Source organism: Streptomyces sp. NPDC088746, assembly GCF_044751065.1.
Taxonomy (GTDB): domain Bacteria; phylum Actinomycetota; class Actinomycetes; order Streptomycetales; family Streptomycetaceae; genus Streptomyces.
Genome location: NZ_JBIVLA010000009.1, coordinates 283,332 through 324,152, shown reverse-complemented (window position 1 = coordinate 324,152; position 40,821 = coordinate 283,332). Strand labels below are relative to the sequence as shown.

Annotated in this window: 31 protein-coding genes (1 of these 31 cut by a window edge); 13 read left to right on the top strand and 18 right to left on the bottom strand. The window is 72.4% G+C overall.

Annotated elements, in window-relative coordinates:
* Positions 1-522: 522 nt before the first annotated feature.
* Together ACIP63_RS32910 and ptsP are read left to right on the top strand one after the other, a co-directional pair.
* Positions 523-972, top strand: a complete 450-nt coding sequence (locus ACIP63_RS32910; protein WP_033304207.1) for a PTS glucose transporter subunit IIA — start codon at positions 523-525, stop codon at positions 970-972.
* Between the two features lie 76 nt (positions 973-1,048).
* On the top strand, positions 1,049-2,719 hold the full coding sequence (ptsP, locus tag ACIP63_RS32905; RefSeq protein ID WP_104790511.1) for a phosphoenolpyruvate--protein phosphotransferase: 1,671 nt from the start codon (positions 1,049-1,051) through the stop codon (positions 2,717-2,719).
* Between the two features lie 69 nt (positions 2,720-2,788).
* On the opposite strand, the gene ACIP63_RS32900 is transcribed toward ptsP, so the two are convergent.
* A complete protein-coding gene (locus tag ACIP63_RS32900; protein ID WP_401523140.1) occupies positions 2,789-3,703 on the bottom strand; it encodes a hypothetical protein in 915 nt (304 codons plus the stop codon).
* A 79-nt stretch (positions 3,704-3,782) separates the two neighbouring features.
* On the bottom strand, positions 3,783-5,768 hold the full coding sequence (locus ACIP63_RS32895) for an acetoacetate--CoA ligase (protein WP_401523138.1): 1,986 nt from the start codon (positions 5,766-5,768) through the stop codon (positions 3,783-3,785).
* Between the two features lie 221 nt (positions 5,769-5,989).
* Between ACIP63_RS32895 and ACIP63_RS32890 the strand changes: the two genes are divergently transcribed.
* Positions 5,990-8,353, top strand: a complete 2,364-nt coding sequence (locus ACIP63_RS32890) for a glycoside hydrolase family 31 protein (protein WP_401523135.1) — start codon at positions 5,990-5,992, stop codon at positions 8,351-8,353.
* Here ACIP63_RS32890 and ACIP63_RS32885 read toward each other — a convergent pair.
* Positions 8,344-8,841, bottom strand: a complete 498-nt coding sequence (locus ACIP63_RS32885) for an NUDIX domain-containing protein (RefSeq protein ID WP_401523132.1) — start codon at positions 8,839-8,841, stop codon at positions 8,344-8,346. The two genes, ACIP63_RS32890 and ACIP63_RS32885, sit on opposite strands and share 10 nt — an antisense overlap.
* Positions 8,842-8,902: 61 nt before the next feature.
* Here ACIP63_RS32885 and ACIP63_RS32880 point away from each other — a divergent pair, with 61 nt between their 5' ends.
* Both ACIP63_RS32880 and ACIP63_RS32875 read left to right on the top strand, forming a co-directional pair.
* Positions 8,903-9,709 (top strand): M15 family metallopeptidase, encoded by an 807-nt coding sequence (locus ACIP63_RS32880; protein ID WP_401523130.1) that lies wholly within the window; start codon positions 8,903-8,905, stop codon positions 9,707-9,709.
* Positions 9,710-9,826: 117 nt separating this feature from the next.
* The gene (locus ACIP63_RS32875) at positions 9,827-10,174 is read left to right on the top strand and encodes an Mpo1-like protein (RefSeq protein ID WP_401523128.1); all 348 of its coding nucleotides are present in this window, start codon (positions 9,827-9,829) and stop codon (positions 10,172-10,174) included.
* A gap of 163 nt (positions 10,175-10,337) precedes the next feature.
* Here the strand turns inward: ACIP63_RS32875 and ACIP63_RS32870 are convergent, their stop codons facing one another.
* Genes ACIP63_RS32870 through ACIP63_RS32855 form a run of 4 tightly spaced genes read right to left on the bottom strand, consistent with a single transcriptional unit; the run spans position 10,338 to position 14,612 of the window.
* Positions 10,338-10,943, bottom strand: a complete 606-nt coding sequence (locus ACIP63_RS32870) for a GTP-binding protein (RefSeq protein WP_401523125.1) — start codon at positions 10,941-10,943, stop codon at positions 10,338-10,340.
* Positions 10,924-11,361 carry a DUF742 domain-containing protein gene (locus ACIP63_RS32865; RefSeq protein ID WP_401523122.1) on the bottom strand — a complete coding sequence of 146 codons (438 nt, stop codon included), beginning with the start codon at positions 11,359-11,361 and terminating at the stop codon, positions 10,924-10,926. Before ACIP63_RS32865 ends, ACIP63_RS32870 begins: the two co-directional genes overlap by 20 nt.
* A gap of 9 nt (positions 11,362-11,370) precedes the next feature.
* Positions 11,371-11,814 (bottom strand): roadblock/LC7 domain-containing protein, encoded by a 444-nt coding sequence (locus ACIP63_RS32860; protein ID WP_356712706.1) that lies wholly within the window; start codon positions 11,812-11,814, stop codon positions 11,371-11,373.
* Positions 11,811-14,612: a nitrate- and nitrite sensing domain-containing protein gene (locus ACIP63_RS32855; protein WP_401523120.1), complete on the bottom strand. Its 2,802-nt coding sequence runs from the start codon at positions 14,610-14,612 to the stop codon at positions 11,811-11,813. Before ACIP63_RS32855 ends, ACIP63_RS32860 begins: the two co-directional genes overlap by 4 nt.
* Positions 14,613-15,117: 505 nt before the next feature.
* On the opposite strand from ACIP63_RS32855, the gene ACIP63_RS32850 reads away from it, so the two are divergent.
* Positions 15,118-15,603 carry a hypothetical protein gene (locus ACIP63_RS32850; protein WP_401523117.1) on the top strand — a complete coding sequence of 162 codons (486 nt, stop codon included), beginning with the start codon at positions 15,118-15,120 and terminating at the stop codon, positions 15,601-15,603.
* Positions 15,604-15,624: 21 nt separating this feature from the next.
* Here the strand turns inward: ACIP63_RS32850 and ACIP63_RS32845 are convergent, their stop codons facing one another.
* From ACIP63_RS32845 to ACIP63_RS32820, 6 genes are all read right to left on the bottom strand, one after another.
* Complete coding sequence (locus ACIP63_RS32845) at positions 15,625-20,367, bottom strand: hypothetical protein (protein ID WP_401523114.1); 4,743 nt, start codon at positions 20,365-20,367, stop codon at positions 15,625-15,627.
* A gap of 78 nt (positions 20,368-20,445) precedes the next feature.
* On the bottom strand, positions 20,446-21,348 hold the full coding sequence (locus ACIP63_RS32840) for a hypothetical protein (RefSeq protein WP_401523111.1): 903 nt from the start codon (positions 21,346-21,348) through the stop codon (positions 20,446-20,448).
* Positions 21,349-21,415: 67 nt separating this feature from the next.
* On the bottom strand, positions 21,416-22,942 hold the full coding sequence (locus ACIP63_RS32835) for a hypothetical protein (protein WP_401523108.1): 1,527 nt from the start codon (positions 22,940-22,942) through the stop codon (positions 21,416-21,418).
* A 57-nt stretch (positions 22,943-22,999) separates the two neighbouring features.
* Positions 23,000-26,611 carry a hydantoinase B/oxoprolinase family protein gene (locus ACIP63_RS32830; protein WP_401523106.1) on the bottom strand — a complete coding sequence of 1,204 codons (3,612 nt, stop codon included), beginning with the start codon at positions 26,609-26,611 and terminating at the stop codon, positions 23,000-23,002.
* A gap of 362 nt (positions 26,612-26,973) precedes the next feature.
* Positions 26,974-28,392 (bottom strand): HEAT repeat domain-containing protein, encoded by a 1,419-nt coding sequence (locus tag ACIP63_RS32825; protein ID WP_401523103.1) that lies wholly within the window; start codon positions 28,390-28,392, stop codon positions 26,974-26,976.
* A 230-nt stretch (positions 28,393-28,622) separates the two neighbouring features.
* Entirely contained in the window at positions 28,623-29,015 is a 393-nt protein-coding gene (locus tag ACIP63_RS32820; protein WP_362937946.1) for an ankyrin repeat domain-containing protein, read from the bottom strand.
* Between the two features lie 326 nt (positions 29,016-29,341).
* Between ACIP63_RS32820 and ACIP63_RS32815 the strand changes: the two genes are divergently transcribed.
* Positions 29,342-29,536 carry a hypothetical protein gene (locus ACIP63_RS32815; RefSeq protein ID WP_014044751.1) on the top strand — a complete coding sequence of 65 codons (195 nt, stop codon included), beginning with the start codon at positions 29,342-29,344 and terminating at the stop codon, positions 29,534-29,536.
* Positions 29,537-29,573: 37 nt separating this feature from the next.
* Positions 29,574-31,175, top strand: a complete 1,602-nt coding sequence (locus tag ACIP63_RS32810) for a hypothetical protein (RefSeq protein ID WP_401523099.1) — start codon at positions 29,574-29,576, stop codon at positions 31,173-31,175.
* A 12-nt stretch (positions 31,176-31,187) separates the two neighbouring features.
* Here the strand turns inward: ACIP63_RS32810 and ACIP63_RS32805 are convergent, their stop codons facing one another.
* A complete protein-coding gene (locus ACIP63_RS32805) occupies positions 31,188-32,687 on the bottom strand; it encodes a PLP-dependent aminotransferase family protein (RefSeq protein ID WP_401523096.1) in 1,500 nt (499 codons plus the stop codon).
* A gap of 101 nt (positions 32,688-32,788) precedes the next feature.
* On the opposite strand from ACIP63_RS32805, the gene ACIP63_RS32800 reads away from it, so the two are divergent.
* From ACIP63_RS32800 to ACIP63_RS32785, 4 genes are all read left to right on the top strand, one after another.
* Complete coding sequence (locus tag ACIP63_RS32800) at positions 32,789-33,457, top strand: YitT family protein (RefSeq protein WP_401523093.1); 669 nt, start codon at positions 32,789-32,791, stop codon at positions 33,455-33,457.
* Positions 33,458-33,462: 5 nt separating this feature from the next.
* Positions 33,463-34,227, top strand: coding sequence for a glycerophosphodiester phosphodiesterase (locus ACIP63_RS32795; protein WP_401523173.1), 765 nt, complete (start codon positions 33,463-33,465; stop codon positions 34,225-34,227).
* Between the two features lie 46 nt (positions 34,228-34,273).
* Entirely contained in the window at positions 34,274-35,638 is a 1,365-nt protein-coding gene (locus tag ACIP63_RS32790) for an MFS transporter (protein WP_401523090.1), read from the top strand.
* A 264-nt stretch (positions 35,639-35,902) separates the two neighbouring features.
* Entirely contained in the window at positions 35,903-36,277 is a 375-nt protein-coding gene (locus ACIP63_RS32785; protein WP_078598328.1) for an RNA polymerase-binding protein RbpA, read from the top strand.
* Positions 36,278-36,429: 152 nt separating this feature from the next.
* On the opposite strand, the gene fxsA is transcribed toward ACIP63_RS32785, so the two are convergent.
* The 4 genes from fxsA to ACIP63_RS32765 all read right to left on the bottom strand — a co-directional run bounded on the left by fxsA (position 36,430) and on the right by ACIP63_RS32765 (position 40,614).
* The gene (gene fxsA, locus ACIP63_RS32780; RefSeq protein WP_401523087.1) at positions 36,430-37,029 is read right to left on the bottom strand and encodes an FxsA family membrane protein; all 600 of its coding nucleotides are present in this window, start codon (positions 37,027-37,029) and stop codon (positions 36,430-36,432) included.
* A 68-nt stretch (positions 37,030-37,097) separates the two neighbouring features.
* Positions 37,098-37,865 (bottom strand): polyprenol monophosphomannose synthase, encoded by a 768-nt coding sequence (locus tag ACIP63_RS32775; protein WP_401523084.1) that lies wholly within the window; start codon positions 37,863-37,865, stop codon positions 37,098-37,100.
* Between the two features lie 534 nt (positions 37,866-38,399).
* Positions 38,400-40,040 (bottom strand): amidohydrolase, encoded by a 1,641-nt coding sequence (locus ACIP63_RS32770; protein ID WP_401523081.1) that lies wholly within the window; start codon positions 40,038-40,040, stop codon positions 38,400-38,402.
* Between the two features lie 133 nt (positions 40,041-40,173).
* The gene (locus ACIP63_RS32765) at positions 40,174-40,614 is read right to left on the bottom strand and encodes an Lrp/AsnC family transcriptional regulator (protein ID WP_033304241.1); all 441 of its coding nucleotides are present in this window, start codon (positions 40,612-40,614) and stop codon (positions 40,174-40,176) included.
* Positions 40,615-40,816: 202 nt separating this feature from the next.
* Between ACIP63_RS32765 and ACIP63_RS32760 the strand changes: the two genes are divergently transcribed.
* Positions 40,817-40,821, top strand: partial view of a hypothetical protein gene (locus ACIP63_RS32760; protein WP_401523078.1) — the 5' portion only. The gene runs 406 nt beyond the window's last position; the window shows 5 of its 411 coding nt (coding positions 1-5); it begins with the start codon at positions 40,817-40,819; the stop codon falls past the right edge of the window.

Genomic DNA, 40,821 nt, shown 5'->3' with positions numbered 1-40,821 from the left:
TATCTGGCGTTGACTTTTGGCACGCTGTTGAGTTCTCAAGGAACGGACGCTTCCTTCGGTCCCGTTTCACCGGGGCCCTCCGGGCGCTTCCCTTCTGTTCTTGCGTTTCCGACTCTATCAGACTCTTTCGTGTCCGATTCCCGGCCGAAGCGGGTTCCTACTCAATCGCTTTCCAGTTCTTCGCTTTCGCGTTTCCCTTTCCGGCGAGTCCGACTCTATCAGGCCTTTTTCGTTTCTCTGACCGGTGGTCTCGCGAGCATGCGAAAGCACAATCAGAGTGAGAGTCTGGGCTTGGGAGTCGCTGTCCGCCCCCGACTCGAAGTCGTGTGGGGGCCAGGCAGGGATACGACAGTACAGGCCGCCGTGAGGCGAGGCAAATCGTTTCCGGTGCGCCTCCAGGTCGGTCAACCGGTAGCTCTCGGGCGGAACCGGGACTTCATATGACTTACGCTGCTGACCAGTAAGCCGCCCTCCTTCAGTCGTGGCGGTGACATCCGGATCCCCACCTCTGGGAGGCTCTCCATGACCACAGTGACGTCCCCTCTTGCCGGCCGCGCCATCGGACTCACCGCGGTTCCCGACCCCGTGTTCTCCGGAGCGATGGTGGGCCCCGGTACGGCCATCGACCCCGTGCGCGAGCCGTCCGAGGCCGTCTCGCCGGTCGACGGGATCGTCGTCTCCCTTCACCCGCATGCCTTCGTCGTCGTCGACGACCAGGGCCACGGCGTCCTGACCCACCTCGGGATCGACACCGTGCAGCTCAACGGTGAGGGCTTCGAGCTCCTCGTGAACAAGGGGGACACGGTCACCCGCGGTCAGGGCATCGTCCGCTGGGATCCCGCGGGCGTCGAGGCCGCCGGCAAGTCGGCGATCTGCCCGGTCGTGGCCCTGGAGGCCACCGCCGAGTCCCTCTCCGACGTGCGTGAGGACGGCGACGTGAAGGTCGGCGAGACCCTCTTCGGCTGGCAGTGACACCCTCCACTCAGTAATCAGCCAGTTGGGAATCCACCGCGGTGGCGCGACCACCGCACAATCGGAGACGGGTGAAATGGAGACAACGCTGCGAGGCGTCGGCGTGAGTCACGGTGTGGCGATCGGCGAAGTTCGGCACATGGGCACGGCGGTGCTCGAGCCGCCGGCCAAACAGATTCCCGCGGACGAGGCCGAGCGCGAGCAGGGGCGTGCCCGCCAGGCCGTCGAGGCCGTGGCGGCCGACCTGATCGCGCGCGGCAATCTGGCGGGGGGCGAGGCACAGCACGTGCTCGAGGCCCAGGCCATGATGGCGCAGGACCCGGAGCTCATCGCCGACGTCGAGCGTCGTATCGCCGTCGGGAGCACCGCGGAGCGTGGCGTGTACGACGCGTTCGCCGCGTACCGGGCGCTGCTGGCCAACGCCGGGGAGTACCTCGCGGGGCGCGTCGCCGACCTCGACGACGTACGGAACCGGATCGTGGCGCGGCTGCTCGGTGTTCCGATGCCGGGTGTGCCGGACAGTGACGAGCCGTACGTGCTGATCGCGCGTGACCTGGCTCCCGCCGACACGGCTCTGCTCGACCCCACGCTGGTGCTCGGTTTCGTGACGGAGGAGGGCGGGCCGACCAGCCACAGCGCCATTCTCGCGCGGGCGCTCGGTGTGCCTGCCGTCGTGGCTCTCCCCGGAGCGGGTGAGATCGCCGAGGGAACGGTCGTCGCCGTGGACGGCAGCACCGGTGAGATCTTCGTCGAGCCCAGCCAGGAGAAGCGTGCCGAGATGGAGAGCGCCTCGGCGGCCCGTAAGGCGGCGCTGTCGGCGGTGACCGGGCCCGGTGCCACCTCCGACGGTCACAAGGTGCCGCTCCTCGCCAATGTCGGCGGCCCCGGCGATGTTCCCGCGGCGCTGGAAGCCGGTGCCGAGGGCGTCGGACTGTTCCGTACGGAGTTCCTCTTCCTGGACGACAGCAAGCAGGCGCCGTCCGAGGAGAAGCAGATCGCGGCGTACCGCGCGGTGCTCGAGGCGTTCCCCGAGGGGCGTGTCGTGGTGCGGGTGCTCGACGCCGGTGCCGACAAGCCGCTGGACTTCCTGACGCCGGCCGACGAGCCGAACCCCGCGCTGGGCGTGCGCGGGCTGCGCAGTCTGCTGGACCACCCGGATGTGCTGCGGACCCAGCTGACGGCGCTGTCCCGGGCGGCCGAGGGGCTGCCGGTGTACCTCGAGGTCATGGCCCCGATGGTCGCCGACCGTGCCGACGCCAAGGCGTTCGCCGACGCCTGCCGCGAGGCGGGACTGCAGGCGAAGTTCGGGGCGATGGTGGAGATTCCGTCCGCCGCGCTCAGGGCCCGCTCGATCCTGCAGGAGGTGGAGTTCCTCTCGCTGGGTACCAACGACCTGGCGCAGTACACCTTCGCGGCCGACCGCCAGGTGGGAGCCGTGTCGCGGCTCCAGGACCCGTGGCAGCCCGCGCTGCTCGACCTGGTCGCGCTCTCCGCCGAGGCCGCCAGGGCAGAGGGCAAGAGCTGCGGCGTCTGTGGTGAGGCCGCTTCGGACCCGCTGCTGGCGTGTGTGCTGACCGGTCTGGGTGTCACCTCCCTGTCGATGGGCGCCGCGTCCATTCCCTATGTGCGGGCGACGCTGGCGAAGCACACGCTCGCGCAGTGCGAGCGTGCCGCCTCCGCCGCGCGTGCGGCGGACTCCGCCGACGACGCACGGCGTGCGGCGCAGGCGGTGCTGTCGGGCGAGTGATGCCTGCCGCCACGCACGGTCGGATGTGAAGGGGTCCCCGCCGGTTCCGGCGGGGACCCCTTCCGTGTGTCAGCGGTGGGCCTCCGGTTCGTCGGCACCCAGGTCGAAGCCCGCGCAGTACTCGACGCCGGATTCCGGCGACACGGGTTCGCCGGTGTCGGCGTCCGTGCAGTAGGCGCTGAAGACCTCGCCCGCCGTGAGCGGGAGGAGGCTGCCCCGGTTCAGGCGCCAGCCGTGCACCCGGTCCGGCGCGTCGGGGGCCGTGGTGCGCAGTACGACTCCGCCCTGGGTCTCGAGCGCTACCCCCGCGGCGAGCACGGTGGCGAACTCCGCCCCTTCCGACGATGCGAGGCGGGCCGGTCCGTCCGTGTCGCGGGCGGTGTGGAGGACGGCGAGGAGCTGTTCGTTCTCCATGGGGACGCTGCAGACGATGTGATGGGTGCCCGGGCCCGCCGTGTCCAGCAGGCGCATCAGCAGGTGGGACGCCCGGTCGAAGGCGGCCCGCCCGATGTCCTGGCCGCAGTCCGCGCAGTCGCCGAGGCCTGCCAGCAGCATCGTGGCGTACTCCCATGTCGCGCGCCGGACCGCTCGTGAGACGAGCAGCGGGATCAGCGTGTCGATGGGCTGGCCGGTGTAGGCCACGGTGGCGCCGGCCGAGGCGACCTCCGCGACGAAGCGGCTGCGGCTGGTGCGTTCGTCGGGTTCCAGGCCGGACTCGGCGCAGAACTCCGCGTAGTCCTCCGGGTCGAAGAGGGCGACGGTGGTGTGCGTTCCCTGCGCGGCGAGCGTCCGCAGCAGGCCTTCGACCTGCCGCAGGTAGACCGCGTGGTCGTCGAAGGTGAAGCTCCGGTAGTGGCGCATGGCCGCGAAGTCGTCGGGGTCGACCAGGAGGCCGACGGTGCTCGGTGCTTCGCGGCGCAGTGCGCGTCGCATGGATGTTCCGGCACGCTGCCGGCTGCGTTCGGTCTGCTTGATGTGCGCCATGAGTCCCCCTGTGCGCTGTCGATCGATGCTCACTCAGCGTAATCAGGGGGACTGACAACGGTCTGTCCGGTGGCTGGGGTCAGTGGCGGTCGCGGGCGATTTCCTCGTAGAAGCGGAGGAGTTCGAGGTTGTCGACGGAGCCCGGGTTGACCGCCTTTGCAAGGGCCGTGCCCTGGAGGAGGCGCTTGACCGGTACCTCGATGCGTTTGCCGGTGAGGGTGTGCGGGATGCCGGGTACCTCGATGACCTCGTCCGGTACATGACGGGGTGAGAGGTTCTCGCGGATGGTCCGCTTGATGCTGTCGCGGAGTTCGTCGTCGAGCGTGGCTCCCTCGGCGAGGTGGACGAACAGGGGCATCCAGTAGCCGCCGTCCGGCTCTTCGAGGCCGATGACAAGGGACTCGCGGATCTCGGGGAGCCGCTCGACCGCCTCGTAGATGTCGGCGGACCCCATGCGGACTCCCTGCCTGTTGAGGGTGGAGTCGGAGCGGCCGTGGATGATGACCGAGCCGCGGTCGGTGAGGGTGATCCAGTCTCCGTGGCGCCAGACACCGGGGTACGTGTCGAAGTAGCTGTCGTGGTAGCGGCGGCCGTCGGGGTCGTTCCAGAAGCGGACCGGCATGGAGGGCATGGGCGCGGTCACGACGAGTTCGCCGACCTCGCCGGTGAGCGGCTTGCCCGAGGGGTCCCAGGACTGGAGATCGGTGCCCAGGCAGGGGGCCTGCAGCTCGCCGATGTGGACCGGCAGGGTGGGTACCGCGCCCGCGAAGCAGCTGCAGACGTCCGTCCCGCCGCTGACGGAGGCGATCCACAGGTCGGCGCCGGTGTCGCTCAACTCGTCGTGGAGCCAGCGGAAGCCGTCGGGCGGGAGCGGGGAGCCGGTGGTCGCGACGCACTGGACACGGCTGAGGTCGTGGTCGCGGCCCGGATGGACGTCCGCCTTCCGGCAGGCCATGACGTAGGCGGCCGACGTGCCGAAGAGGGTCGCGCCGGTCAGTTCGGCGACACGCCACTGGGCCTGGACGTCCGGATAGCCGGGGCTGCCGTCATAGAGCACGAGGGTGGTGCCGGTGAGCAGGCCGGAGACGAGGAAGTTCCACATCATCCAGCCGGTGGAGGTGTACCAGAAGAAGCGGTCGTCGGGGCCGAGGTCGCAGTGCAGCCCGATCTGCTTGAAGTGTTCGAGGAGGATCCCGCCCTGGGACTGGACGATGGCCTTCGGGAGTCCGGTCGTGCCGGAGGAGTACAGCACCCACAGCGGGTGCTCGAAGGGGACCTGCTCGAAGACCGGTTCGGTGTCGGAGGCGGTGAGCGCCGACCATTCGAGGGTGCCTTCGGGCGCGTCCGTGCCGAGGAGCGGGATGTGGACGACCGCGCGCAGGGTGGGGAGCTCGCTGCGGAGCTCGGCGACGGTGCCCGTGCGGTCGTGCTCCTTGCCGCCGTAACGGTAGCCGTCGACGGTGAACAGGACGACGGGTTCGATCTGCTGGAAGCGGTCCAGGACACTGCGGGCACCGAAGTCGGGGGCGCAGGAGGTCCAGACCGCGCCGACGGCGGCGGTGGCGAGGAACGCGACGACCGCTTGGGGGATGTTGGGGAGGTATCCGCTGACCCTGTCGCCGGGGGTGACGCCGAGGGCGCGGAGTTCGGCGGCGAGCGAGCCGGTCTGGCGCCGGAGTTCGGACCAGCTGACGGAGACCTGGGTGTGGCTCTCGTCGACGTACAGCAGGGCGGGGGTGTCCGCGCGGAGCGGGTCGTCGGCCGTGCGCAGGGCGTGCTCGGCGTAGTTGAGGGTGGCGCCGGGGAACCACTGGGCACCGGGCATGGTGCGGTCGCCGAGGACGGCGTCGTACGGGGTGGAGAAGCGTACGTCGAACCAGTCGGCGACGGCCTCCCAGAAGGTGTCGAGCTGGTCGACCGACCAGCGGTGCAGCGCCGCGTAGCCGCCGTCGGCCGGGGCTCCGTAGCGTCCGGCCGCCCATCGCTGGAAGCGGGTGACGGCCGCCGCCTCGACGCGCTCGGGATCGGGCTGCCAGAGGGGGGCTTCGCCGGCTGCTGAGGTCATGGAGGCTCCCTGGCCTTTCGGGTGTACGCGGGGGTGTGCGTGCGTCGCGCGCACGGGCTGGGGTGTGCGCGTGGACGGCTGTCACGGACGATGCCATGTGATCGTCTTGCGCACCAGGGTCCCTCCGCCATGACCGCGTGTCCGGCTGTGTGGTGAAGCCACAGGTGAACGGAAGCTGAACGGAGCACGCTTCGGCCCGGGCGGATGGCAGGGTGGCCCGCATGGATGGTCGTGACCTGGTGCGCTCGGTGAAAATGGTCGGTTCTGTACAGGGGATGCGTACGGTTCGCTCGGCCTGGCGGCGCCGGCGTGCGGATGCGCGGGCGCTGGCGGCGCGCGGTGCGGAGCGGGCACGGGTGCCGGGGCTTCTGATCGGTGCGGAGCCCGGACCGGGCGGTGGAGTCGTGCGGTTCGCGCGTTCGCAGCTGCGGATCAGGGTGGCGGTGGGGGGTGCGGTGTTCTGGTCCTGGGACGGCGCCGGGCCGTTGCCCTCGTACGCCCTGCCGGGAGACGGGCCGGAGGCCGATACGCGGGCGCGGCTGGAGCCGGACACGAACGGCGGCTGGCAGGTGGTGTCGGAGCGGCTGACGGTCGCCGTGTCGCGGCACGGGGCGCTGGAGTTGCGTACGCCGGGCGGAGTGGTGTTGCGCCGTGAGCTGCCGCCGCGCTGGTGGGAGCCGGTGGAGGGGGGCCCGGCGCGGTGGGTGCAGCGGTCCGAGGTTCCCGCCGACGCCCGCTTCTTCGGGCTGGGCGGCCGGGCCGGCGGTCCGAGGCTGAGGGAGGGGACGTACCGGCTGTGGAACACCGATCCGGGCGGTCGTTTCGGTCCGGGGGACGACCCGCTCTATCTGACGATGCCGGTGCAGGTGGTGGTCTCGGATGCGGGGACCCACCTGGCGTTCCACGACAACTCCTGGGCGGGCCGGGTGACGCTCCGCGAGGGCGAGGAGGGCGCCGGGTCGGGACACGACCGGCCGGGCGCGTGCGAGGTGCGGATGGAGGGCGGCCCGCTCCGCTGCTGGGTGGTGGTGGGTACGCCGGCCAAGGTGCTGCGGAGCTGGACGGCGCTGACGGGGGCGCCCGCGCTGCCGCCGTCGTGGGCACTGGGTCCGCAGCACGCCCGGTGGGGGTTCGGCAGCGAGCAGGAGGTGCGGCGGGTCGTCGCGGGGTACCGGGAGCGGGGGCTGCCCTTGTCGGTGCTGCATCTGGACATCGACCACTACGACGCGCATCAGGTCTTCACGGTCGACCGGGAGCGGTTCCCCGGTCTCCCCCGGCTGGCGAAGGAGCTGCGCGAGGACGGCGTCAGGCTGGTGTCGATCGTCGATCCGGCGGTACGGGCGTCACCGGGCAACGTCGTGTTCGACAGCGGCCTGGAGGTCGGTGCGGAGGGCGCGTTCGTCCGGGACCCGCAGGGCCTTCCGGTGCGGGGTGAGGTGTGGCCGGGCGAGTGCGTCTATCCGGATTTCACCGATCCTCTGGTGCGCGAATGGTGGGGCGCTCTGTACGAGGAGCGGCTCGGCCAGGGGTTCGCCGGGGTGTGGCACGACATGAACGAACCGGTGTCGTTCTCGGCCTTCGGGGATCCGTCGCTCCCCCGCTCGTCCCGGCACTCGCTGGAGGGCCGTGGCGGGGACCACCGGGAGGCCCACAACGTGTACGCCCTGGCGATGGCGAGGGCGGGGTACGAGGCGCTGCGCCGGCTGCGCCCTGAGGAGCGGCCGTTCCTGTTCTCCCGTTCGGGCTGGGCGGGGCTCCAGCGGTACGGCGGCACCTGGTCCGGTGATGTGGCGACGGGGTGGCCGGGGCTCCGGGCCTCGCTGGCCCTGGTGCTGGGGCTCGGGCTCTGCGGGGTGCCGTACTCGGGGCCCGACATCGGCGGGTTCGACGGGTCGCCGTCGCCCGAGCTGTATCTGCGCTGGTTCCAACTGGGCTCGTACATGCCGTTGTTCCGTACGCATGCGGCCATCGACGCGGGGCGCCGGGAGCCGTGGGAATTCGGGCCGGAGGTCCTCACGCACGCCAGGCGTGCGCTGGAGGAGCGGGAGCGGATGCACCCCTACTTCGTGACACTGGCCCAGCTTGCCCTGCTGACAGGTGCGCCGTATGTGCGGCCGGTGTGGTGGGGCGCCCCGGGGGACCGGGAGTTGCGGGACTGCGAGGACGCGTTCCTGCTGGGTGACGCGCTGCTGGTCGCACCGGTGCTGGAGGAGGGCGCGGACCGCAGGCCGGTGCGGCTGCCGCGCGGCCGGTGGTACGACACGGCGACCGGGCAGGCGTACGAGGGCCCGTGCCAGGCGGTGGTGGACGCCCCGCTGTCGCGGATTCCGGTGCTGGCGAGGGCCGGAGCCGTGATCCCGGTGCGGGGCCCGGACGGCGCTCTCGAACTGGAGGTGTGGGCTCCGCCGGCCGGGCGCACCGGGGGCGGGCTGGTCGTGCGGGACGCGGGCGACGGGTGGGAACGCTCCGAGGTCGAGCGCTACACGTCCCGCCTCAGGGCCGGCCGCGTGGTGGTGGAGCGGGACGGTGAGGAGGCACTGGTGCCGTACCCGGTCCGCGTGCGGGGGCTGCCGGCTCAGCCGTAGACCCCGGCGAACCAGGAGCGTACGGCCTGGGTGTGCAGGGGGAAGGCGAGTTCGTCCGGGGTGTGCAGCACGTCGTATCCCGAGGTCTCGTCCGTCGGTGCGGAGGGCGGGAGTTCCCCGGCGGGGCGTGGCGGGAGCAGGCCGAAGAGCAGCAGGTGGCCGTCCGGGGAGCTCAGGGCGTCGGCGAGGCGCACGTCCGTCCCGTCGGCGCGGATGCCGGTCTCCTCGCGCAGTTCGCGTACGACGGCGTGGCGCCAGTCCTCGGTGCCGTCTATGTAGCCGCCGGGCAGTGCGGTCCGGCCCGGGTGCGGGGGGATGGAGCGGGTGATGACCACGAGGCCGGTGCCGTGCGGTCCGGTGACGGGCAGCAGGGCGACGGCTACGGGCAGCGGGTTGCGGTAGGCCGTACGACCGCAGTCCGTGCAGGTGCGGGGCCAGGCGTCGGTGGCGTACGGGGCCCCGCAGCTGCCGCAGTGGGAGTCCTTCACGGGGCGGACTGTATCCGATCACTCTTCTCTTGCGGCTCCGGAGCTGATAGACGGTGTGCCCATGACAGGAACTGCTCGTCTTCTCCGCGCCCTGGCCGTCGCCGGCGCCGCCCTGCTCGCCGTGACCGCCGCTGCCCCGGTGGCGACGGCCGAGCCCGAACCCAAGGCTCCGCCGGAGTTCGTCGACCTGCGCGCCGTCGATCCGACGATCATCACGGAGATGCGCTACACCACCGCGCACAACTTCATGGGAGAGCCCGTGGACGGCTACCGCCGGCCCGTCTGCATCCTGACCCGGCCGGCCGCCCTCGCGCTGCGCACCGCCCAGCGGAGCCTCCTGCGCCAGGGCTACTCGCTCAAGGTGTACGACTGCTACCGGCCGCAGCGCGCCGTGGACCACTTCGTCCGCTGGGCGAAGGATCTCGACGACCAGGCCATGAAGGCGGAGTTCTATCCGATGGTCGACAAGACACGGCTGTTCGAGGACGGTTACATCGCGGAGAAATCCGGTCACAGCCGGGGCAGCACGGTGGACCTCACCCTGGTGAAGCTGCCGGCGCTGCCGACCAGGCCGTACGAGCCCGGCGAGGAGCTGGCCCCGTGCTACGCCCCGAAGGGCGAACGCTTCCCGGACAACTCGGTGGACATGGGGACGGGTTACGACTGTTTCGACACCCTGTCGCACACGGACGACCCGCGGGTGCAGGGAGCGCAGCGCGCCAACCGTCAGTTCCTCAAGGAGACGCTGACCGGCCTGGGGTTCGTGAATCTGGCGGAGGAGTGGTGGCACTTCACCTACAAGCCGGAGCTCTTCCCCGACACGTACTTCGACTTCCCGGTGGCCAGGCGCTCCGTGGCGGGTCACTGACGGGACGGGCGGAGAACGGGCGACCGGGACCACCCCCGTGGGCTCCGGCCGCCCGTTCTTGTTCTCGGACGCGGAACTGCCGTATCCGGTTGCCGGCGGAGCGATTACGGTGCCTTCATGTCACAGCAGACGTTCGGTTCGTATGAAGAGTTCTGGCCCTACTACGTCGCCATGCACTCCAGGGCGGCGACGCGATGGGGCCATCTGAGCGGGACACTGACCGGCCTCGCGGTCACCGCGTACGGCCTGGCGCGCGGCCGGAAGCGCTACGCGCTGGCGTTGCCGCTCATCGGGTACGGCACCGCGTGGCCGGCGCACTTCCTCATCGAGAAGAACAACCCGGCGACGTTCGGACACCCCGCGTGGTCCCTGCGCGGCGACGTGCAGATGATCCGGATGATGCTCGCGGGACGGGACGGCGAACTGGCCGAGACCGCGGCCAAGTGGCTCGCCGAGAACCCGTGAGCCCAGCCTGATCCGAACGAGGGACCCCAGGTGCGCGCGCAGGGTTGACGGGCCGTCACCCCGGGTGAAGACTCCTGTCACGCCCGCTGCCCCCCGCACCGTACGCGCGGTCCGTACCCCGGTCGGCGGGGGTACGGGCCGCGTCACGTGCGGTGCCCGGCCGTCAGGTCCTGGCGGGTTCCCGGAGCCGGTCGGCACGCACCATGGCGTGTTCCACGACCGCCACGAGGACATCCCGGACGGACGCACGGTCACGTGCGTCGCAGAGCAGCACCGGCACCTCGGGGTCGAGGTCGAGTGCCGCCCGGACCGTCTCGGTGGGGAACTGCTCGGCGCCCTCGAAGAGGTTGACGGCGACGGTGAACGGGATTCCCCGGCGCTCGAAGTAGTCGACCGCCGCGAAGCAGTCCTCGAGCCGCCGGGTGTCCGCGAGGACCACGGCGCCGAGGGCACCCTGGGCCAGCTCGTCCCAGAGGAACCAGAAGCGGTCCTGCCCGGGGGTCCCGAACAGGTAGAGGACCAGGTCCTCGCGCAGGGTGATGCGGCCGAAGTCCATGGCCACCGTCGTGGTGTTCTTGCCCTCGACCCCCGCCACGTCGTCGACGGGACGGCCTGCCTCGCTCAGCCTCTCCTCCGTGCGCAGCGGTCTGATCTCGCTGACCGCTCCCACCAGGGTCGTCTTGCCCACACCGAAGCCGCCGGCCACCAGGATCTTCAGGGTGACGGGCTCTACGTGCCGCCTTTTGCGGCTAGAGCGCCCGAAGGCCATTGATCACCTCGCGAAGAAGGCTCTCGTCCGGCAGCTCGGCCGGCGGAACGGGACGGGTGACGTGCACCAGTTCGTCCTCGACGAGGTCACCGACCAGGACACGGACCACCCCGACGGGGAGGTCCAGTCCGGAGGCGAGTTCGGCGATCGACTGGGGCATGTCGCTGCACAGTTCGACGATCTCCACGTGTTCCGGGGAGAGCGTCTGGTCCCTGCCGGGATCGTCGGCCGCCGGTTCGGGGATGACGATCGCGATCAGGTCGAGACGATGACGGGACGCGCTGCTGGTACGCCCCCGGGTCATCGCGTAGGGCCGGACCACCGGACCCGCTTCGGCGTCGTACCAGCGCGAGGGGCCCGCTTCTGCGGGCGCGGGCGGTGATCCGGGCGCGGTGTCCCGGGCGGAGTCTGCGCTCATCCCCTCGCCTCACCCTCCGGCGGGCAGACCGGTGGTCCGGGGGGCGTTGGCCAGGTGCGCCCCGACCCGCTTGACCATGAGGGTCATCTCGTACGCCACCTGCCCGACGTCCGAGTCCGAGTCGGCCAGGACGGCGAGACAGCTGCCGTCGCCCGCGGCTGTGACGAAGAGGAAGGCTTCGTCGAGCTCGACCACGGTCTGGCGGACGCGGCCGGCGTCGAAGTGACGGCCCACGCCCTTGGCGAGGCTGTGGAACCCGGAGGCGACGGCCGCCAGGTGCTCGCTGTCCTCACGGGTCAGGTCCTGGGACGTGCCGGTGGCGAGGCCGTCGCTGGAGAGAACCAGCGCCTTGCGGATGCTCGCGACGCGCTCGACCAGTTCGTCGAGGAGCCAGTTGAGTTCGCCGGAGCCCTGGCGTGAGGAGTTGTGTGCTGCGGCGTTCGGTGCGGTCATCGACCGTCCCCTCCCGGAGTGGTTCCTGGTGCTGCCCCGCCGGGGCCGGTCGCGTCCTCGGCGTTCTGCCGACGGCCGCGCTGCCAGCCTCGTTGAAGCGAAGCCATGCGATTGCGTACTTCGTCCGCATCACGTTCGAGGTCGTCGTCGGTGTATGCGGGAACGTGCCCGGAAGTCCGCCCTGCGGAGTCCTCCCGGAGCTGTGGGGCGAGGTTCGCCTGCCGGACCCTGCGCGGGAGGCCCCCCACCGTGTCCGGCGCGGACGGCCTCGGCGCGGGCCTGAGCCTCGGCGGCGCCTCGTCGGCCGGGGAGGCGCCCCGGCCGGGCTCCGCGGTGACGGCTCCGGCGCCGGAGGTCTCAGGGGGGCCTTCGGTCGTACCGGGGTGCGAGCGGCCCCCGTCGCCGATCCGGCGGTTATGGCCGGTGGCGGGTGTCTGCGGCTTGCGGCGCGGCAGCGGGACGGGGCCGGCGGGATGCATCGGCCGGACGTCCGCCGAGCGGCCGTCCGAGACGTCGAAGGCCTGCTGGTGCTGTTCCCGGTCGGCTTCCCGGCGCAGGTCGCGGGCGCGGAAGATGCCGCCCCGCTCGCTCTCGGTGTCCTCCAGGTCGGATACGCCGTCGAGGACGGGGCCGAGCGCCGGGTCGAGCTCCCGGTCGAGGGCCGGGTCGGTGAACCCGAGTGTGCCCACCGGGCCTTCGAGCTCGACGGGTCCGTCGAGCACCGACGGATCGGTGAGGCCCGTGGGGACCGGGGAGAGGCCGGAGGGCCTGCCCGGGATGCTCTTGTCCGCGACTCCGTCCCTGCGGGCCTTGTCGCTGCCGGGCGCGGTGCTGCCCGGCCGGCCGCTGCCGATCGCCTTCTCGGCGCGCCGGTCGAGGCGGAAGCCGGTGCCGTGCGTGTCGGGTGCGTCGGTGAGCAGCTGCGCCGGGATGAAGACGACCGCGGTCGTCCCTCCGTACGGTGAGATCTGCAACGACACCCTGACGTTCTGCCGCTGGGCGAGCCGGCTGACGACGAAGAGGCCGAGCCTGTCGGTGTCGGAGAGTTCGAAGTCGGGGGTCTCGGCGAGCCTGAGGTTGGCGTCCAGGAGGACTTCCGGGGCCATGCCGAGGCCGCGGTCGTGGATCTCGAGGGTGAAGCCGTTGGCCACGCGTTCGCCGTGGACCTGCACCGCGGTGTGCGGGGGCGAGAACACCGTGGCGTTCTCCAGCAGTTCCGCGATCAGGTGGGTGAGGTCGGCGACGGCCGGGCCGCCCACGCCGATGCGGGGCAGGCGCCGGACCTCGACCCGCTCGTAGTCCTCGACCTCGGCGACCGCCGCGCGCACCACGTCCATCAGCTGGATCGGCTTGCGCCACTGCCGGGACGGGGCCGCACCGGAGAGGATCACGAGACCTTCGGCGTGGCGGCGCATGCGCGTGGTGAGGTGGTCGAGGCGGAAGAGGTCGGCGAGCTCGTCGCTGTTCTCGGTGCGCCGCTCCATGGTGTCCAGGAGTGTCAGCTGGCGGTGCAGCAGCACCTGGTTGCGGCGGGCGAGGTTGACGAAGACCTCGGACACGCCGCGGCGCATGTCCGCCTGTTTGACGGCGGCCTCGACGGCGGCGCGCTGCAGGGTGTTGAGGGCCTGCCCGACCTGGCCTATCTCGTCGCGCTCGTAACTGAGGTGAGGCGCTTCGGTCTCCACGTCCACCTGCTCGCCCGCGGCCAGCCGCCGCATCACGCTGGGGAGCCGCACTCCGGACACCTCGTGCGCGTCCTTGCGCAGCCGGGAGAGGTCGCGGACGAGTTCGCGTCCCACGCGGACGGAGACGAAGACGGACACGAGCAGGGCGACGAATCCCAGGACACCGGCGACGCCCGCCTGGATCAGGACCCGGTAGCCGGCGGGTTCCGCACGGTCCTGGAAGCGGTTGGACATCTCGGTGCCGTCGTTGGCCAGGTGCTCCAGGACGGGTGGGGCCACTTCCTCCCAGCGCGCGGAGTCGATGGTGCCCGGCTTCGTGATCGGGCCCGCGGCGATGAGCCTCTGCTCGGCCGTTCGCAGCGGCTCGGTGTCGGGGCTGCGCCAGTACTGCTCCATGCGGCCGCGCTCGCTCGCCGGGAGGAGTTCGAGGTTGACCTCGTACAGGAGCGTGCGGCTGGCGGCGAGGTCGGAGACGACACGGAGCTCGGGGGCGCCGAGCCGCCCCGCGATGAGGCCCGACGCGATCAGGGCGTCCTCACGGGAGAGCATCTCGCGGGCCCTGGAGATGCCGACCAGGGCCCGGACCTGCTTGTCCATGGACACGTTCTCCATCGTGTGGAGACTGTTCAGGAAGCGGTAGCAGGGGTCGACGAGGCCGTTGTAGAAGTCGAGGGCCCTGGTCCGGTCGATGGTGCGCTTCTCGACGGATCCGCGCAGCGCGTCCAGCCCGTCGACCTCGCCGAGGATCGCGTCGAGCTGGGCCTCGGACTCCGGGCTCAGCTTGTCCCGTACGTCCTTGCTCTTCGCGCTCTGCCTGACCTCGGCCACGACCTCGTCGGTCCGGGCGCGCTCGCGGCGCAGGAGGGGCAGGGCGTCCGAGGCCCGGGGGTCGGCGAGGAAGACGAGTGTCTGGCGGCGTTCGCCCTGCACGGCCCGGATGGTGTCTTCCAGCGGGTGGCCGACCTGCTCCACGATGGCGCTGGCGCCCATCAGCTCACCGGCCTCGCGGCCGGTGACGTAGGTGGCGAAGACCCAGAGACCTGTGAGGGAGGCGAGCGGCACCAGGAGCAACGCCACGATCTTCCTGCGGATGGACTTCCCGCGAAAGCGCATGGCCTCCCCCAGCTCGGCCCCGCACCGCGGGGGTGGTCGTGCCGGGCCCGGTGGTTCCGGTCGCCCGGTCTTCGTGGTTGTTCGGGTGTTCCTGCCGCAGCCCACCGAGCGTCGGCCGGAGTTCCGTCAACAAACGGCGCGAGCCTACTACTGACCTACCGGTAACTCGAAGACGTGTCCGGACGTTTTCAGGCCGCTCTTCCCCGAGTTGCTCACCAGTTGTCCCGGTATTCCCTGCGAAGAAACTCGCGAAAGCGACAGAGAGTCCCTGGCCGAAGGCGGTGCATCCACACAAGGCAGTTGGCTGGAATTCTTCCTTCCGTGACCTTTCGGGGCTGGTTGCCGCCCCCGGCGGGAATCTTCACGCCCTGGCATTCGTCCACATGTACGGGGCAGAAGAACCTCACGGGGGTACGTGCGACAGGCAAGCGGCTCCGCCCGCGTAAAAGGGGCGCAAGCCGGGCAGCCACCCTTGAGTCGGACAGTGGTGGGGAGTTGAAGGTCCTTGGACACGGAGGAGCGCCGGGGCGCGGCGGCATCGTCGGCGACCCCGGCAATGGCGGGCCCGGCAGCGACGGGAGGGGCTCCCGCCGGTGCCCACATCCCCCGGCAGCTGTGGGTGGACGAACCCGCGGTCCGGCGGAGGATGCCGGATCCGGTGCGGACGGCGGCCGTGCGCGCCGTCCTCATCATGTCGCTGACGATCATTCTGGCCATGGTGGCCTTCCTGTGCACGCTGGCCGGGTCCTGGCTCGCCTTCCCGATGGTGCTCACCGGTGTGGCGGGCACGGTGGTGGCGACGTGGTCGGTGCTGGACGTGTGGGTGACCCGGCAGGTGTGGAACCAGCGCCACGGAGTGGTGTCCGTCCCCAGCAGCACGGCGCGCCACATGCGCCGGGAGCGCCGCGCCGCCAGGCGCGCGGCACGGTCCCGGGCCCGCAGGGAGGCCCGGATACGACGCCGGGGCGAAGGCAGGCTCTCCCGGGCCTGACCGCCTGCGTCCCGGCCTCTCCTACCGCTTGTCCGTGGTCTGCTGTGCGGGCTCCGTGCGCGGGTCCGTCATCTCCGTACGCATCTCCGGGACCGCCGAGGCTCCCACGGGGCTGGTGGCCTCTCCGCTCCGCTTGAACATGCGGGTCGCGGTGATCTCGCCGTGGACGGTCTCACCGGCGGGGTCCTGCTGGGGAAGCCCCGGCCTGAGGTGCTCCTCGACACTGATGTACTTCAGCCCCGCCCGCAGGTCCGCGTCGTTGCGGAGGCGGATGACGAGCGGGAATTCGGCGAGCGCCGTCGTGTCGAACAGCCCGGTGGTGTAGAGCAGTTGGACTCCGAGTGCATCGGAGACCGCGCGCTGCAGCTCCAGGAGATACGTCGCGTTGGCGCGCCCGATGGGGTTGTCGAGGAAGAGCGTGCCCGCGTGCCGGTGCCGGTCGCGGCCCCTGTCGTTGCTGCGCAGGGCCGCCATCGTGCAGTACAGCGCGATGGCGGCGGTGAGCAGCTGGCCGCCGGAGAAGACGTCGCCCATCTGTCCGACGGGGACACGCTCTGCGCGCAGCACCGCGTCCGGCTTGAGGATCTCCACCGCGATGCCCTTGGGCTGCAGGGCGGCCTGCACCCCGCGCAGCAGGAGGGACATGCCGTCCCTGCGCAGGTCGGAGTTCTTCTTGAGGGCCGCGTGCGTGGCCTCGTCGATGACCTCGCCGAGCCTCTCGGTGAGCGTGGCCTGGTCGGGTTCCTCGAAACGGATCCGGAGGAACTCCTGGCCGGACCACTCCCCCAGCCCCTCGGGCAGCTGGGAGAGCCGCTGGGCCGAGCGGAGCGTCGTGAGGGCCGATTCCACGAGGCCTCGGAGCCGGTCGACGATGGAGTCGCGGTTGCGCTCCAGCTGGACCAGCTCGTCGGTGAGCACGCGCAGCCTGGGCGCGAAGGCCGCGGCCCACTTCTCGGCGTGGTCGGGCAGGGCGGCTGCCGGGAGTTCCCGGATCTGCTGCCGGGCCGGGGTGCGGACCTGTTCGTAGCGAGTGGAGTTGGCGTGCCGTACGAGGACGTCGCTCGCCTCGCGTACGGAACTCTCCGCGGCCGACAGGTCGGTGGAGCAGCCGCGCAGTGAGCGCCGCGCCTCGGCGGCGGACTGCCTGGCCTCCTCCAGCGTGCCCGGATACGGGTCGGGGGACTCGGTCTCGTCCTCCGTGCCGTGGTCCCTGAGCAGGTCACGCAGAAGGGCGGCGGTCTCGTCGAAGCCGCTCGCGGAGTCCTCGGCGGTGCGGTGGGCCCGCAACAGCTCGGCGTGGGCGGCACGCGCGGTGTCCAGCGCCTCGGTGGCGGAGGCGAGTTCGGCCGTCGCCGTACGGAGCAGTGCCTGGGCCTGGTCGGCGTCGGCCGGGGCCAGGTCGGCGGGGAGCTCCGTGTGGTGCGGTGCCTCGTCGGCGGGGGCGAGCCGTTCGGCTTCGCCGCGCAGCCGGCCGAGCTGCTCGCTGGCCGTGGAAGCCCGGGTCTCCAGGAGCTGGACGTGGGACTCGGCGCGGGCGGCGGCCGCCTGCCGGGAGGGCCCGTCGGCTCCGTCGGTGCCTTCGAGGAGCTGGGCGGCGCGGGTGCGGACCTTGTTGGTGAGGCGGTCGAGTTCGGCGAGGGCCGCGCTCTCGTCGCTCTCGGCGCGCGCCTGCTCGGCGCGCAGGTCGGCCCCGACACCCACCTTCTCGTACAGCCTTGAGGCCGCCCGGTACGCCTCGCGCAGGGCGGGCAGGGAGGTGCGCGCGCCGGCGGCGTCGGGCTCCGGGAGCGTTTCCGGGGCGCCCGCGATCTCCGCCCGCTCCGCGCGCAGGGCACGGGCGGTGCGGTGGGCGTCGTCCGCGGCGCGCTGGGCGGCCCGGCGGTCCTCGTCGGCGGCGCGTGCCCGCTCGAGGCAGGCCGTGGCGCGTGCCTCCGATTCGGCTGCCTCGTCGGTGAGTTCGCGCAGCCGCGCCTGCCAGCCCGCGCGGTCCCGCAGACGGTGGGCGAGGCCGGCGAGCGCGTCGGCGGTGCGGCGGGCCCGCTGGGCCGCCTCCTGCCGCTCGTCGCGGACGCGCGCGGCGTCGGCGGCGGCCTCGTCCGCCTCGGCACGCACCGTACGGGCCTCCGCGAGTGCGGCCTCCGCCGTCTCCGCGGCGGCGCGGGCGGTGCGGGCGGCGTCGCCGAGCTCGGCGAGCATCCCGGGCGGGCAGTCGGCACGCCAGGAGCCGATACGGGCGGCGAGGGCGCGGTCGGCGGCGAGCCGGGCCGCGAGCGACCTGATGTCCTCGTCGCGCGCCGCGGCCCGGGCGCGGAGCGCCTGGCGCTCTTCGTCCGCGGCGTGCTCGTCGTGCATCGCAGGGTTCGGCGGGACGAGGAACACGTCGTCGGTGCCGGCGCCCGCACCGCCGGGCGCGGGTACGGGTGCGAGGAGCGCCGCGGTGGTGCCCACGGCGACGGCCGACCGGGGCAGCAGGGCGGCGGCGGCCAGGACTTCGCGGGCGCGGGTGTGCGCGTCCGGGTCGGTGATGACGACACCGTCGACGAGCTCGGGACGCGCCGCCAGGACCGCGGCGTGGTCGGCGGGGTCCACGGCCTGGGCGAGGTAGCGCCAGCCGGGCAGGGCCGGGATGCCGTGCTCACCGAGGTACTCGACGGTGGTGAGGACGTCGGGCCCGGGCGGCAGCAGCCCGCCGTCCCCGAGGGCGCCGAGGATGCGGGAGTCGTCGGCGGCGGCGGTACGCAGGTCGAAGAGCCGTCGTTCGGCGGCGGAGACGCCCTGGTCGAGGAGTTCTCTCAGCTCGTCCGCGGCGCCGTCGAACTCCTCGGCCGTGAGGGACTGCGCGTCCCCTCCGACGGCCTCGTCGTTCCCGTCCGTTCCCTCGGCGGCGCTGCGGGGACGCGGGACACCGGCGCCGGCGGCCGTCGGGAGACCCAGCAGGTCGGCGAGGCGGTGGTCGGCCGCGATCGACTCGGCGGCCCTGCGCTCGGCCTCGTAGGACTGCTCGGCGGCCTGTGCGCCGTCGGCCGCACGGGCCGCGGCGAGCTCGGTGCGGCTCTCGGCCGCCGCGGCTTCCCGGGCCTGGTCGGCGGTGGCCCTGGCCGCTTCGCGCGCGGTGTCCCAGGCGGCGACCGCGCTCTTCTCGGCGTCGTTCGCCGCGAGGGCCGCGCGGGCCGGGTCGGCGTCCGGGGCGGTGTCGTCCAGCCAGCCCGCGCGTACGGCTTCCGCGGTCTCCTGTTCGACCTCGGCGAGGCGCTGGCGCAGGTGTCCGGCCTCGCTGCGGGCGCGCTGGGCCTCGGTCGCGGCGGTGGTGGCGTCCCGGTGCGCCGTCTCCCCGGTGGACTGAAGGGTCGCTGAGCGCTCCTCCTCCTCGTCCGCCACCCGCTCCCCCGCCTCCGCGGCGGTGTGCAGGGCCCGTACGAGGTCGGCGGCGGCCGTGGCACGTGCGGCCAGGGCGGGGGCCGCGTCGCGCTCCGCCTCACGGATGGCGACGGCGACGCGTGCCGAGCGGTCGGCGGCGGCGCGGTGGCGCAGGACGGCTTCGGCGGCCTGCCAGGCGGAGTGCAGGGTGCGTGCCTCGACCAGCTCGCGGCGCTGCGCCGCGGCGCTCTTCTCGGCGGCGGTGAGGGCCAGGGACGCGTGCCGGTAGGCCAGTTCGGCCGCGATCAGGTCCCGGCGGCCGCGGGCCGCTTCGGCCTCGGTGACGGTGTGGGCGGCGTCCGCGACCTGCTGGGCGAGCTCGGCGGTGCGGCCCCGCTCCTCGGCGGCGCGCCCGGAGAGCCTGCGGGCGAGCGTGCGGGTGCGGCGTTCGGCACCGGCGTGGACGTCGCGGCTGCGGGCCCTGGTCGCGGTGGCGTCGACGATCCGGCCGAGCAGCTCGACCGAACCGGCGGTGAAGTCGCGTTCCGCGGTGAGTTCGGCGCGGCGGCCCAGCTTGTTGCCGAAACCGCTGACGAGGTCGGCGAGGCCGTCGGTGTCACGGGTGTCGGTGACGGCCCGGAGCAGCAGGTCGGTGAAGTCGGAGTCCTTCTTGACCGCGAAGAGTCCCGCGGCCTCGCCCTCGTCGGCGTTCATCTCCCGCTGGTAGCGGAAGAGTTCGGGGTCGAGTCCGAGGTCACCGAGGTGTTCGTTCCATCGGTCGTGGATCTCTTCCCAGTGCACGTCAAGGTGCGGGTAGAACTTGCCTGCGTCCGTGAGCGCGTCGCGGAACCCCTTCATCGTGCGGCGTCGGCCGCGGGCGTTCGAGACGCCTTCGGCGGGGCGGCCCACCGAGCTGGCCTCGGCCACGGGCAGGCTGTCGAGGCTGAGTCCGGGACCGGGGCGGAAGGAGTACCAGGCCTCGGCGAACTTACGGGGGTCGTTGGAGACCTGGCGGCCACGCCATTCGCTGACCTTGCCGACGACGACGCACTCGCCGGTCAGGGTGTGCTGCCACTCCAGGGCGACGTGTCCGCAGTCGTCGGCGAGCAGGAACTTGCGCAGGACGCCGGAGCTGGCGCCGCCCAGGGTGTTGCGGTGGCCCGGCAGCATCACCGAGAAGATCAGCTTGAGCAGGACGGACTTGCCGCCGCCGTTCTCCAGGAAGAGCACACCGGCGGGGGCCGGGCGGCGCGGGGGGCCGACGGGCTCGTCCTCGAAGAACTCCGCCTGGGCCGGCGCGGGCCTGGGCACGGGCTCGCCGACTCCGCGCAGGTCGAGCACGGTGTCGGCGTAGCGCGCACCGGCGGGCCCGATGGAGTAGAGGCGGACCCGGGACAACTCGTACATGGCGGCGGACTCTCGTCGTTCTGGCGGCGGGCGGGCGGCTGGAGCGGCAGCGGGGGCAGCTCGGGGCGGTGCGGCGGTTCAGGAGTGGAAGGGGAGTCCCGCGTCGGCGGCCAGCTCCAGGCCTTCGTCGTCGGGCGGGGGCAGCAGGGTGGCCGAGCCGTCCGAGACCGGGACGACGCCGAGTTCCAGCAGTTCGGCCATGGCGGCGCTGCCCGCCATGTCGCGCACCTGGAGCTGGTAGCGGGCGGTGGTGCGGTAGGCGCCGCCCGCGTCGTCCCCGGTGCGCTGGAGGAAGCCCGAGTCCGTGAGGAAGGCGACGGCCTTGCCGATGATGCCGGTGGTCGAGCCGGCCAGCCGGCGGGCGTCCTTGGTGGCTCCGGTGGCGCTGCGGCGGGAGTAGACCCGCCACCCGGATTCCAGGCCGGGCGCGTCGGTGGCCGGGTCGGTGTTGTCGCCCTGCTCCTCGGCGCGCTCCTCCAGACGTTGGCAGGCCTGGCGGACGAAGGCGTCGACGCCGTTGACGGTGATGCGGCCGATGTACGAGTCGTCGGCCAGGTCCTCGGGCCGGGGGAAGGCCATGGCGGCGACGGCGAGGTGGGCGAGACCGTGCAGGAAGCGGTCGGCGGAGTCGGGGGAAGCGCGCCGGGCGTAGTCGCCCATGCGTACGGCGAAGACCGAGTCCTCACCGGCGGTCACGGCCATCCCGGCGCGGGTGGAGACCTCCAGCACGACGAGCCCGAGCCCGGTGGCGACGGCGTCGGAGAGCCGGGCGAAGGCGGGCTCCTCGCGGTAGCGGCGGAGCAGCTCGGTGTACTCGGCGTCGCGGGCGGGCATCAGCTTGGGCTGGAGCCCGAAGGAGACCAGCCGGGCGGCGTCGGCGGCGTCGGCGGGGGTGACAGCGGCCGGCCGTGCGGCGTCGGCCGCCTGCGCGAGGTGCTGGTCGCCCCACGCGTCGGTGTGCTCGGCGTGCTGCTCGCTCAACTCGGTGACTCCTCGGTACGGGTGCCGCTCTCGGGCGGCAGGGGGTGGGTGGTCGGGCCGGGGACGCTCACGAGGCGTCCTTGCGGTCCGCGGCCATGCCCGCCGCGTCCAGCAGGGCCATGCCCACTATCAGGTCGGCTCCGCCGAATTCGTGATCCTCGAGCGGGGTGCCGTCGTCGACGGCGAACAGCAGCCGTCGCTCGCCCTGGCGGTAGGCGGTGCCGACGGGTGGGCTCGCCGCGTGGACGGCGAGCAGGGCGACGAGGTACGGCAGCTCGGGGTCGCGCAGCCGGGCCTCCGCCAGGAGTCCTGAGAGCCGGCGGGGGGCGTCGTGCTCCAGGTCGAGCAGCTCCATGGCGTGTCCGAGCTGCTCCTCGCTGAACCGGCTGTCGTCCGGGGTGGCGATGAGATCCGGCTCGGGCATCTCCGCGCCCAGGTGCTCCCGCTCCACCGGGGGCATGAGCAGCAGGTCGACGAGGTCGCCGACCCGGACCGAGGTGGGTGTGCGCAGTCCGGTGCCGTGTGCGAAGAACGCGTCGGTGGCCCGGGTGGCCTGCTCGACGGGGAGCGGCAGCAGGGGCACGACGAGCTGTCCGTAGAGGTCGAGGCCCGTCTGCGCGGTGGGGGTGGCGAATGCCTGGCGGTCCTGCTCGGCGCGGAAGAGGGGCCCTGCCTCCAGGAGCCTGGACTGGAGCTGGGTGTGGCGGCGGATGCAGTCCTTGACGATGTCGACCAGCTCGGCGGCGCGGCGCTTGTGCTCGGGCTCCTCGGCCTCGTCCCTGGCCTTGCGGATGTTGGTGAGGATCGCGTTCTCGTGGCGGTAGCGGTCGGCGACGTGGTCCAGCGCCTCGGCGATCATGTCCGGCACGGCGTTGAGCCAGTCCACGGCGCGGACGTTGCGGCGGGTCGCCTCCAGCGTCCTGCGGAGCGTCTCGGCGTACTGCACGGTGCGGTAGCGGGCCTGTTCGGCGGCGAGCTGGGCGTCGGCGAGCCGGCCCCTGCTGATGAGGACCTCCAGCTTCACCTCGGCGGCGATCTGGGCGCTGGTGACGTCCGTGTCCAGGGCGCCCACCAGGACGTTGACCGCCTCGTCGGTGGCGCGGAGGTAGACCGTCCCGCCGTGGCCGGGGACTTCCTCGATGAGCTTGAAGTCGTAGTCCCTGCGGACGTAGACGCCGTCGGGTCCGAAGGTGCCGTACACCGCGCGGAAGCCGCGGTCCACGCTCCCGACGTTGATCAGGTTCTCCAGGACCCAGCGCGCGACACGCTCGTGCTCGGTGACGGGCCGGCGGGGTGCCTGGGCCGCGACTCGCGGGAGGAGCCTGGCCACTATCTGGTCGTGGTCGGCGCCCGTGTCGAAGTCCATGTTGAGGGTGACGAGGTCGATCGCGGCGAGGGCGACCTCGGCCATCGCGTAGACCGTGTACTCGCCGGCCAGATTGGCCTTGCGCACGTCGAGGTCGTGCAGCGGAGCGGTGCACGCGAGCGCGCGCAGCCGACGCGAGAGCCCCTCATCGGCGGCGGGGCCCGGGGCGGGCCTCGGTCCCGCGCTGAGCTGGGGCGCAGCGGTGTGGGTGTCGGCAGGCGAAGTCACGCTGCACAGATTAGGTCCTCGCACCGACAACGGTCGAAACGGCGCAGAAGCGACCGGTCACGGCCGCCCGTAACCGCCCCCTCCCGGGGTGCGCAGCACCAGGACGTCCCCGGCGTCCAGCTCGGCGGTGTCACACCCTTCGAGCGGCGTCGCGGCCGCCCCGCCGGCCCGCTCGACGTACTGCTCGCCGAGGGCTCCGGGGCCGCCTCCCGCCATGCCGTACGGCGGAACCCGGCGGTGTCCCGACAGCAGGGCCACGGTGACGGGTTCGAGGAAGCGGATCCTGCGTTCCACCCCCCGGCCGCCGTGCCACCGGCCCGGGCCTCCGCTGTCCTCCCGTACGCCGAAGCTCTCCAGCAGCACCGGGTAGCGCCACTCGAGGATCTCCGGGTCGGTGAGCCGGGAGTTGGTCATATGGGTCTGCACGGCGTCGGCCCCGTCGAACCCGTCCCCGGCGCCGGACCCGCTCGCGACGGTCTCGTAGTACTGGACCCGGTCGTTGCCGAAGGTGAGGTTGTTCATGGTGCCGGAGCCCTCGGCCTGGACGCCCAGAGCCGCGTAGAGGGCGCCGGTGACGGCCTGGGAGGTCTCGACGTTGCCGGCGACGGTCGCCGCCGGGTGGACGGGGGCGAGCATCGAACCCTCCGGGACGCGGATGTCCAGGGGCTTCAGACAGCCGCTGTTGAGCGGGATGTCCTCCTCGACGAGCGTCCGGAACACGTAGAGGACGGCGGCCGTCACCACGGACCTGGGGGCGTTGAAGTTGCCGGTCTGCTGCGGGGACGTGCCCTCGAAGTCGAGGAGGGCCCGGCGTGCGTCGCGGTCCACGGTCACGCTCACGGCGATGACGGCGCCGTTGTCGGTCTCGTAGCGGCAGGAGCCGTCGCGCAGTCCGGCCACGATCCGTCGTACGGACTCCTCGGCGTTGTCCTGGACGTGGCCCATGTACGCCTCCACGACGTCCTGCCCGAACTGGCGTGTCATGCGCCGCAGTTCCGTGATGCCCTTCTCGTTGGCCGCGATCTGGGCGCGCAGGTCGGCGAGGTTGGTGTCCGGGTCGCGTGAGGGGTGCGCCGCGGTCGTGAGCAGCTCCCGGGTCTCCGCCTCGCGGAAGGTTCCGTCACGCACCAGCAGCCAGTTGTCGAACAGGACGCCCTCTTCGTCGACCGTACGGCTGAAGGCGGGCATGGAGCCCGGGGTGATGCCTCCGATCTCGGCGTGGTGGCCGCGTGAGGCGACCAGGAAGCGCAGCCGGCGCTCCTGTCCGTCCGCGGGCTCGTCGAACACGGGCGTCACGACGGTCACATCCGGCAGGTGGGTGCCGCCGTGGTAGGGATCGTTGACGGCGTACACATCACCGGGCCGGAGGGTGCCCCTGTTGCGCCGCAGCACCTCTTTGATGGACTCCCCCATGGATCCCAGGTGGACCGGGATGTGCGGGGCGTTGGCCACGAGGTTGCCTTCCGCGTCGAACAGCGCGCACGAGAAGTCCAGCCGTTCCTTGATGTTGACGGAGTGCGCCGTGTTCTGCAGTCGTACGCCCATCTGTTCGGCGATCGACATGAAGAGGTTGTTGAACACTTCGAGCATGACGGGGTCCACCCGGGTGCCGACGGCGGTCCGCTCGGGCCGCGGCTCGGTCCGGCGCAGCACGAGGTGCCCGGCCGGCCCCGCCGTCGCCTGCCAGCCGGGGTCGACGACGGTGGTGGCGTCGTCCTCGGTGACGACGGCCGGGCCGGTCACGGTGTCCTCGGCGCGCAGGGTCGCGCGGCGGTACAGTCCGGCGTCCCGCCATCCGCCCCCGGCGTACATCGTCACGGTTCCGAGGGGGCGGAGCGGCCCTTCCCCCGCGCCCGCTCCCACGCGGGGAGGAGTGTGCGGTCCGGCCGTTCCGGTGGCTTCCACGGAGACGGCCTCGACCACCAGGGGCTTGTCCATGGTGAATCCGTAGCGCGCCCGGTGCGCCTCGGTGAACTCCTCGGTCATGGCGGTGACGGTGCCGTGGGCGACGGGCAGGGCGGCGTCCGTGCCGGCGTGACGCAGGAGGATCCGCGCGCGGGTGCCGATGGCGCTGTCGGGGACGCCGTCGCCCCTGAGCTCGGCCCGGGTGTGCTGCGCCAGGGAGTCGCAGAGGCCGCGCACCCGGGTGCCGGTCGCGTCGTCCAGTGCGGCCTCGACGGACTGTTCGCGCATCGCGGTGGCGTCGGCGAGACCGATCCCGTAGGCGGAGAGGACGCCGGCGAACGGCGGTACGAGGACGGTGTCGATGCCCAGGGCGTCGGCGACGGCGCAGACGTGCTGCCCTCCGGCTCCGCCGAAGCCGGTGAGGGCGTAGCGGGTGATGTCGTGGCCCCGTTGGACGGAGATCTTCTTGACCGCGTTCGCCATGTTGAGCACGGCGATGTCCAGGAAGCCCGCGGCCACTTCGGCGGCCGTACGCCGGCCTCCCGTGGTGGCCGACACCTCCTCGGCCAGGGCGTCGAAGCGCTCCTCCACGAGACGGGTGTCGAGCGGCTGGTCCCCCTCGGGCCCGAAGACGGCGGGGAAGTGCTCCGGACGGATGCGGCCGAGCATCACGTTGGCGTCGGTGACGGTGAGCGGCCCGCCCTTGCGGTAGGCGGCGGGTCCGGGGTCGGCCCCGGCCGAGTCGGGGCCGACGCGGTAGCGCCGTCCGTCGAAGTGCAGGACGGATCCGCCGCCGGCGGCGACGGTGTGGATGCTCATCATGGGCGCGCTCATCCGCACCCCTGCCACCTGTGTCCCGAGCTCGCGTTCGAACTCGCCCGCGTAATGCGAGACATCGGTGGAGGTGCCGCCCATGTCGAAGCCGATGACCCGGTCGTGGCCGGCCTGGGCCGACGTACGCACCATGCCGACGACGCCCCCGGCCGGGCCGGAGAGCACCGCGTCCTTGCCCCGGAAGTGCGCGGCCTCGCGCAGACCGCCGTTGGACTGCATGAACATGAGCCGGATGCCGGGGAGTTCTGCGGCCACCTCCTCGACGTAGCGGCGCAGGATCGGCGAGAGGTAGGCGTCGACGACGGTGGTGTCGCCGCGCGGCACGAGCTTGATCAGCGGGCTGACCTCGTGCGAGCAGCTGACCTGGGTGAAGCCCGCGGCCCTGGCCTCCTCCGCGACGGCCCTCTCGTGGTCCGGGTGACGGTAGCCGTGCATGAGCACGACGGCGGCGCTGCGGAACCCGTCCTCCGCGGCCTCCCTGAGCCGCCCGGCCACGGCATCGCGGTCGAGGGCCTTCACGGTGTCCCCGCGGGCGTCGACGCGTTCGGGGACCTCGACGACCCGGTCGTACACGGTCTCGGGGAGCAGGATGCGGCGGTCGAAGAGGCGGGGCCGGTTCTGGTACGCGATCTTCAGGGCGTCCCGGAAGCCTTCCGTGACGACCAGGACGGTCGGCTCGCCCCGTCGCTCCAGGAGGGCGTTGGTGGCGACCGTCGTACCCATCTTGACGCCGGCGACCCGGTCGGCGGGGACCGGGTCGTGTGGTCCGAGACCGAGCAGCAGCCTGATCCCGGCGACGGCGGCGTCACGGTAGCGGCCGGGGTCGTGCGACAGCAGTTTGCGGGAGATCAGCCGGCCGCCGGGGTCACGTCCCACCACGTCCGTGAAGGTGCCGCCGCGGTCGATCCAGAACTCCCAGCGTCCGGTCATCCCTCCATTCTGGCGCGCGGGACGAACCATCGCAGAAACGGCGCGGGGGCGGCCGGTCGCGGGTGCGGGGCGGGGTTCCACGGGGACCGAGCGAGGGGGCGCGCATACGCGCACCGGCTGCTCGACGGCGGTCACCTCGGCGCCACCGGGGACCGGGCGCGGTGGAAGCGCAACCCGGACCGGCCTTCACATCAGATCCGTGACCTGCGACGTCGCTCAGTGCCTGCTCGGCCCGTGCGTCGAGACGTTCGCTCACGCCGCTCCCAGTCGTGTCACCGCCCCCACGACACGCATACGGGTAGTTGTCACCGCGCGCCCCCGGCGCGCGGCATCCGGGCTCCGTGGGTCAGCCGAGCGCCGGCTCAGACGGCGGGTGCGTCGGGCCCGATCCTGCTGCGTACGGCGGTCTGGACCTCGGCCTCCTCGGCCGGGTCCGCGGCGAGCCGCCTCAGCCGTTCGGCGACCCGGATGTCCCCGGTCTCCGCGTGGTGCGCGGCCAGCTCCCGCGTGGTCTCCTCGCAGTCCCAGAGGCACTCGACGGCGAATCCGCTGGCGAAGGACGGGTCGGTGGCGGCCAGGGCCCGGGCGGCGCGGCCCCGCAGGTGCGAGGAGGACGTCTCCCGGTACACATGGCGCAGCACGGGTGCGGCACAGGCGATACCCAGGCGGCCCGCGCCGTCGACGAGGGTCCAGAGGCACGGGGCGTCGGGTCCCTCGCCCCTGACCGCCTCCCGCAGCGCGGCGAGGACGAGCGGGGCGTCCTGTACGGCGCCGCGGCAGGCCAGGACCCCGGCCGCCGAGGCTCCGAGGGCGTCGGGCCGGTGGGCCCAGCGCCGGGCCCGGTCGACCGCCGCCTCTCCGCACATGCGCTCGAAGGCGGCGACGGCCACTTCCGCGACGGTGGGGGACGGGCCGGCGACGGCCCGCTCGATCAGGTCGAGCACGGCGGGGTCCTGGGCCTCGGCCAGATAGTGCAGGGCGGCGCAGCGCGCGCCCTCGGAGCCGCCGGCGGCGGCCTCGACGATCAGGGGCCGGTCCTCGGTCCCGGCGACGGCGGAGAGGCAGCGGGCCGCGGGGACGTGGAGCGCGCTGCCGCGTTCCAGTCCGGCCTGGGCCCAGTCGAACACGGCCTGGACACTCCAGCCGGGGCGCGGTCCGCCCGGCCGCATCTGCCGCTGCCATCGGTCGAAGGAGCCCTGTTCCGACGCCGCCCTGATCCGGGCGCCGACCGCTTCGCGCGGGTCGTCGGCCCAGAGCCGCCAGGGCCGGGGCTCGAAGGCGTCCCGTACGGAGGCGGCCAGCTCGGCCGCGCCCTCCGGGGTGGCGGGGAAGCGCCCGAGCACCGGCTCGGCGAGGGAACGCAGCCCGGCGTCGTCGTCACGCAGGGCGAGCTCGTCGAGCGCCCACGCCCAGTTGGACCCGGTCGCGGCGTACCGGCGCAGGAGCACGAGGGCGTCGTCGCGCCCGTAGGAGGCGAGGTGGCCGAGCACCGAGAGGGCGAGACCCGTGCGTGAGTCGTCGGTGTCGAGGTGGTCCTCGGGATCCCACAGGTGCCGCTCGATCTCCTCGGTGCCACCGTCGAGATCGAGGTAGAGGCGCGCGTAGTAGAGGGAGCGGTTCTCGACCTGCCAGTCATGACGCGGATCGCTCAGGACGCAGTGGTTGAGAGCCGCGAGGGCCTCGGGGCGCGGTGCGGCGAGCGCGTGGAGCGTGCCGTCGCCGCGGCCCCTCTGCAACAGGCCGAGCAGTGTGCCGCTCGGCGCTATGAACGGATCGAACATGGGGAAAGCCTCACATCAAGCTGTCGACGCGACCGGGACTGTGCTGTTCCATGTGCCGGGGTGACATCCCCTAGGCCGCGCAGCAACATGATCGGCCGACTGCCGTCTTCTGCCTGGTGCTCATCTTCCTCTGCCTCTCGTCGGTGGTCCGGAACGGACCCGCGACGTCATGATGACCCAGCCATTTCGCCGACGCGACCACATTTACGACGCATCGGCCGGCCGGCCTCTCAGCGCGCACCGAAGAGTTCCAGCAGGTCGTCCTTGCCGAACATCCGTGCGGTGTCCACGGCGGAGGGTGTCCCGGCGGCCGGATCGGCCCCCGCCGAGAGCAGCGCGTCGATCACTTCACGCTCCCCCTTGAAGACGGCTCCCGCCAACGGGGTCTGCCCCCGGTCGTTGGCCCGGTCCGGGTCGGCCCCACGGTCCGCGAGCGCGACGACGGCGGGGGCGTGTCCGTGATAGGCGGCGAGCATGAGCAGGGAGTCGCCCCGGTCGTTGGTGAGGTTCGCGGGGACACCCGCGTCGACATAGGCGGCGAGCGCGTCGCTCTCGCCCCGGCGGGCCAGGTCGAAGACCTTGGTCGCCAGCTCGATCACCTCGGGGTCGGGGGTCTCGCTCATCGGAGGGGCCGCCTTCCATTGCCGTTGTCGCGGTTGCTGACCTGGTGGGGGGTACGGCGGGGGGCCGTACGAGTGAATCGACAGAGTACTGCTCCGGGGCAGTCCTCAGCCTGCCCAGGACCGGTGGGAGATCACACCGCCGACGTCACTTTCCGGTGGGGACGGGGCCTGCGTGGTGCCAGGAGCCCCTGGGGCTGCGCCTTTTCGCCCACCGGTCGGGTGAAAGCGAGGGATATTCACTCAGTTGCACCTTTTATCGTATAGGTACATCTTGTGATCCTGGAAGTACTCATGGTGACTGTCCCCCTCAACCAGGAGAACCGCTCATGATCCTCTCCATCTCGGGCGTGGTACTGCTCGGCATCATCGTCTTCCTGTTCTTCAAGAAGGACGGGCTCAAGGCGTCCCACGCCCTCATCTGCGCTCTGTTCGGCTTCTACCTGGCCGGCACAGCCATCGCCCCCAGCATCACGGCCGGCGGGGCGAGCCTCGCCAGCATGCTGGGCGGGATCAAGTTCTGACGCTCCGAAACCGCTCCCACCTCTCCAGGAGACCGACGTGGCCCGGCGACCACTCCCCCGCATCCTCAAGAGCGGCAGCGCTTCGATCACCCGCAGTCGCGAGATCGCGCGCACGGCCGCCGACAACGCCACCGACGTCCTCCATCCGCTGATCACGGTCACCCGTGGCCTGCGGCTGCTGGCGGGAGCAGGGCGGCAGAAGTGGGCCGCGACGCCCAAGGACCGGCGCGGCCACGTGCTGTTCCTCGTCGCGGCCTGCGTAGTGGCGGTGGCGCTCATCCCCTACGGGCCCCTGCTGGCCCTCATCTCGGTGATGGGCGCTGCCGCGTGGCGGGGGCGCGACCGCACCCCCGCGAGCACAGGCCCCGCCGAAGCGGAGGCCGCACGGCTCACGGCGCTGTACGAGGCACTGGTCCCGCACTTCTCCGTGGCCGACGACCCCGGTCCGCTGTTCTCCCACGGCGGCGACTGGGAGAAGGCCTTCGGCACGTCGTACGAGTTCGACGGCGACGGCCGCCTCACCCGGCTCCGGGTGAACTACCCGGCGTACTTCACCGACGGAGATCCCGCGTCCCGGACCCGTGTGGAGCAGGTGCTCCACGCCAAGTCCGGCCGGGGCCGCGAGTACCACTTCGTCTGGGACGAGGAGAGCAACCAGCTCCTCATGACCGTGCTCGCCGCGCTCCCCACCACGATCGCCGCCCAGCGCTTCGTCACCACGCCCGGCGAGACCGTGCTCGGCTTCACCGACGCGGACGCGGTCCGGCGCACCGTTCCGGTCCAGGACGGCGACGTGACGCGGGACGCCTCCCCCGTGATCTGGCGGACCGGGGCCCGTTCGACGGAGCCCCATCTGCTGATCGCCGGTCACCCCGGCAGCGGCACCACGACCCTGATGCGTTCGCTCGCCCTGCAGGCTCTCCAGCACGGCGACATCCTCGTCGTCGAGGGCGGCGGCACCGGCGAGTACGGCTTCCTGGCCGGCCGGGACGGCGTACTGGCCGTGGAATGCGGGCTGGCCGGGGCCCGTGCGACGCTCGAATGGGCGGCGCACGAGACCGAGCGCCGGCTCATCGCCGCCAACCGGGCCCGCCAGGCCGGGCACCCCGAGCCCGAGGACATCAAGCGCCCCCTCTGGATCCTGCTGGACCGCCCCAGCGCGCTGGGCGACCTGGCGGCCGCCGACGGCGGACAGGATCCGCAGGAACTCCTCCAGGTGCCGCTGCGGCACGGCCGCGCCGCAGGGGTGACGGTCGTGGTCGCGGACCAGTTCGACAGCCTGGACACCCTCACCGAGACCGTGCGGACCCACACCAGGGCACGCGCCGTCCTCGGCCCCGCGGACCGGGATCAGATCGAGGCGGTCCTGGGCGTCCAACCGCACACCACGCCCACCCCCGACGTCCCGCCGGGCCGCGGCTACACCCGGCTGGGCACCGGGCCGGTCCTCCGGCTCCAGGTGCCGGCCACCCCGGACCCGTACGACGACGCCACGAGCGAGGCCCACCGGCAGGCGGTGCTCGACCTGCTCCCGGGTGGGGCGCCGGCCGTCGGGAAGGCCGCGCCGGAGGGCGCCGCCGAGCCCGCGGCCGTCCACACGGAGCAGCTGGTCGGGACGCCCGCCGTCGCGGAGGGGTGACTCCGGGGCGCCTCAGGCCACGAAGGTCCGGGGCGCCTCGGCTCCCGCGCTCGCACCGGAGCCGACCAGCTCGGCGGCGGCGGCCAGCCGCAGCGCCGCCTCGTCCGCCACCGGGCCGCCCACCGTGAAGGGCAGCCGCACATAGCCCTCGAAGGCGCCGTCGACCCCGAACCGGGGCCCGGACGGGACGCGGACGCCGACCCGTTCGCCCGCCACGGCCAGCCGGGACCCGGAGAGGCCGCCGCTGCGCACCCACAGGGTGAGGCCGCCGGCGGGCACCTCGAACTCCCACGCCGGGAGCTCCCGGCGCAGGGCGCGCACCAGGTCGTCCCTGTTCTCCCGGGCCTGCTCGCGCCGGATCTCCACGGCCTGCTCCCAGCCGCCCGTCCGCATCAGCCAGTTGATGGCGAGCTGTTCCAGCACGGGCGTCCCCATGTCGGCGTACGCGCGTGCCGCGACCAGGCTGCGGATGACGTCCGGGGCCGCCCGCACCCAGCCGATCCGCATGCCGGCCCAGAAGGCCTTGCTCGCGGAACCGACGGTCAGGACGGTGCTGCCGGCGGGATCGAACGCGCAGACCCTGCGGGGCATCTCGAGATCCGGGTCCAGCCGCAGTTCGTGCATGGTCTCGTCGACCACCAGGACCGTGCCCGCCGACCGCGCGGCCTCGACCAGGGCGCGGCGCTGCTGCTCGTCGGCCAGGGCACCGGTGGGGTTGTGGAAGTCGGCGACGACGTAGGCCAGCCTCGGGGCGGCGTCCCGCAGGACCTGTCGCCAGCGGTTCATGTCCCAGCCGCCGAGACCCTCCTCCATCGCCACGGGCACCAGCCTGGCGCCCGCCTCGCGCATGAGCTGGAGGATGTTGGCGTAGCTCGGGGACTCCACGGCGATGCGCTCGCCGCGTCCGGCGAAGAGATGACAGATGGCGTCGATGGCGCCCATCGCCCCGGTGGTCACCATGATCTGTTCGGGCATCGTGGGGATGCCGTGCCCGGTGTAGCGGTCCGCGATCATCTGCCGCAGCGCGGGAAGACCGGCCGGGTAGTCGCCGTGCGTATGGGCGTACGGCGGCAGCTCCTCCAGGGCGCCCTGGACGGCCCGGGTCAGCCACGGCTCCGGGGCGGGCAGGGAGGCGCAGCCCAGGTCGATCATGGAGCCGAGCGACTCCGGGGGCAGCGGTTCGAGGCCCCGGGCGGGCAGCGGGTTGCCGGCGGGGACCGCGGTCCAGCTGCCGGCGCCGCGGCGCGACTCCAGGAACCCCTCCGCCCGGAGCGCCTCGTACGCCGCGGCGACGGTGGTCCGGCTGAGGGACAGGGCCAGCGCGAGCTCGCGTTCGGCGGGAAGCCGCGCGGCGACCGGGACGCGGCCCTCCAGGACGAGCAGGCGGACACCGTCGGCCAGGGCACGGTAGGCCGGCGGCTTGCGCGAACCCGGCGGCAGGGGGCGCGCCTGCTGGCCCTGGAGCTGACGGGCGAGCTGCGCCGCGCCGACGGTCGAAGTCCACTGCGCCATGTAAATCAGTCCACCTTCCTCGGATTGGCCATAGTTGGCAGCCAATCCCCTGCCACAGAGTGACATGCAACAGTCCACTACCACCACACAGGGGGCACCACTTGTCCGACATCACCTCCCGGAGCGGCAGCCGGCTCGCCCGGCGGCTGACCCACCTCTACGTGGGCCTGGCCCTGTACGGGGCGAGTTCCGCGCTCCTGGTCCGCGCCGGGCTCGGACTCGAACCGTGGGGCGTGCTGCACCAGGGCCTCGCCGAGCGGACCGGCATCTCCATCGGGGTCGTCTCCATCATCGTCGGGGCGGTCGTCCTGCTCCTGTGGATCCCCATCCGGCAGCGCCCGGGGCTCGGCACCGTCTCCAACGTCTTCGCCGTGGGCATCGCGATGGACGGCACCCTCGCCCTCGTACCGGATGTGCACGGCCTCGGGTCGCAGATCCCGGTGATGGCCGCGGGCATCGTGCTCAACGGGGTCGCCACGGGCCTGTACATCTCCGCGCGCTTCGGCCCCGGGCCGCGCGACGGCCTGATGACGGGTCTGAACCGGCTCACGGGCCGTTCGATCAGGCTGGTGCGTACGGCGATCGAGGTGGCGGTGGTCGTGACCGGCTTCCTCCTCGGCGGTTCACTGGGCGTCGGCACGGTCCTCTACGCCCTGGCCATCGGCCCGCTCGCCCAGTTCTTCCTGCGCTTCTTCGACCTCCCCGCGCCGGGGCCCCGCACCGTGCCCGTTGCCGGGCGGACACCGCGAGAGGCGATACTTCCGCGGTGACCGCAGTGACTTCGGGGCGCCACCCCTATCTGGACCATCCCTCGACGATCCCGTTCGCCCACCGGGGCGGGGCGGCGGACGGCGTCGAGAACACCGCAGCCGCCTTCCGGCGCGCGGCCGGCATCGGCTACCGCTACTTCGAGACGGATGTGCATGCCACGGCGGACGGCCGTCTGGTCGCCTTCCACGACGCGACCCTGGACCGGGTGACGGACTCCCGGGGGCGGATAGCCGGGCTGCCCTGGAGCGAGGTGCGCCGGGCGAGGGTGGCGGGCAGCGAGCCGCTGCCGCTCTTCGAGGAACTGCTGGAGGAGTTCCCGGACGCCCGGTGGAACGTGGACATCAAGGCGGAGCCCGCCCTCGTGCCGCTCGTCGACCTGATCCGCAGGACCGGTGCGTGGGACCGGGTGTGCGTGGGGTCGTTCTCCGAGGCGCGCGTGGCCAGGGCCCACCGCCTCGCGGGCCCCCGCCTGGCCACCTCGTACGGGGTGCGCGGCGTGCTCGGCCTGAGGCTGCGTTCGTACGGCGTACCGGCTGCGCTCCGGGCGGGTGCGGTCTGCGCACAGGTCCCGGAGAGCCAGAACGGCGTCCGTGTCGTCGACCGGAGCTTCGTCCGCACGGCTCACGCGCGCGGGCTGCAGGTCCATGTCTGGACGGTCAACGAACCGGAACGGATGGCGGCCCTCCTGGACCTCGGGGTGGATGGCATCATGACCGATCACATCGAGACGCTGCGCACGGTGCTGAGCGAGCGGGGGGCCTGGGCCTGACGCCGGGACCCGCCGCGTCCGCACGGGACGAACGAGGGGGCGCTGCGTGAGCACCGGTATCGCAGGGACGGAGGATCCGGCCGGACCGCCGGCCGAGGCCGCCGGACGCAGACGAGAGCAACGCGGCTGGTATTTCTACGACTTCGCGTGCTCCGTGTATTCCACCAGCGTCGTGACGGTCTTCCTCGGCCCCTACCTGACGTCGATAGCCAAGGCGGCCGCCGACGCGGAGGGGTACGTGCATCCGCTGGGCATACCCGTACGGGCGGGATCGCTCTTCGCGTACACCGTGTCGGTGTCCATCATCGTGGCCGTGATCGTGATGCCGGTGGTCGGCGCCGCGGCGGACCGCACGGGACGCAAGAAGCCGCTGCTCGCGGCAGCCGCGTACACGGGTGCGACGGCGACGGCCTGCATGTTCTTCCTGGACGGCCACCGCTATCTGCTGGGTGCCTTCCTGCTGATCGTGGCGAACGCGTCCATCTCCGTGTCGATGGCCCTCTACAACGCGTACCTCCCCCAGATCGCCACCCCGGAGGAACGCGACGCTGTCTCCTCCCGCGGCTGGGCCTTCGGGTACACCTCGGGCGCGTTCGTTCTCCTCCTGAACCTGGTCCTCTACACCGGCCACGACTCGTTCGGGCTGTCCGAGACCGACGCGGTCCGGATCTGCATCGCCTCGGCCGGCGTGTGGTGGGGCGCCTTCTCCCTCGTGCCCCTGCGCCGGCTGCGTGACCGCCGGGTGGCACCGGGCGGCGACGGCGCGGTCGGCTCCGGCTGGCGGCAGCTGCGGGCGACGCTGCGCGACATGCGCCGCCACCCGCTCACACTGGCCTTCCTGCTCGCCTACCTGGTCTACAACGACGGCATCCAGACGGTGATCTCCCAGGCGTCGCTGTACGGCTCCGAGGAACTCGGCCTCGACCAGACGACCCTGATCACTGCGGTGCTGCTCGTGCAGGTCCTCGCGGTGGCGGGGGCCCTGGGCATGGGGCGGCTCGCCCGGATGTACGGGGCGAAGCGCACGATTCTCGCCTCGCTGGCCGTCTGGACGCTGATCCTCGCCGCGGCCTACGTGCTGCCCGCCGACGCGCCGGTGTTCTTCTACGTCCTGGCGGCCGCGATCGGGCTCGTGATGGGCGGGAGCCAGGCCCTCTCACGGTCCCTGTTCTCGCACCTGGTCCCGCGCGGCAAGGAGGCGGAGTACTTCTCCGCCTACGAGATGAGCGACCGGGGACTCAGCTGGCTGGGGCCCCTGGTCTTCGGTCTCGGCTACCAGCTCACCGGCAGTTACCGGGATGCGATCCTGTCCCTGGTGCTCTTCTTCGCGGTCGGTTCGGCGCTGCTGGCGAGGGTTCCCGTACGGGCCGCGGTGGCCGCCGCGGGCAATCCCGTGCCGGACCGGATTTAGACGTTGAACTGAAAGGCCGGTAGTGTACGCCTTTGGTGTGCTCGGCGGACCGTTACTGCGAGTGGAAGAAGCCGAACCGTTGGGTGACAACTTCGACCAGATGTGACAAACCGGGCACCGTTGGGTAGGAGACCCAGACCAAGCAGCGGCACGACGGGCGACGCATGACCGGCAACGGGAATCTTTACCGCCGACCGGACGTTGACCGGATGACGACGACAGCGACACCTGTCCTGTGGGCGACAAGCCCGGGAGGCACGATTCATGAGTGAGCGAGCTCTCCGCGGTACGCGACTCGTGGTTACCAGCTACGAGACGGACCGCGGCATCGATCTGGCCCCGCGCCAGGCGGTGGAGTACGCATGCCCGAACGGACATCGATTTGAGATGCCGTTCTCGGTAGAGGCGGAAATTCCGGCGGAGTGGGAGTGCAAGGCGTGCGGCGCCACGGCACTCCTGGTGGACGGGGATGGCCCCGAGGAGAAGAAGGGCAAGCCTGCGCGTACGCACTGGGACATGCTCATGGAGCGGCGTACACGCGAGGAGCTCGAGGAGGTGCTGGCCGAGAGGCTGGCGGTTCTGCGCTCCGGTGCCATGAACATCGCCGTGCACCCGCGGGACAGCAGGAAGTCTGCCTGACCGCGTATCACCGCAAAGATCAAGAGCCGCGGGCCGCGACACAGAACATGTGTCGCGGCCCGCGGCTCTTCGTCGTCCGACGGCTGTCGCGCCAGGGGTACGTCCGGCGGCGCGACGGCTTCGCGTCAGGGGTGCGTCCGACGGCCGCCGTGTCAGGGGATCAGCGGCGGGCGGTCCGGGCCCTGGCCGTCGTCGGGGCGGGGCCGGGCGGGAGTGCCGTCCTCGCGGATGACCTCACCCGGGACCACCTTGCCGTCCGGGCGGTGGATACGGGCCTGCTGGAAGGCGTCGGAGAGGCCTCCGGGCCTCGCCGCGCGCATCCGGGTCTCCAGGGAGCGTTCCGCGTAGCGCCCGAGCAAGGAGCGGACCGGGGGCAGCAGGAGCAGGAGCCCCGCCGCGTCGGAGATCACGCCGGGGATCATCAGGAGCAGGCCGCCCAGCATCAGGAAGCCGTTGCCCTTGCTTCCGGCCGGGGCCGCGGCCGGGGTCTCGGGAGCGCCGGGCTGCCCCGGCATCCGCTGGAGGGTCTCGGTGAGGTTGCGGAAGGCCCGCCGGCCCGCACGCTTGATCACCGCTCCGCCGAGCACGGCGCCGGCGACCAGGATCAGCAGCACGGTGAAGCCGTTCGTCGCACCGGCGACCACGGTCAGCAGCCAGATCTCCAGCACCAGCCAGGCTGCGACGCCCAGCGGCAGGAGGGTACGGGCGCGTGAGCGCCGTGGACGGGTCGGAGGCGGTGTGCCGGTCGTCATGTCCCCAGTGTGCCTGTACGGGCGTGCAAGCGGCGTAAGGGGGTGATCATGAGGCCCCGGCGGGGCGGTCAGGAGGTCTTGCGGCCCAGCACCTTGTTGGCCCGGCCGGTGATGCCCCAGCCGGTGACCCGCCACAGGGCCTCGACGAGGATGTCGCGGCTCATCTTGGAGTCACCGATCTCCCGCTCCATGAAGGTGATCGGCACCTCCACGACGTGATAGCCGGCCTCGACGGCCCGCCGGGCCAGGTCGACCTGGAAGCAGTAGCCCTGTGAGGCGACCTGGTCCAGGCCGAGACCGTCCAGGGTCCCGGTGCGGAAGGCTCGGTAACCGCCGGTGACGTCCCGCACGGAGAGGCCCAGCAGCATCCGGGAGTAGAGGCTGCCGCCGCGCGAGATCATCTCGCGGTGCCGGGGCCAGTTGACCACGCGGCCGCCGGGGACCCAGCGCGAGCCGAGGACCAGGTCGGCGCCCTTCAGCGCGGTGAGGAGCCGGGGCAGTTCCTCGGGCTGGTGCGAGCCGTCCGCGTCCATCTCGACCAGGACGCCGTAGCCGTGCTCGGAGCCCCAGCGGAAGCCGGCCAGATAGGCGGCCCCGAGCCCTTCCTTGCCCTGGCGGTGCAGGACGTGCACCTGGCTGTCGCCGGCCGCGAGCTCGTCCGCGACCTTGCCGGTGCCGTCGGGGCTGTTGTCGTCGGCGACGAGGATGTCCGCTTCCGGCACGGCGGCGCGCACCCGGGCGACGATCAGCTTGACGTTCTCGGCCTCGTTGTAGGTCGGAATGATCACCAAGACTGTGCCGAGCGGGCCGAACTGCCTCTGACCGCCGTCGTTCACTACTGCCCCTTAAAGTCCGTACGCAGGTGCACACCATATCCAGCACGACGCGGCCGGACTCCGACACGGTCACGGGGTGGCGTGTGGCGCGCGGACAGAAGCGTGGAACTGGGGACAGAAGGACAGCACTGCGGATCGGGGCCCGGCGTCCTTCGGGCCGACCTGGGACCCGCTGGCTGCGGGTCGACCGAGAGCCGTTGTCTACTGAACCTCCGGGCCCCACCCGGGTCGCACCTGCCGTCCGGACGAAACCTTCCCTCGCCCCCGAGGCGCGGGCGCTGAACCTGGCTGTCAGTGGTGGTGCACCGGTGCGGCACACCGCCCCATGACCCAGCGGCGTTCGACGACTGCGTGGAGGTTTGACCGGTCGGACGTCCAGTGGTGGACCCGGCCGAACCTACCGGCCCCTGGGCACATGCTGTCAACAGCCGCTCTACCTGCTGTTTCTCCTGAAAACGCCTGGTCAGCACCGAGGACGCACAGGTCGTGGCAGAGCCCCGGCGCCTTCGATCGGCGGTACGGAATGTCCCGACGTCACTCGTTCGGCCGCACGTAGACAGTTTGTCCGAAGACCACCGTCCGCAGACAGACCGGGAGCTCCGCGCCCGGGGTGAGATCGGGCAGGCCGGGGGTGCCGGAACGGGGATCGGTGGACCATCGCGCCACCCGGTCGTCCGGCGCCTGGACCAGCAGGTCGCCGGTACGCCAGACGGCGTAGTCGGCCGGGGCTCCCGGGACGAGCACGCCGCCGTCGTCCCGCCCGACGGCCCGCCAGCCGCCCCGTGTGTGGGCGGTGAAACCGGCGCGTACGGAGACACGGTGCTCGGGTGTGCGGTGATGGGCGGCGGCCCGCACCGTGCCCCAGGGGTCCAGGGGGGTGACCGGGCTGTCCGAGCCGAAGGCGAGGGGCACGCCCGCGCGCAGCAGGGCCGCGTAGGGGTTGAGGGTCGCGGCACGCTCCGCGCCCAGGCGCCGGGCGTACATGCCGTCGGGGCCGCCCCAGGCGGCGTCGAAGGCGGGCTGGACGGAGGCGGTGAGGCCCAGTTCCGCGAAGGCGGCGACGGTCTCCGGGGTGAGCATCTCGGCGTGTTCCACCCGGTGCCTGGCGGCCCTGATCCGGGCGAGCCCGAGAATCTCGGCGGCGGCCCTGACGCCGGCGACCACGGCGGACACGGCCGCGTCGCCGATGGCGTGGAAGCCGGCCTGGAGCCCCGCCTCGGTGCACGCCGTCACGTGTGCGGCGATCCGCGCGGCGTCGAGGCGGCCGGTGCCCGTGTGCGGGGCGTCGGCGTACGGCTCGTGCAGGAGGGCGGTGTGCGAGCCCAGGGAGCCGTCGACGAAGAGGTCTCCGGCCGCGCCGACGGCACCGAGCTCGCGGATACGGCGTGCGCCCTTCTCGTCCTCGACGGGCTCGGCCCAGTATCCGAAGACCCGGGGGCCGGGCTGCTCGGAGGCGAGCTTCAGCAGCCCGGTGAAGTCCTCCTCGTCCGAGATCTCGGGGCCCGCGCACTCGTGCACGGTGCCGATCCCGAGGGATGCGGCGTGTGCCAGGGCGGCGCGCTGGGCCAGCGCCCGCTGCGCCGGCGTGACGGCACCGTGGGCGGCGGCGCGCACCGCGTGGTGGGCGTCGCCGGTCAGCGGGGCGTCGGGGTGGTAGCCGGGCAGCTCGGTGACGCCGGGCACCAGGTCCAGCAGCGCCGTGGTCACGACGGCGGAGTGGACGTCCACACGGGGCAGATAGACGGCCCTGCCGCCGGCCGCTTCGTCGAGCTCGCCGCGCGACGGGGGCCGCTGCTCCGGCCAGCGGGCGGCGTCCCAGCCGTGGCCGAGGATGGCCCCGGCTCCCGCGTGGCCGTTCGCGAACGCACGCACGAGTCCGAGGGCGTCGGCGAGCGAGCGCGCACCGGAGAGGTCCAGCCCCGTGAGGGCGAGTCCGGTCGACGTGGTGTGGACGTGGGAGTCCGTGAAGGCCGGGGTGACCAGCGCCCCCTCCAGGTCGATCACCTCGTCGACGCCGCTCGCGAAGGCGTCGGCCGCCCCCTCCGATCCCACCCACGCGACATGGCCGCGTTCGACGACCATCGCGGTGGCGAACGGGTCGGCGGGGCTGTGGACGTCTCCACCGCGCAGCAGCACGGTGCGGTGTTCGCTCTGGGGGGCGGTGCTCTCGGTCATGGGACCAGTCTCGCGCCTGCCGGGTCCCGCGCCTCCCCCGCCCCCTCCGCAACGCCGGGCGGAACCCTCAGAAACGCCGGGCGGAACCCTCAGAAACGCCGGGCGGAACCCTCAGAAACGCCGGGCGGAACCCTCAGATACGCGGCGGACGCGCCTCGTAGGGCGTGGAGAGCACGACGGTCGTGCGGGTGGAGACGCCGGCGAGGGTGCGGATGCGGGTCAGCAGGTGCTCCAGCTCCAGGGGACTGGAGACCCGCACCTTGAGGATGTAGTTCTCGTCGCCCGCGACGCTGTGGCACGCCTCCAGCTCCGGCACACCGGCAAGCCGTTCGGCGATGTCGTCAGGTGCGCTCGGGTCGAAGGGTTTCACCGAGATGAACGCGGTGAGGGGCAGGCCGACGGCTTCGGGGTCGACGACCGCGGCGTAGCCCCGGATCACCCCGCGCTGCTCCAGCCGGCGGACACGCTGATGAACGGCCGAGGTGGACAGGCCGGTGGCCTTGCCCAGGTCGGTGTAGCTCATCCGCCCGTCCTTGACGAGCAACTCCACAATCTGACGGTCCAGCTCCTCCATGCGGATCAACCTATGGCCCCGGGCCGTCCAGGCACAGCCGCAGGGCCCCCGGAAGGGCACGTTCGAGGGCCATGTGACGAATGCCACAGGTTTACGGGCCGGTAGCCGAGGGCGCCACGGTTACGTCCGACTTCCGACGGGAAGTGCTTGCTGTGGCCGAGGCCGTGGCGCCTTGTCGGCCCACCCGAGGGGGGAAAGAACCATGCA

Bases quoted from the DNA above. Each gene is read 5' to 3' on its own strand.
- ACIP63_RS32910 (WP_033304207.1), top strand. From the start codon at position 523: ATGACCACAGTGACGTCCCCTCTTGCCGGCCGCGCCATCGGACTCACC.
- ptsP (WP_104790511.1), top strand. From the start codon at position 1,049: ATGGAGACAACGCTGCGAGGCGTCGGCGTGAGTCACGGTGTGGCGATC.
- ACIP63_RS32900 (WP_401523140.1), bottom strand. From the start codon at position 3,703: ATGGCGCACATCAAGCAGACCGAACGCAGCCGGCAGCGTGCCGGAACA.
- ACIP63_RS32895 (WP_401523138.1), bottom strand. From the start codon at position 5,768: ATGACCTCAGCAGCCGGCGAAGCCCCCCTCTGGCAGCCCGATCCCGAG.
- ACIP63_RS32890 (WP_401523135.1), top strand. From the start codon at position 5,990: ATGGATGGTCGTGACCTGGTGCGCTCGGTGAAAATGGTCGGTTCTGTA.
- ACIP63_RS32880 (WP_401523130.1), top strand. From the start codon at position 8,903: ATGACAGGAACTGCTCGTCTTCTCCGCGCCCTGGCCGTCGCCGGCGCC.
- ACIP63_RS32875 (WP_401523128.1), top strand. From the start codon at position 9,827: ATGTCACAGCAGACGTTCGGTTCGTATGAAGAGTTCTGGCCCTACTAC.
- ACIP63_RS32870 (WP_401523125.1), bottom strand. From the start codon at position 10,943: ATGGCCTTCGGGCGCTCTAGCCGCAAAAGGCGGCACGTAGAGCCCGTC.
- ACIP63_RS32865 (WP_401523122.1), bottom strand. From the start codon at position 11,361: ATGAGCGCAGACTCCGCCCGGGACACCGCGCCCGGATCACCGCCCGCG.
- ACIP63_RS32860 (WP_356712706.1), bottom strand. From the start codon at position 11,814: ATGACCGCACCGAACGCCGCAGCACACAACTCCTCACGCCAGGGCTCC.
- ACIP63_RS32855 (WP_401523120.1), bottom strand. From the start codon at position 14,612: ATGCGCTTTCGCGGGAAGTCCATCCGCAGGAAGATCGTGGCGTTGCTC.
- ACIP63_RS32845 (WP_401523114.1), bottom strand. From the start codon at position 20,367: ATGTACGAGTTGTCCCGGGTCCGCCTCTACTCCATCGGGCCCGCCGGT.
- ACIP63_RS32830 (WP_401523106.1), bottom strand. From the start codon at position 26,611: ATGACCGGACGCTGGGAGTTCTGGATCGACCGCGGCGGCACCTTCACG.
- ACIP63_RS32825 (WP_401523103.1), bottom strand. From the start codon at position 28,392: ATGTTCGATCCGTTCATAGCGCCGAGCGGCACACTGCTCGGCCTGTTG.
- ACIP63_RS32820 (WP_362937946.1), bottom strand. From the start codon at position 29,015: ATGAGCGAGACCCCCGACCCCGAGGTGATCGAGCTGGCGACCAAGGTC.
- ACIP63_RS32815 (WP_014044751.1), top strand. From the start codon at position 29,342: ATGATCCTCTCCATCTCGGGCGTGGTACTGCTCGGCATCATCGTCTTC.
- ACIP63_RS32805 (WP_401523096.1), bottom strand. From the start codon at position 32,687: ATGGCGCAGTGGACTTCGACCGTCGGCGCGGCGCAGCTCGCCCGTCAG.
- ACIP63_RS32785 (WP_078598328.1), top strand. From the start codon at position 35,903: ATGAGTGAGCGAGCTCTCCGCGGTACGCGACTCGTGGTTACCAGCTAC.
- fxsA (WP_401523087.1), bottom strand. From the start codon at position 37,029: ATGACGACCGGCACACCGCCTCCGACCCGTCCACGGCGCTCACGCGCC.
- ACIP63_RS32770 (WP_401523081.1), bottom strand. From the start codon at position 40,040: ATGACCGAGAGCACCGCCCCCCAGAGCGAACACCGCACCGTGCTGCTG.
- ACIP63_RS32765 (WP_033304241.1), bottom strand. From the start codon at position 40,614: ATGGAGGAGCTGGACCGTCAGATTGTGGAGTTGCTCGTCAAGGACGGG.